This is a genomic window from Cytophagales bacterium (assembly GCA_033344775.1).
In the GTDB taxonomy this organism is placed as follows: domain Bacteria; phylum Bacteroidota; class Bacteroidia; order Cytophagales; family Cyclobacteriaceae; genus JAWPMT01.
The window spans coordinates 115,343-173,013 of sequence record JAWPMT010000005.1; the positions used below are offsets into that span (position 1 = coordinate 115,343).

The following is a 57,671-nucleotide window of genomic DNA, read 5'->3' on the forward strand; positions in this document are numbered from 1 at the left end:
ATAGAGCATCAGAATTGATGGACAACAAAGGATCCTGATCCGTGTAGCGATAAGAAGCTTCCAAAGAAGTAATATGTCGTTCACCCAAAGAATAGTAAGCACGCAGGTCTTGTGAAATCTCCAATGGACTCTGATCCGTTTGGGAATCAATTCGATTGACCGTACCAAACAAATTAGAAAAACGACGGGTATCGGCATCTAGTCTTGATCCCTTAATAAATGATTGTGTACTCATATAAAAAGCTTCGTTGGGCTTGAATACCGACTTAAATCGACCAATTCCAGACAAGTTGGTTAAATCCTCCCTGTTCTCTACAAATTCCTGATTATCCCCTTCTGTATTGATATAGGTACGATCGCTCTCTGTGACAATGCGATTACGATTACGGTTGCCGATCAGAAATCCTGAATACTGCCATTTATCCGAAGGGTGATGATCAAAATTGAAAGCACCAACTGCCGAATTGAGTCGACGCGCATTATTGGCTTGCATACCTAGCGAACCGAATTGATCGCTGGAAACCGTAAACCCACCACCAGAACGATTAGACAAACCGCTGAAGCCACCGTTAAAACGAAACATGTCTCTGGCGGTAAAGGCTTGGCGTCCTATGTTATTGGCATCTCCAATGAAATTGAGAGTGGTTTTTGGATTGAAGTAAAACAGATTCGCATGCCCCAGATATCGGTCCTCAGGTCCTATCCCTGCTTCTGCGTCTCCAAAGAGCAAGTTCTTTTTATCTTCGGACAATTGAATATTTAAAGCCAGACGATCATCATTATTTCCTAACCCCGACATGGGGGCGACTTCATTGAAATTCCGCAGCACCTGCACTTTATCCACTGCATTCGCAGGGATGTTTTGGGTGGCCATTTTGGTATCTCCTTCGAAGAATTCTTTTCCTTCTACAAGAACCTTTTCTACACGTTTGCCCTGGACACGTACCTCTCCGTTTTCATCCACTTCAAAGCCGGGAATGGATTCTAACACATCTTCGAGTTTCTTTTCATCTCCTTTGGTGAAGGCGTCGGCCTTATAAATGATCGTGTCTCCGGAGATAGTAACAGGAAATTCCTCTACGATTTCGATCGCCCCTAATTGCGTTATGGAAGCTTTCAGTAACACAGGAAAGGGATCATCGACATTTTCCAGCGCTTCTATGGTTTGTTCAAAAGGTTCGTAACCAATAAAAGTGATTTTCAACTGGTAGGATTGACCTTTTTCTAATTTGAGCAGGAAACGCCCGAGGTGGTCCGTCACTCCGAAAGAAGCAACATCTCCGGTTTCAACAGTGATTGCGTAAGCATTGGCCAATTCAACAGGAGCATCCAGGCTGTCTTTGACCAGGCCCATGAATCGGACCGTTTCAGATTGGGAAAATGTGGGGAGACTTGCTCCCCAACAAATCAAGAGTATGACCAGGTATTTGATCCTCATGGATAGATAGATTGAGTTTTGACTTAGTTTTTGACCTTTGAGTTCAGCGTACTGATAAGCAAGACTATCCTCCTATTCGAATCATGGTTCGGTTGCCTTCTCCCTGATATTGGTTCATCATTTCTGATAGCTTTTCTTCACGAAGCTCATCGAAATCTGTTCTTGAAATCTTCTTCCCTTTCTTCGGAATTTCTATCTCTCCGATCTCATCGGAATTCATCACCACCTTGGTGCACAGGATAGAAAAGTTTCCATTTTTCACTTCGAGGATCAATCCAGGAAGGCCCCAGTAGGAATCTGGTCCATGGCTCACTGGAATACTGGGGGCAAACCACGCTACCACCTGAATGGTATCGATCTTTTCGACAACTTCATTTCCATTATCAGAATCGACAGTCATTTGTCGCGTAGTGCTTTCGAAAACGGCCTTCTGACACTCGTACTGGCCAATTTGCTTGAAATCGTTCAGGATTTTCCAGTCTCGTGTCTCAGGTTCATCGACAATCAGGAATTCCTTTCCGAATAAGTCTTCGCTCTCTTTATGAACTTTGGTTTTGGTATTGCGGTAAGTGATCCCCTCACCACCTGTCATTCGGATCTGTACCCCACCGCCAGATACAGAGGTATTTTGATCCAGCTCTTCTACCCTTTTGTAAGAGGATTCATGGGTATTGAAAGTCAGGGTATATTCTCGTTGCATTTGCTGGGCGATCTGCTTTCGGATGGCCTCGGCATCTACTCCGGGCATGTCTCCGTCAAAGTCCACATTCATCGACGCAGCAGTTTTATAGGTAGCTTCTCCTTTGAATTGTGCAAAACCAGCACCATAACAAATGATGGCAAAAAGTAGCAGGGTTATTTTTCTCATGTTCATGTCTGTTTCAAATTAAGGTTTGAGTTTTCATATCAAGGTTCATCGCTGAACCACTGATGCAAATGAACGGAGGGGTATTTTCAAGGTAGGTTATCGAGTGTTAACGTGTGTTAACCTGCTCATCCAGTATATGCTACCCCACGTATATTTGAGCATGCAAAAAGCGAGATTCAAATGGATATCCATTATTATAGCGGTCAGTATCGTGATCACGGTGCTTACTCAGGGGTATTGGAATTATCGCAATTTCCAATTGAATGAGCAGCGTTTTCTCAATGACATGCAAGTCGCGCTGGACAATGGCGTCGAAAGCTACTATGCGAACCTGGCCAAGTTCGAGATGGTTGACATGGCACGTTTCAACAGAGATACCCTTCCCGGTGCTTTTTCCTACAATTTTTCATTTGATAATGAGAATGAGGATACCCTCATCCTAGATTACAGTAGCTTTTCAACCATTGATACGATAAAAAAGGGACATATTTTCACCTCTGTTACTGCTTCCTCGAGTGGAACCCAGGAATTTGTGCACCGTGGAAATGGGGCCGTCAATTTCAGAAGGATCATCACAAGAGATTCCATACTTGCTGATACGTTACCTACACATTTTACGGACCTGGCGTCTAAGATCGTGATTGCTTTGACCCGAGATTCGATCGATGAACAATCTTTGTTCCAACATATTTCCGATGAATTAGAGCGAAAATCGCTACCTCAGCAAGTCAAATTACTACACCTGGAGTCTTGTTGTCCTGATCTTAAACGACCTCTAAAAACTGCTAACATACTACTTGCTAATCCGGCATTCTTACCTCCAGGTATCGTTCTTGAAATGGGTTTTGGCAACTATACCTGGAAGATCCTTCAGATGGGACTGGTCAGTATGTTGCTTTCCATTGCGATGGCCGCCATGATCATTTGGGGACTACTCTATCTGTATAATGTGATCAAAAACCAACGACAGTTGGCGGAGCTAAAAAATGACCTGATTAATAACCTGACCCACGAATTTAAAACGCCAATAGCCACCATATCCACTGCCCTTGAAGGTATCGATAAATTCAATGAGACCAATGATCTGGAAAAGACCCGGAAATACATTGGCATTGGACAAGATCAGTTGAAGAAACTGGATCAGATGGTAGAAAAGCTACTCGAAACGGCGACACTGGAAAAGGATGAGATCATCCTGAACAAGGAAAGTGTGGACTTATCTGCATTGCTTCAAAAAATGCTCGATAAATACGAGATGACTGGAGACAAGCACTTTGAGGCGGATATTGCTAAGGAAGTAATCACACGAGTAGACCGAGTTCATATCGACAATGCGATTTCCAATCTGATCGACAATGCCGTGAAATATGGAGGAGACTCCATTCAGGTGAAGCTGAAAGCTAGTCAGCATCTAGAATTAGAGGTTTCTGATAATGGCCCAGGTATCGAAAAGCGTCATCAGGACAAGATCTTTGAGAAGTTCTATCGTATTCCGAAAGGTGATCAACACGATGTGAAAGGCTACGGAATCGGTTTGTACTATACACAAAAGATCATTGAAAAGCACGGGGGTCAGATCTCTTTGAATTCAAAACCGGGAAAGACAACTTTTAAAATCACCTTGCCATGAGTACCAAGATCCTGTTAGCGGAAGACGAAGCGGCACTGGGCATGATTGTGAAAGAAAGCCTGGAGTCCCGCGGGTTCTCTGTACAGTGGTGTGAGGACGGGGAAGCCGCCTGGCAAGCCTATCAGGATCAACCACCGCATGTATTGGTACTGGACGTTATGATGCCGGCCAGAGACGGATTTTCCCTGGCAAGAATGATCCGTAAAAAAGACAAGAAAACACCGATCCTTTTCCTTACCGCCAAGTCCCAGACCCAAGACGTAGTGGAAGGTTTTGATCTGGGTGGAAATGACTACCTAAAGAAGCCCTTCAGCATGGAAGAGCTGATTGTACGGATCAAAGAATTGGCCCAACGCGCAGACAGACGAATGGCTTTCGAAACACAAGAGATCGGTCAGTATACCTTCAATTACCCTAAACAAAGTCTGTCCTTCAACGGCGAAGAACAGCCCCTCACCCACCGTGAAGCTGAAGTACTACAGCGCCTGGCCAGCAAACCCAACGAGCTCTTTGATCGAGCGATCATGCTGGAAGAAGTCTGGGGGACCGAAGACTTTTTCAACGCCCGTAGCATGGACGTCTTCATCACCAAACTCAGAAAGAAGCTTGCGCAAGACCCCAATGTCCAGATCGTGAATGTGCGGGGATATGGGTATAAGTTGATTTGTTGAATTCATCTTAGATCGTCATGCCGGTTTTTATTGACATAAATTCCGTAGCATGTCAATAAAATACCGGTATCTCTTTCGACGATCTTAACACTTTCTATTATTACAAAACACTTCTATTAATTGTCATACTCCGAGAACCTATCTATGACAGATCGAAGATTTTTCAGTGAATTAGGGATAAAGCACGGAAAAGAGATACCGGACATTTTTCGGTTTCCTTCGGATTTTAAACCGAAAAATTCCGGCATGACGTGCATATTTTAGTCCTGTCATTTCTGTTTATATTTTGGGAAACCGAATATTGGCACCACAGACTGACAAATGTCATAAACCGTCCACGTCACAAAACCCCGGATGATGTTTGACGCTACTCCATCCTTCCCTTTCTTTGCAATGATGCCATTTTTTAAGCATTTCGCGATCAGCTTGCTCATCCTTAGCACCATCGGAAGTACACTTACTGTGCCTTTGGTCTATCTCGATTTTGAGATGCGAAGAGATTTCATTGCAGAAGTGCTATGCATCAATCGAGACAAGCCCATTACTACCTGCGGAGGGGTTTGTTATCTGGAACTGAACCTGGAGCGGTCTCAACCGAATTCAGATGCGATTCCCTCATCCTTTACGAGTCTGATGAGTTTTTATTTTCAGGAAATTGAATCCACCAAACTATCCTTACCCGTCTCCTTAATGTGCCAAAACTTATTCCTTCGAACAACAGAAGGAACCCCGAATAAAATTTCGATTGCTGTTTTTCAGCCACCACCTGTTCTGGTCTGATCTCTACCTTGGGTCTTGCACCCTTCTTATTTATTAATCAATAACCAGAACTAAACATGAAACTTATTTTTCGATGCCTGGCGGTGATCGCTGGCGCGCTATTATCAACTATTGTCTATGCTCAAGGCCGACCTGACAGTCATGCTCCTATTGGTGTAATGGGCGATCATACCCACGCCAAAGGAGAATTTATGGTCTCTTATCGCTACATGCGCATGACCATGAAAGACAACCTCACTGATGCGGATGATATTTCTCCTGTCGAGATTGTCACGACTATTCCAAACCGGTTTTTCGGCCTGGATGGTCAACCACCAACATTACGAGTAGTACCGACGGAAATGACAATGGACATGCACATGCTCGGTGTGATGTATGCCTCCTCCGATCGACTGACTTTGATGGGTATGGTTAACATATTATCCTTCGGCATGGATCATACGACCTATCAGGGTGGTATGGGCACCAATGTATTGGGAGGGTTTACTACTGAATCCTCCGGATTAGGTGATATCAGTATTGGAGGCCTATTTAAAATCAATGATTATTTCCAGGCCAATCTTGGCATAAGCATCCCAACCGGATCAATCGAAGAGCAAGATCAGATCCTTACACCTATGAACATGGAACCTACGGTGAGATTGCCATACCCTATGCAACTGGGATCAGGCACCTGGGATCTGTTACCCGGAGTGGTCTACTTCCAGAAGGCTGAAAGTGTAAGTTGGGGTGCTCAGGTCCGTGGTACTGTTCGATTGGGTGAAAATGACAATGAATTCTCGTATGGCAACAAAGTGATGACCACTGCGTGGGGAGCCTATCGCCTTGCTTCCTGGCTAAGTTCTTCCTTACGTTTTGGGTTTAGCGCCATCAATGGCATCGACGGGATAGACCCGGAGATCGTCGCACCCGTTCAAACGGCCAATCCTGATTTTCAAGGAGGTCATATATTGGATGGACATCTTGGGGTCAATTTGATCGGCCAGAGTGGTTTCCTGAAAGGTCAGCGAATATCTGCTGAATTCGGTATTCCCTTTTGGCAGTCATTGCATGGACCTCAATTACAAACCACGAGTGTGTTGACACTGGGTTGGCAGTATGCATTTTAAGAACTTTGAGCATTGACTGAATAGCGGAGTAACTAGCATGTGAAATATCTTATCTAGTGCTCCGCTTCATCCTCGTTTTTAGTCGATCAATGCTCTATATTCCACAAACAAGAAGAGTTCATGTAGATTACGGAATTGTTCAGTCACGCTATGAGAAAATTCCTGCTTTCTTTATTCATCTTCTTCTGTACTTGCCAGGCCTTTGCCCAAAGTTCTCAACCCAACATCCTACTCATCATTGCCGATGACCTGGGTACTGATGTATTGAATGGGTATGACGTGCCTGGAAATAAGCCGGTGACTCCTCATCTGGATTCGTTACGTGAGAGTGGGATCAATTTCACGAACTGCTGGGCTTCACCGCAGTGTACACCCACGCGAGCGGTGATCATAAGTGGGAAATTTGGCATCAAAACAGGTGTCATGGACCCACCCGGACCACTGGACATTGAGCACACCTCGATTTTCAATCGCGTGAAAGCGAATCCAAATATTGACTATAACATGGCCGTCATCGGCAAATGGCATCTCGCTGGGGCCGGTAACAACCTCGACCAACCTGCTGAGCATGGTGTTGATCATTATGAAGGGTTATTCAGTTCCGGTGTAGAAGACTACTATAACTGGGAGAAAGTGACGAATGGAGTAACGGAAACCATCACCGAATACACCACTAGTCATCTCACTGATGCTGCCATGGACTGGATTGGTGGGCAAGAAGCACCTTGGTTCTTATGGTTAGCCCATGCTGCGCCACACAGTCCCCTCCAAACACCCCCGGAAGGTTTATATAGCACTGATCCTCAAAATAACAGAACTACTTACTACGCCATGATTGAAGCCATGGACCATGAAATAGGACGATTGCTTGACAGCATGGAACCTGCTGTTCGTGAAAACACGGTGATCTTCTTCATTGGTGATAATGGGACACCTACCAGCACCAGCCCCTACTTCCCAAGAGGTCATGGAAAAAGCTCCATTTATGAAGGAGGCGTAAGGGTTCCTTTCTTTGCCACTGGGAAAGGCATCTCAAGAATCAATGTGAACGACGAAGTACTCGTACAAGCGACCGATTTGCATTCCACCATACTGAATTTGATGGGAATGGATTTCGAAGATGGCATCAATAACAGCCTGAATTTGACACCCCTTTTTACCGAGGAAAGATCAGTCTCCAGAACGATCAATTACACCGACTATGACAATGATGGGCTGCTGCAGTGGGCCACTCGAACCGATCGATACAAGTTGATAGAAGATGAAAATGGCAATCAGGAGTTTTACGATGTAATTGATGATCTGCTGGAAGAAAATAATCTCATCGACAATTTAACAGCCGATCAGCAAGCCATAAAAGAATTGTTAGCAACAGAAGCACAAATCATCAGAACCGGGTGGTCATGTAATGACGGCATTTTGAATGGGGATGAATCCAGTATTGATGATTGTAGCGAAGAAGTATTATCTGTCCAATCCATGCCTGAGCTTGCTGTTTGGCCTAATCCTTCAAAGGGCACTGTTCAAATATCCTTGCCAACCAATGAAGATGCCATCTTAAGTGTTTACTCCGCCAGTGGAAAAAGACTGTTCAAACATTCTATACGAAAGGACTATCATCTGGAATATTTACCTGCAGGTGTTTTTCTAATTCAGGTGCAATCAAAACATGGAACAACAAGCAGACAAGTGATTGTCAGGTGATTACCTGTAAATCACTTCAAAAGCTTCAAATAAAGTCAGAGATTCCCGGATAACACCAATTAGTTCTTGCGTATCATCAGGAGTTAGACAAAGTCCCAGGCTACTCATGCTATTTCGGATTATGGCCATGGCTTCCCCCATCATGTGATAGTTGTAATCTACCGGACTTAGTGTTTCCAGCATTTTCCTGAATTGATCTAGTTCCGAAGCTGAAAATGAAGCACAACTACTTTTAAAAGCAAGAGAAAAAGACTTGCATTGCTTGCAAAATGTAATTTGAGCGTTCTCGGATTGCGTGAGTACAACAAAATCATCAATGGCACACATGATCGTTGATCTTTAAAGGTTATAAAACTATGAACCCAAGGCAGCCACGTCCCAACGGAAAACGTGGCGCCTGGAGCCAATCAAACTAAATCGTAATTATCTGGAAGCGAGTTCAAGGTCTTCCTTCAAATGAAGCCGCATGACTTCCCGTACCTTGCTTCGAATAAGTGCTTGGTTTATTTCTCCCTTCAAAGTTTTACCCAGTACAAACAATCGCATGAACATCACCTGACCTTCAACTTTCATATTGATGGAGAGTGTGCTTTTCGCGGCAAATACTTCATCCCAAACCGATCGAACCACTGCCCAATAGTTATTATTCTCACCCCACCATGTCACAGCAGGTGCGCATCGATCATCTTCCACCTTTCGATATTCATTCCATCCCTTTTCGCGAGCAATTCGTTGGTCAGCAGTTCCACGAACTACTTTGTCATTGTCTTGTTCGTGTACCCATCCATAATCAGTTAACTCATGGCGATTTCTACGAGTCATGACATTGTAATCGTTCCTTTTAGTTCTTTCCCGACGTGGTAATGGCGCATCTGCCACTGATTCCCAATAATGTCGGCCATCTGCATGGACCCACGTGGCACTCCCTTCATAGCGAGGACTATCATCTACCTGATAGACTTTTTGAGTCCATTGCCCTTTCACTTCACCAGCTGGCAATTGCTTGTACTTCCACGTATTGTCTTGATCGAACACGTACAAATCGCGGTTTTCATACAACCAGTCCTGTCGCCAGTGTTTTACAATAGTAGAATCATTGATGACCAGCAGGTGTTGAATGACAATTCTATCTTTTTCCTGCACCACTGGAAATGCCCATTCCAGTCCTCCTGAAGCATAATTGTCGCGGTATTCATAGTCTTTGCTCTCGCCAAAAGTCTCTGCGAAATTGAATTTGATCTCGTAGCAGCCACACATCCCCAAAATGGCCTCTACGTCTTGTTTTTGCTTTTTCTTCTGCGCAATTCCAACTTGCGTGATCAGGCACAACATGACCATGATCAATCCTTGAATATTGATCTTTTTCATAATTAAAATGTTTTAATTGAGTTTATAATTCGATTTATTGCACCCGTTCAAAAGTGATCTCTGGATAGCCACGCTCTCCAGCTATTGAAGTTAGCCGGGTGAATTTCAACTTGTAGATCTGATCTTGTCCATCCCGAATCACATAAAAACGATCCTCATTCAGGACCAGTGAAAAATCCACCAGGCTTCTCCACGTTGAACCAATCACAGCAATGTTGTCTTCAACAAATGTTAGGTCATTGACATGTGCTGAGTTAAAGTCTTCATAAGTAACTTCTTCTTCATTTACCATCACCGCACTCACACCTTGTCTATTTACAGTGATGAAATCATTAAATCCTACCGCAAGCGTAATCCCAAAATTGGCCCTATTGGCATAGGTGCTGTACATCAGGTCCCACTTGTCAGTCTCTGGTGATACTGTAGTCATTCCATGGTCCAGGTCCAAAAAATTGAATTGGTAGGCTGCATCTTTGGTTACTGTCGTTCGGTTGTGAGTAGTGGCATCGATATCTGCATGTAGAATCGCATAATTGTCTCCATCTCGAAGGATTCTGATTTTCTTCCAATTTCTGCCTTCTCCATCTCTTTTGATGATGAATACGCGATTATCTTCATCGGAGGAACCAATTAGTCCAATAGCTGTCTGGTCCAAATCTCCGCTTTGATGGTCAATCCAATTAGCAGCACCAGGGTCTTCATAATTGGAAATGTACATTGAAGCTGCAAATCCAGCTGTGTCTTGAGCAGTTACGGCATCAATGTCTGTGGATTCCAATGCACGTGCCATGACATAAGCACTGTTGTTGAGGATGACCCGATGTTCCCCCACATTAGATAAGAAACCCAGGTCCCAACTATACTTATCAGCGGTAGTTTGTGTGAGTTTACTTAAATCGATGAACGCCTGATTAGGAAAGGTAGACCCTCCTCCATCGATTTCGAGCGTACCCGATGGGGCAATAAAGTTTTCTGAAAAAGTTACGGTGACACTGGTGTTTTGTCCAACAGAAAACGCATCGTCACTATCAATCAGCTTAAAAGTCAGGGTTTCATCCTGCTGAATGTTGAGGCCGGAACTTGTTGAAATTTCAAAATTGATGGTCTCATCTCCTGGCAAAAAGTCAATCGTAATCTGATCATTTTCCACCGGAGGGTCAGTAACAAAGTCTGCTGTTTCTCCATAAGACAAATTCCCTGTAGCCACCTCTATGGCTAGCGAGCCAGAATTTCCAGCAGCTCTTGAAAAGGTAATTTCAATTTGAGCAGTGGTCGTGATACCTACTGATGTATTCGTAAAGTTCACATCAAAAGGTGGAACTGGGTCATCTTCACTACAAGAGACCAGAGCCAATAGTGCCATTAGCACCACCGAAATTCTCATTATACATGTACCTGTTCTGATATTCATTTGGTTTAGTATTTCAATTCGTATCTGATTTGTAAAAAATAGGATCTTCCATTTAGGACCGGTGTTTGCTCACCTCCTCCATGGGCTCCTCCCGGCAAACTGTTGTTGACGTTAGTCACATCAAGCACATTACGGGAGCCGGCCGAGAGGCTGAGTCCGGAATAAAAAGATTTTGATAGGGTCAGGTCAAACAAATGAAAACTCTCGACCTTCCTAAGTGCTGGTGTCCCTTCGGCATCCAGGAGATAAGACTTATTCGCACCGTTGAATTTGTAAAAAGCAGCTACTTGTAGGTTTTCTAATGCCTTGATCCTATAGGTAGTCTGCGCATTGAATTGAAACTGATATGTAAATTCAGGTATTACCTCTGATTCACTCAGCCGTTGATATTGCCCGATAAATGAAAAACCACCATGAAGGTCAACATCGAAAAACTTTGTTGATCCTGTTAATGACAATCCTTTGGTTTGATACTTGAGCAAGTTCGTATAAGAAGTAGCTTGATTCGAGGTACCTTCTGGAGTGAAGAAAGTGATCAGATTGTCAAAATCATTCAAAAATGCTGAAGCATTTAACGTAAGAGGCAGTTCCTGCCACTCATAAGAGATATCTGTATTCAGGCTGTGTGAGTATTCTGGTTCTAGATTTGGATTACCAAGTATGTTGTGATTTGCATTGATGAATTCATGATGTAATTCACGTAATGAAGGGGCCCGGAAGCCCCTGCCATAGCTACTTCTCCACGTCAAGGAAGGAGTTACATTATAGCTGACATTGACGGAAAAAGTAGGTGAAGTCTGAAAAATGCTATTACGAGTCCATCTTAGCCCAGGGCGCACCTTCAAGGTTTTGCCGAGCAGTACTTCCGATGCCACAAAAAATCCAAGATCCGTTTGTGCCTTATTTCCCTCACTAAGTGTAGTTCCACCAGCAATATCATGCGTCAATTCCGTTCCCAGCTGTACACTTCCCCAGTCCCCTTCCATCAACTGATTGAGTGTTTGTCGAGTGAAAAATGTCTTATAAAATAGGGTTTCCTGCTCAGTGGATAAGGTGGTCGTCTTTTGATTTGTTAGCAGGTTTCTGGAAAATTGGTGGGTTGTTCTTGAATAGTCATTGAAAGAAAAAATAGTATTGAGTGTAGCCCAGGGCACTTCCCATTCACTTTGCAATTGAAGCGACCATCGGTCCGATAGGTACTCCTCATCTATCGCGAATGCATCAATCAATGGATTATTATCATTCTTGACACCTAGATTTTCTAAGGTTTCTTTCAAATAATCGAGACGATAGTAAATGTTGAAGTTCTCTAGTTCAAAGCGAGTAAGCCAGGAACACATTGCTTGTTTTTTGGGATACCAATCATGGGTTCTACCAGTACTATTACCTTTCCATCCACCGGATCTCAGTAGCCTACCATTGACCTGAGAATACCACTTTTCATTGATCTTAACACCAAGTCGAACCGAAGGAGTGTGTAATCCATGATTGAACCAACTGTACTCTTTTCCAATGGTTTCCTCTTGTAATGCAGCACTCAATTCGAACCGCCTTTCAATGTCTTTTTTTGTAATGATGTTGATGACCCCTGCCAAAGCATCTGCTCCATAATTCACGGCCATGGGACCTTCCACCATTTCGATGCGAGCCACCTCCGATACATTGATTTGGCCCAGATCAATGTCATTTCCAACTCCACTTCGACCTGTCATTGGCACACCATCCAGTAGCACCTTGACATATTGGCCTCCAAGTCCTTGCATGCTGATCGATGTACGGCCTGTGGCATTGTCACGACTCAAATTGAGATTGAGTTCACTAGACAGCACATCAAACAAATCTGTCGCTGCTTGTTGATTTAGGCGATCACTTCCGATGGTACGAACGCGATAAACTGAATTTTTAGCCGATTGAGGTTGAAACTGGCCGGTGACCACTACTTGTTCCAGAGATTGTGCTTCTATTTCAAGAGCGATTACATGGCGCTGATTATCAATCTTAACGCGCACATTTCGATAGCCTACATGTCTGATTTCCGCTTCTAAAGGAAATGATAGTCCTGTTTTGAAAAATCCATTTTCATCAGAAATGATCCATTCACTGGCGTTTGAGGATTCACTCCAAATAGCTGCCGTAGCACCAATCAATGGTTGTGTTCCTTCCTTTGAAATGACACGGAAAGTACTTTGCCCAAACAGTGCTGTATGGAAGGTGATTGTCGATATGATCAATAAGATTCTCATTATTTAGAATGATTCTAAACAATGCAAATCTCAGCCTAATACCTGGCCCACACAATCGCTATGATTGGCCAAATTTCAGTCGCTATCGATAGTTAAGAAATGGTCGCCAGAGGTAGTATAAGAAATCCTTAGTTCCAGTGATGGGTATCCCTAAGTATAGTGATCATGGCTTTAAACTCAATGTGTGATTTCAGATACCATATACCTCTTGAAAGCTGTGGTCCGAATCAGTTCATCCCTTATCGGGCGGAGTAGGAATCAAGCTAAATAATCTCTAAAAACCGCCTCCACTGCGTAATGGAAGGGGTTCTGCAATCGTGATTTGCATTTTGGCATGGTGGAGTGTGTTTTGCAATCGTGATTAGCATACTTAGTGTAGTGGAGCGTCTGTTGCAATCGTGATTAGCAAAACCGTGATCGTGGAAGGGATTTTGCAACCTTGGTTTGCAAAATCATCGTCGTGGATCATAAATCATTGCGGTGGAGGATATCTATGATCTGATGAAGACTAATATGGCGTCGTGAAGCCATTTCCAATCACTCGGATGTGTTTTATCTCTTGATTTTCGGCATTTCAGCCATCTTGGAAGCTGCGCAGCTATCACAAGCTTCACCAGAACCATGGTTGTTACCCAACAGTCTTCTCCCAACGTAAACAAGGGCACCTAAAAACAAAAGTCCGACAAGAATGGATTGTATCATGATGCTAAATAATAAGCGATCCAGGCGCCAAAATAAGCCAGCCCGGTCATGTATGCCATTTGTAGCAACGGCCATTTCCAGCTTTTAGTTTCCCGAAGGACGATGGCCAGGGTACTCATGCACTGCATCGCAAAGACATAAAAGATCATGAGCGATAGTCCGGCAGCTAATGTGTAAACCGGCATTCCTGTATCTGAATGGGTTTGGGCCTTCATTCTCTTCAATAACGTATCTCCTTCTTCAAAGTCTTCCCCCACGCTATAGATCGTCGCCATAGAACCTACGAAGACTTCTCTTGCCGCAAAAGAGGTGATTAAGGCAATACCGATCTGCCAGTCATATCCCAAAGGTTTGATTACTGGTTCGATTTGTTTTCCTAGCATGCCGATCCAGGAATTTTCTAATTGCACTGAAGCAACTTCATTCTCATCCAACCCTTGCTCCATTGCAGCCTGAGTCGCCTGATCAATCTTTCCGGGGGGGCCATAAGATGCCATCACCCATAATATGATCGAGATCGCTAGAATTACCTTGCCTGCATCAACTACAAAAATCTTCGTCTTCTCAAATAAGGTCAACCCAATATTTTGCCAACGGGGGCTCTTGTAAGTGGGTAATTCCATGATTAGAAAGCTCGGTCGGTTCGTTTTGATGATCAGCTTCAAGACCGCCGAAACCAACAAGGCTGTTACAGTTCCCAGAAGATACATGCCCATCAGGACCAATCCTTGCAGATCCATGAATCCGAGCACGGTCTCATCGGGGATGACTAGAGCAATGAGCAGAACGTAAACAGGCAAACGGGCCGCACAACTCATCAATGGCACCACCATGATGGTCACCAATCTGTCTTTCCACTGGTCAATTCCACGAGTCGCCATGATCGCGGGAATCGCACAAGCCACGCCTGAGATCAAGGGCACTACACTTTTGCCATGTAATCCCAGTGGTCTCATCAGTCGGTCCATGATGAACACTACCCTGGACATGTAACCCACCTCTTCCAGTAAAGCCAGGAATGCGAACAACAAGACAATCTGAGGAATAAAAATCACAACTCCTCCTACACCAGGAATAATTCCTTGAGCCAACAAATCGGTCAATACACCTGGAGGCAAAATGTCTTGCACCAAGCCACTGGCCTGACCAAAGATTCCATCGATTAGGTCCATGGGGACATTCGCAAACTTGTAGATGACCTGAAAAATCAGAAAGAGAATTCCCAGGAAGATTACGTATCCACCAATGGGATGCGTTACCCAACGATCTATTTTTTGCGTGAGTTGTCTTTGCGATTGGGGCGCTTGCTTTCGTTTCAGACAAAATTGAAGTACCTGCTTGATCTTCTTGTAACGTTCATTCGTATCAGCCACCTGGGCCTCCTGATCCACTTGAACATCACCCTTGAAATTGGAAACAGGCGAATCCGAAACAAAATCTGATGAAATTGCCTTAGTCTCCTGTGAAACCAATGCCTTTAATTGATCGATTCCCGTTCCCTTTCTAGCGTTGATGGATACGCATTCGACCCCTCCCAACATCTCACTCAATTTCTCCTGATTGAGCTCAAAGCCCTCTTTATCGAGTAGGTCTGACATATTTAACGCCAGAATCACTGGTACCTTCAGGTCCACTATTTGAGTGAACAGCAGCAAACTTCTTTCCAGATTACTGGTATCCACGACCACCACCACAACATCGGGATAGTCAGGATGATCTTGCCGACTAAGTACTTCAACGGCCACTTCCTCATCACCGGATTTAGCAAATAAGCTGTAAGTTCCTGGCAGATCAATGACTTCTACCTTTTCATTATCGGGGCCTGTGTAATCCCCGTAGTGTTTATCGACCGTAACACCAGGATAATTTCCAACGTGCTGATTCAGACCAGTCAGCTGATTGAACAAGGAACTCTTCCCGGCATTGGGGTTTCCAACAAGCGCAATTTTCTTTTTAGTCATTGGTGAGATTTGACACCTCCACCAATTGGGCTTCGGCTATACGAAGGGATACGACATAATCTTGAACAGCGATGGCAATAGGATCACCCAGAGGTGCTTTCAATACTACCCTTACTTCCTGTCCGGCAATTAAGCCCATGTCGGTGAGCCTTGACTGTAAATGATGCTCTGTAACCCGAACGATGGACGCCTCTTCTCCTACTGCCAGCTGATTGAGTGTTAACACAAGATTATTGAATGATGTGTCGCAAATGTAGAACCTTATGCCGTTAGAAAATGTGCCTTCACCCTTCTTTTCAAATAAGGACAGTTAGAAGACTTTAAGGTGCGTAAAATGATGCGATGTTTTGCTTCAGGATTTGCCGCAATTTCAGCATCCAATTTGAGTAAGAATTGATCAAAGTCTTGCACAGATTCCATATTGTTTAGCCCATTTGTTTAAGACAAAATTGGATAAGGACAGGAACCGATACAATCGCTAACACTCGTCAAATTTCGATCACTAGGAGTAGTGGGGAGTAGCTAGGAGTAGGGAGTCGTGAGAATAAATAGAGCATCTAAGACAACTTTAACAGGTTAGGCTTCATAACTTTTTCCGACAAAAATCTGAATGGATGTCTAAAAATCGAATCCAATGATATACCTTAAATCCGATGAGCCGAAATTTGATATTTTACATTTTACTAGGAATTTTAGCAGGGTGTCATAAGGTTCCAGATCAACCTAAAAAACCCAATGTGCTTTTCATTTCCATTGATGATCTAAGACCTAGCTTAGGAATTTATGGGGATAAGATTGCCAAAAGCCCTAACATCGACCAATTGGCTGCTGAAGGATTCACGTTGAGAAATGTATTTACACAATCAGCTGTATGCGCCCCTTCAAGAGCGAGTTTAATGACCGGAATACGCCCCGATTCTACTCGAGTATGGCACCTTGGAGATAAATTTCGTGAAATCAATCCGAAAACTGTGACTATGCCACAGTACTTCTCAAGGCATGGATATTATACAGTGAACATTGGTAAAATATTTCACAATTACATGCCAGATTCAATCTCCTGGGATGAACCCGATTTACGCCCCAGCCAATTTGTAAAACCGGAATGGATTGGTAGAGATGGGGAAACATTCTATATCAGCAAGGAAGTGCAAGCGTCCCAGGAAATCAAACGAGATTCATTACTGAAGATACGCCCAATACGGTATGCAGATGGATGGAATACTGGCCCTGCCTGGGAAGCGGCCGATGTGCATGATACGCTGTATTATGACGGGGCTCAAAATGAATTGGCGAAGCGTACTTTAACTCGAATTGCAAAAAAGGACCAGCCTTTTTACATGGGCCTGGGATATTTCCGACCCCATTTGCCCTTCGCAGTACCTAAGAAATACTGGGATCTCTATGACAAAGACCAAATGCCCCTTCCGGATAACCCGGAAATCCCCAAAAACGCTCCGCTACATACGATGAATTCAATGTATGAATTACGACACTATGACGGTTTTAGTCACATTGGGCACCCTACCTCTACTTATCGAATGAGTGAAGATACCATCCGTATTTTAAGGCAAGGATACTACGCGAGTGTAAGCTATGTCGACGCTCTTTTTGGTAACCTCATCGCTCACATGAAGAAAATCGGCATATACGACAACACTATCATTGTAGTTTGGGGAGACCATGGATGGAAACTTGGCGATCATAACAGTTGGGGCAAGATGACCAATTACAATATTGATCTAAGAGTACCGGTAATTGTCCGGCATCCTGATCAAAAACGAAGAGGGCTTCAAACATTTGCACTCACAGAATTAGTAGACTTATTTCCTTCTATCTGCGAGATGGCAGGCATTGAAATCCCAGACTATATGCAAGGAACCAGTTTCGTTCCTCTTATGGATGACCCTGAAAGGTCTTGGAAAACTGCAGCTTTCAGCCAATTCCACCGCCGCCCGAAAGTATCGGCAGATGGTCAACGATACATGGGATATTCAATCAACACAAAGGAATTTCACTACATCGAATGGTATGAATGGGATCATAAAAAAGGCGAACGTGGTGAGTTTAAGTCAGCGGAATTATATGATGTCAAGAATGATCCCAATGAAACAGTGAACATCGTAAATGTACCATTGCAAAAGGAAGTGGTTCCCCAATTATCCAGGCAATTGAAAGCGGGGTGGCATAGCGCCAGGCCAGTCTTGTAATTATAACCAATACAATTTTCATGACCCCCCTCAACGCCCTTACTGACGAAATAGAACGGCTGCAACTCTGGGAACGCACCAAATCCTTAAAAAGAAACGAGTTCTTGAAACATGGTACTGGAATCGATACCAATCTATACTTTGTGGTAAGTGGGACACTGAGGATTTTTGTGATTGATCAGGAAGAGGAATTGACCATTCGGTTTGGATATAAGGGCAACATCATCGCTGCTCTGGATTCTCATATCTCCGGGCAAGCTTCGGACCTCTACATTCAGGCGTTGAAAGAGACGCAGCTAAATGTAATCTCAAAGTCAACCTTCCAGCAATTCGTACAGAGCGATCCCAAATACCAGGCTATTTGGCAGCAGTTGCTTGAGCAATTTGTTTATCAGCAAATGGAACGTGAACGGGACATCCTAATCTCTTCTCCTACTGAACGCTATAAACGGGTATTGAAAAGAAGTCCACAACTCTTTCAGGAAATCCCTCATAAGTACATCGCTTCCTATCTTAGAATGACCCCAGAGACCCTTTCCAGAATTAAAAAGTCTTGATCTCAATCAATGTTTTTGTAATCAAGCATCCAGACATTTGCAGAAAAAAAGATGAGATCGGCTGTATTGATTGAGGAATTGACCCAAATGACCCAGCAGCATTTGGCAGCAATTGAGGAGATTTTGACTAAGGAAGAATCAGATCTGAACTGGAGGGCTGAGGAAGGCAGCTGGAGTGTATTCGAATGTATCGAACACCTGAATCGGTACGGAGATTTCTACTTACCCGAGATCGCCAAAAGGATGGCTAAAGGCAACTCCAGAAATCCTGAAATTTTCAAGACTGGATGGCTCGGCGACTACTTTGCGAAAAGCATGCTTCCCAAGGAAAAGCTCAATAAAATGAAGACCTTCAAAAGCATGAATCCGATTGGGAGTAATCTAAACAAATCGGTCGTTTCAAAATTCAAGTCACAATTGGAGGAAATGCTGCAGTTGCTAGAAACCGCAAAAGGTATTGACTTGACTTTAACTAAAACAGGTATTACCATCAGTAGCTGGATCAAACTGAGACTGGGAGATACCTTCCGCGTGGTGATCTATCATAATGAAAGGCACATGCAGCAGGTGGAGAGGGTGTTTAATCAACATGAAAAGACATTATCAAGAACTTCGGGATAGATCGTCCAAAGAGATACCCTAACCGGGTGTACGGTATTTTTCAAGCCTTAAATGATTGTATACCTTTAAAAAGCCGAGCCTGGCCGGACGGACTAAGATGACATCATCGCTTTCTTCACATAATTCTTACCGGTCATTGCAGAGGCAGTCAGGTAGCCTGCAAATAAGGCCCCTCCTACTCCCGCAGTGACCACATCCTGCCCCGTCAAAAAGAAATTCTTGATGGATGTTCTCGGCTGCAGGAAGCGTTGTTCATATCGGGAGGGATCGTGATCAAGGCCATACAATTCTCCCTTTTCATAGTTCATGAAGTGACGGGTAGTCACTGGGGTAGACAACTCATAATGATCGATTTTTCCCTTCACTTGTGGTTCTCGTTTGTACAGTGCTTCTAATAAGCGTTGAGCCAATGCTTCCTTTTGTGCTTCATATTCCTCACCGCGCTTTTTCCATCGGGTCTCCTCCCATTGTTCGAAAAGCTCATAGGGCATGACCGTGATAATGTCAATCGTACTTTTGCCTGGGTAGCGTTTCAGCCAGGTAGGGTCCTTGGCTGATGGGAAAGAAATGTACACCACAGGAAATGGTGCATTGATGTTCCTGGCATATCGCTCTACCGCCGCATCGTGATCCAGGTCTTCGGGATACAACCAGTAATTGGCTTTCGGTAAGTTCAATTCTTCGGCGGTACCATTCAGCCCTAAATACAAGCAAACATGGGCCGCAGAAGGCTTTACCGTTTTCATCAATCCTGAAAACCCATGCTTCTCAGCGACTGGTTTAGGAATGAGTTTTCCATATGTATTGAAAATTCCGGTACCACTCACAACCTGATCTGCGGTAAAAACAGTTCCATCAGCAAGCTTTACACCTGTGGCCGAGTTATTCTCAATGACCAACTCAGCTACTTCGGCATTGGTCAGCACTTTACCTCCACTTTGAGCGATGACTGGCGCTACATTTTCTACGATTTGCGAAGAACCTCCCACTGGAAATGCTCCACCTTGCAAATAGTGTTTGGCCACCGCGGCATGCATAACAAAACTGCTTTGGCCCGGAGGAAGTCCATAGTCTCCATACTGACCTGTCAGGACTTTGATCAATTCCTCATCCTGAGTCAATTCCTGCAATACAGAAAGCGTGGTTCTTGTTGCAAATTGCAAATAGTTTTTACGGTATCGTTTACCCATTACTTGCTGCATGAGCTTAGGCAATGCTTTTTCCGTATAAAAGTCCCGACTCAACTTGGACATTTGAAACAGCAAGTCCACGTAACGATCAATGGCATCTGCTTCTTTCGGGAAATAGGCCTTCAGTTGATCCTTGAAGTTGTTGACTCCTTTTCGGAAATCGTATATTTTATCACCTACGACAATTCGATCATACACTTCCCCCATGTCCGCCCATTTCAGCTCACCATCGGTGATGTAATCAAATAACTTTCTCAATACGCTGTTCTCCCGGTTCACCTCCCCGATGTAATGGATCCCTACGTCCCATTCATAGCCACGGCGCTTGAAAACATGCGTATAACCTCCGGCGGTGTAATGTCTTTCCAGTACCAAAACCCGTTTTCCTTCCTTGGCCAATACTGCAGCTGCCGCCTGGCAACCCATACCAGAGCCAATAAAAATGACATCAAAATGGCCCTCCGTATCATGTTTCTGCTTGTAGGATTGGATCATATTATTCTGCCAAAATATCTTCGATGATCTTAAAATGATGATCCGTATGGATTTCGATAAAACGTAAGGCCTCATTTCGACCCATTGGTCCAAAGACCGGATGATTCACAAACTGATCAGGATTCAATTGGCTGGCTTCAGATATGCGTGCCTTCGCATCTTCCAATTGGCGTATGATGTCTTCCGTTAAAATAGTTTCAGGCGGTGTGACACTTTCTGGTGCTTGCGCAACTCCTCTTGGAAAATCTCCGAGAAGAAAAACGATCTCTTTCTGAACAGAAAAGTTACTTCCTGGGAAATCTTCAGCTTTAGACACTTCTACTCCACCATACAGCCGATCAATCACTTTCAAAATATGATCTAAATGCCAGGCTACATCTGCCTGTGAGACTTCTGTGTTCCTCATGTCTCTATGCTGGAGGTATTCTTCAATTTTCACAAAGTGCGTTGACATATGGTCCGCTTGGGGATCTCCGATAGGGATCATAAAAATGACAGCAAACACCAGTACAATAAGTACCAATACGATTGCGATTCGCTTAAAAATCTTCATATTAAGTAGGTCAATCTGAGGTTGGACTCCTTCAAATATATCCTAAACTGACTGGAAAGAACCGGGAATAATTTAACTTCCACCTTCAACGCTTAAATTCTTATGATCGCAAGGTTTTCCTCTCTGAAAGCATTTTTTACCTACACTTTCCTGCTACTGTTCCTTGTAAGCTTCGGACAAAAAATCCCTGAAGGCAATTACGTGAAAGTGGTTGAAGGCTTTGATTGGGGGTCTGCAGTCACTAAGGTTATTTTACCTCTGAACGAAGAGCAGCGCACATTCGATCATTCGAACGTGCAAGTGGTTGCCGAACGTCAGTCCGAATGTTTCCCTCAAAACGCTACAGGTCTCAAAGGTGAAAGAAGTATCCTGTTTAGCTTTATTTCTGACAATAAAGGAAACAGGGTAGATAAAGGAAACCATGTAACCCTGGTGATGGCTGTAGGGCCAGACTTATCGATAGGATCTCCTATGCAGTACTTCGTCGGTTGTGGTGGAACAAAATGGGTAAACTATAACCTGATTATTACTGATCAATCTTCAGGTCAGGTGTGGGATCAGGAACATGATTCGATCAGTCCCATCGTGGATCAATTTGACCTGGATGGTACATTCACATACAAGGATCGACAACCGCTCACCTATGCTGCTTATAAACCAACTATCGCTGCATCAGAAAAATCTCCTTTGATCATTTGGCTACACGGTAGTGGCGAAGGCGGAACAGATACGACTGTTCCTCTATTGGCTAATAAAGCGGCTAACTATGCTTCGGAGGAGATCCAATCTATTTTCGGAGGCGCTTTCGTGTTGGTTCCACAATGTCAGGGGGCCTGGATGCACAACGAAAGGGGCATCTCCACCTGGGGAGAGGAAAATGATGTTTACAACGAAAGTCTCTTGGCCCTGATCAAGGATTTCGTCAATAAAAATCCGAAAATTGATGAAAATCGAATCTATGTAGGTGGATGCTCCAACGGTGGATACATGAGCCTAAAACTGATGCTACTCGATCCCGATTATTTTGCGGCTGCTTATGTGAGTGCTTTGGCTTACAAATCGAAATTTTTGACAGATGAAGAGATTGAACGAATTGCCAACAATTCCATTTGGTTCATCCATTCCGCGGATGACCCTGCGACTGTTGCTGACGAAACGGTGATCCCTGTGTATGATCGATTGATCCGTGCAGGGGCCAAAGATGTGCATCTGTCATTATATGAACATGTGGTAGACCTTTACGGTTTCTACGGAGGAAAAGACTATCGCTATAATGGGCACTTGTCGTGGATCTATTCTCACAGTAATCACGCAGCGAAAGTGATCGATGGAAAGTACACCTCCGTAATGGAGTGGATGAGTGGTAGGAGGAAATAGCGCACCTTTTGATATATTAAATAAAATTCTATAACCCGGCCAGGGATCTTCGATGATGAAGGCCCCGGACTAGGCGTCGCCGAATAAATCCGAGGAGAGAACCATTAATGACCAACCCAACATGAAAGAGATCAAAAAAGAAGACATTGACCAGGAGGTATTTGACCTTTATGACGATTATGCACACAACCGACTGGACCGACGGGGATTTGTAGAAAAACTTTCAACCTATGCTGTAGGCGGACTTACGGTGAGCTCGCTCATGAGTTTCATGATGCCTGACTATGTCAATAAAATCCGTGTACCTCAGGATGACCAGGACCTTAATACGGAAACGATCGAATATGATTCACCAAAAGGAGGCGGAACCATCAAAGGTCAGCTTTCCAGACCGGCCAATGCATCCGGTAAAATGCCCGGCATTGTCGTAGTGCACGAAAACCGCGGACTAAACCCTCACATTGCGGATGTTGGGAGACGCGGTGCAAAAGCAGGTTTTATCACCATCTCTCCAGACGCCTTGACGCCATTAGGAGGGTATCCGGGAACGGATGATGAAGGTCGGACCATGCAACGTAAGCGAGATCGAAATGAAATGCTGGAAGATTTCATAGCAGCTTTCAATTACTTAAAAAATCATCCGGAATGTGATGGCAATGTAGGTGTAGTAGGCTTTTGCTTTGGTGGCTGGATCTGCAATATGATGGCAGCAAAATTACCTGACCTGAAAGCCTCAGTCCCTTTTTATGGAGGACCAGCAACTTTGGAAGACGTACCGAATATTCAAGCACCGCTGATGCTCCATTTTGGCGAATTGGATAAACGAGTAAATGAACGATGGCCGGCTTATGAAGAAGCTTTGAAGGCGAACAATAAATCCTATCAGGCTTTTGTCTATCCAAATGCCAATCATGGATTTCATAACGATACTACCCCACGTTATGATGAGGAATCTGCAAAATTGGCCTGGAGTCGAACAGTAGACTTTTTCAAGGAAAATTTAAAATAAGTAGTTCGCAAAAAAACCTCTCTTTTTTTTGAGGCTATAACCGAAACTTATTGACTCATTAGTGACTTTTATCATGATACGTCAGATCGCTGTTGCAAATGGAAATTCTGGATTAGTTTTGCATCGGCAAAAATTGAGATTGGAAAGTGCTAAAAAAGACTACCTCGGACAAAGTTGTCAAATACAAGAGTAATAAAGTAAAAGACGACTTTGCCAAAGAGCTGAGAAAAAGGGTTAATGCGTACTTTAAAGACAACAACCTGTCGCCCTACGCAAATACTGAAGTAAAGGTCAAAGGCATCTTTGCTTTTGTGATGTGGTTCGCGTTTTATGCGCTGATCATGTCAGATATCGCAAGTGGTAATTTCTGGCTGTTGATGTTGGCGTTCCTTGGATTAGGATTTGTCAATATTTTCATTGCCTTTAACATCATGCATGATGCATGTCACAATGCCTATTCGAAAGATAATAAAATCAATCGCCTGTTAGGCTATAGTATGAACTTCATCGGTGGTAATAGCTACCTGTTCACACGAATGCACAACGCGCACCATGCATTTGTAAATATCGCAGGGATCGATGTGACATTGGAGACGCACGGCATGTTCCGTTTCACACCACATGAGCCATGGGAACCCAAGCATAAGTGGCAACACATTTATACGCCCATTCTTTACACCCTGGCCATGATCCATTGGGTGACCATCAAAGATTTCAAATGGATGTTTGGTGAAACCAGCATCGGAAACCAGAAGATGATCAAACACCCAATCAGTGAGTACATCATTTTAATATCTAGCAAGCTGCTTTATTACGGCGTGACTCTCTTTTTACCAATGGCTTTGTTGAGTACACCATGGTGGTGGGTAGCGATTGCCTGGGTAAACCTTCACTTGCTACCAAGCTTGTGCTTTGCGTTATTGTTCCAGGTAACACACGTTTATACGGGAACACACTATCCATTACCAGATGGTGAGGGTAATATTGAGAATAACTACTTCCTACACGTTTTAGAAACGACTGCTGATTTCAGCCGGGAAAATAAATTCATCACCTGGTTGTGTGGTGGAATTAACATCCATGTGGTTCACCATTTGTTCCCTCACATTAACCATGCGCATTATATTCCAATTACAAGGATCATAAAGGATACTGCTGAGGACTTTGGGATGCAATATCAGGAAAATCCTAACTTCTGGGTAGCCTTGAAATTGCACATGAAAATGTTGAAGAACTTGAGCCGTAAAGACGCAGAGGTACCTCAGTACGGTGCCAGTGCTGCTTTGGCTTAACGCTACTATTTGTCGAATTTCGACATGCCTGTTTGTAGACAAAGCAAGATTTCAAACCCTGGCCAAAAGGCTGGGGTTTTCTTTTTTGCATTAACTTTCTTGAAGACTTTTTAAACTTCAATATCTTCAAGCTATGCCTGCCGGATATTCTGGAACTCCTCTTGCTAAAAAATTAGGTATCAAGCCTGGAAATCACATCAAGCTAGTCAATGAACCTGATCATTATAGGGACTTGTTTGAGGATTGGCCAGAGGAAGTGAATGTAGATGCTAATGGAACTGATCTTGATTTTGTTCACTTGTTCATTACACAAGAAAAAGACCTGGAGCCTTTGGTTCGTGATGCAATGACACGGCTAAAAAAGTCGGGTATGGTATGGGTCTCCTGGCCCAAGGGAGCAAGCAAAATTGAAACTGACCTAAACCGGGACATTATCAGAGAAAGTGTACTGGAAATCGGACTGGTGGATGTAAAAGTAGCAGCCGTGGATGAAGACTGGTCCGGATTGAAATTCATGTACCGGAAAAAGGATCGATGATAAATACCCAACAGGGTTATCTGCGCTAATCCAGTCAACCCTGTCAGGGTTTTAACAACTAGTAGCCCTTGTTTGTATCTTCACCATAGCCGTCAACTTTAGAATAGTTAAAGCCATAAATCGCCAAAAAGAAGATGAATTTAAATCGTCATTGCGAACATAGTGAAGCAATCTTACGATTTATTGGTCTAAACTCCCGGTAAAAGATCGCTTCGGTCCCTCGCGAAGACGGGAGATTTTAGCTCCTTTTCCTTAAGTTGACGGCTATTGTGTCTTCACAAACTTTAAGTACACAAGATTTATGATCCTCAAACGATAGCGTTTCTACTAAAATGCTTTCTTCGACAAGCTCAGAATGACATTTACATTCGATTCAATACCCTTTCCAAAATCTCAAACGCTCTTCTCCTCTCCTCTTCATTCAAGGAAGCAAACCCCATTCTAATATGGTTATGATATTGCTTATGCGGGTCATAATTTTCCCAATTAGTAATTTCAAGGCCTTCCTTTTTCAGCTGCTTGCTCAAATCAGCAAGTGGTCGACTTTTGTCGAACCCTACCCAAAAAGCCATCCCACCACTCGGCTTTTGATAATTCAATGATTCAGACAATTGATCCAGATGCTCGGCAAAAGCATCTCTTCTTTCCCGATACACTTTCAAAGCTTTTTTACTGTGACGGGCGAGATCGCCATTCGCCATCAACTGTGCGATGGCACGTTCCATGATGCTGTCCCCTTGCCGATCCATGATCCGACGGTAATAAGCAGCAGATTCAATAAAATCACTCGGGCCAACCAAAAACCCGATTCTCAACGCCGGCGATATGATCTTTGAAAGTCCTCCAATATAGACTACCTGACCACCTTGATCTACGCTAGCCAAAGGCAACAACGGGGATCGCTCGTAGTGAAAGTCATAATCATAATCGTCCTCTATGATCGCAAATCCATACTGTTTGGACAATTGCAGCAAATGCATCCTGCGATCTGCGGAAAGCGTGGCAGTGGTGGGATGATGGTGATGGGGCGTTACATAAACAGCTGTCAGTTGATTTTTCTGACAATAATCCTCCAGCATCTCTGTATTCATACCATGTTCATCCACAGGAATATGCACCAGCTCCGCCCCAAAATGCACTAAGGTGTAATTTGCTGTCTGATAATTCAAATGCCCTACGCCAACTTTAGCTCCCTGATTCAGCATCAAAACCGAGGCCAGGTAGATTGCCATTTGACTACCACGTGTGATCAATACATTTTCTGCATTCACCAACAGCCCGCGTGTATTTCTCAAATATTTGGCATATTCTTCTCGCAACCATTCATCCCCATAAGGAGAACCATACGACCAATGCTTTAATTGATAAGTTCTGGAGAGCATGTTCCGATAAGTCCTTTGGATATCCTCTATTGGTGACAACCGCAAATCAGGCAATCCTTCATCAATCACCAGCCCTGTTTTATGGACCAGATAGGGAAACTTCAAGGATTTATGCTGATGAAAATCAAAACCCGCCTTTGGAGCAGTTTGTTGATGTGAAACTGCGCTCCAGGATTGAGGGTCCAGTTTTGGAATATGGCTGGCCACATAGGTTCCCTTTTGTGGGATACTTTCCAAAAAGCCCTGTTGTAACAATTCATCAAAGGCCATATTGATGGTTTTTCGGTGTAGGTTTAGTTGACTGGCCAAAGACCTGGAACCAGGCAGTTTCTGACCGGGAAGTAATTTCCCGGAGGTGATCAATTGCGTAATGCCATTACTCACCTGAACATAAATAGGTAAATCCGATTGCCTAACAATGTTTAGCTCTGTAATCAATAGGAATTCAACTGGACTACTCATTATATCAATTCTGGACCACCAAAATAGTCCAATTATTCTCTATGTTTGATGTGTACTTTAAAAAGTTCTGCCATGAGCACATACGAGAAAACCCACGTGAATAAAGTAAAAAGAGGTCCAAACAGAGCGATTTATGATCAAGACGAAATCTACAAGATCATTGATAGTCAAATGATCTGTCATGTGGGATATGTTTATGAAGGAACGCCTATCACGATCCCTACAGGTTATGGTAGAATCGAAAACACCTTGTACTTACATGGATCCATGAAAAACAGAATGCTGCTGGGGATTGCAGCACTGGAACAGGCCAGTGTCACCATTACGCACCTGGATGGATTGGTCCTCGCCCGATCAGTATTTCATCACTCGGTCAATTACAGGTCTGCTGTGATTTTTGGAAAACCTCATATAGTCACAGAGCGCAACGAAAAGATGAAGGCGCTCGAGGTGATCACAGAAAACTTTATTACTGGGCGTTGGGAAGAAGCACGACAACCTAACGAAAAAGAATTTGAAGCAACATTGGTCATTGCTGTTCCTATTGAATCTGCATCCGCAAAAGTGCGTTCCGAAGGTGTAAATGACGAAAAATCGGACCTGGAGCTGGACATTTGGGCTGGAGTAGTCCCTCTGGAAATGGTCGCACGAGCGCCTATTACAGAACCTGACTTGAAAGAAGGGATTTCGGTACCTGATTCGGTTCGGAAATTCAAGCTGACATAATAGCATAAGCACAATGCAGATGAAAGTTGTCAACAAGCCGTGTTTTGCTAAAATATTTTAATGACGAAAAAAATCCAGTTCGTCCGCGAAAATTCGCATTCACTTCATGAAGCCACTGTCAAGCAATGACTCCCATTTAAATTGTGGGTAGTTGAGATTAAGTCTCAATTGTCATCGCTTACATGGAAAAGATGGACTTACGGACAGCCGAGGAAACGGATCTGATCCAGAAAATGCTCACTGAAGCCTATGCCAGTCGAATCAATGATTTGACGAAAAGTAAGCGTATGGCTGAAAAAGCGTTGAAGCTCAGCCGTGAAATCGACGACCTGCATTTGATCGGCAAGTGTCTGTCAGATCTCTCCCTCTACTACATGATTCTCGGTGAGTATGAATCCTGCATTCAATTTGGAGAAGAAGCAATCGGTTATTTCTCCCTGACTGGGGATGAAAAAGGTATTGCTGATGCGAAATACAGCCTGGCTGGAGCGCTTTATAAAACCGATGAATTCAACCGGGGACTCAATTACCTCACGGAATGTATTCCCGTATTCAAAAAGTTCGAGGATCATCACAATACTGCCCGAACATTTAAATCCATTGGTACAATCTACGAATATTTTGGTGATGAAAAAGCGGCCATTGAAGCCTATCAATATTCCATAGAGGCCGGTATTTTGGCGAAAGATCTTAACGTTCAATCAAATGCTTACAATCCTCTTTCAGGTATCTATCTGAATAAAGGACGTACCAAAGACGCCATGGAATTGATCCAAAAATCAATTGCCATGAAAAATGAAACCAATGATGTTCGGGGATTGGCTTTTGCCCTTTACGGCCGTGGTAAGGTCTACACCAAACTCGAGCAATATGAATTAGCAGAAATAGATTATTTCGAGGCCATCCGGATCCATGAGGAAATGGGCGAAAAGCTCGGGGCAGCCATGACCTTCCACAAATTGGGGTCACACTACCTGCAAAAAGGAGACCTGGAGCAATCCAATGATTACCTACAAAAAGGCCTCAAGTTTGCAAATGAGAACAGGATCGCACTGATCAAATTCAAGTGCTACTACTTGCTGTACGAAATACACAAAAAACAAGGTAATACGGAAAAAGCGCTGCATTATCTTGAAAATTTCGTTCGTGAAAAAGAGTTGGTCATCAATACAAGATCATTCAAAATCATAGAAGGCTACGATGCCATCGCAAAAATGGAAGTAGCCGAGTCTGAAATCCAGGCCCAAAAAGAAAAGTCGGAGATCATAGAAAAGAAAAACCTGGAATTGGATGCCTTCTTCTATCGGGTTTCGCACGACTTAAAAGGCCCCATCAATTCCCTGCTTGGCCTGGACATGATCGTAAACGAAGAGATCAAGGATGAAACGACGCGAGAATACCTTGGGATGTACCGCGTACAGATCCAACGCATCAATCAGATTTTGGATGGCTTGATCAAAGTGACCCGGATGTCTCATACCTCGGAGAAAGCTGAACCAGTAAAATTTGAACAGCTGATTGAGGAATGCCTCAAATCCTATCAGTTCATGACCAACTTCAGCCGCATCGATTTTGAAGTGGAAATAGCTGATTCTCTCGAATATCGTGCAGAATGGGCGCTGATGAATACCATCATCCAGAACCTACTGGAAAACGCCATTAAATACGCCCGTATTCCAAAAAATGAGCCCAAAATATACATTTCAGCCACAGAACATAAAGGTGCTATAGTTATAAAGGTACAGGACAATGGCGTGGGTATTGATCCAGAACAACAAGAGAAGATTTTTGAGATGTTCTATCAATCCGATCGAAAGCAATCAGGTGTCGGACTCGGGCTTTACATCATTAAAAGAGCCGTCGATCAACTAGAAGGCACCATCAAACTGGAAAGTGAACCAGGAGTAGGTTCTAAGTTCACTGTAAAACTCCCGAAATACCGGAAGTCATTGAAGTAAATTCAATTCTTGATTCTCAGCAATTCTTAGTTTGATCGTTTTACCCATCAAAACCATTCATGGATTATAGATGCAACTTTATTGCATATATAAGTTTAATGTAATAATTTCGCATAAGCAAAGTGACTTTGAGTTACGATCTGAATCAATTCAGGTTCAGAGAAGACTTGATAGACGCTGTATTCCTGAAACCTGATCATGCAATATCTAAGCCGAGTATTGTTCTTATTTTTTGCAATTCATGCTTTTGGTAAGCAACCCTTTGAATTTCAGGGACAGTTGATCCAACCAGGAAGTAAGTCACACTTTACTGTAGAAATCTCGGCCACAAAGCATGAAACATTTATTCCCATCACCATCTTTCACGGAAGTGAAAGCGGGCCCGTCCTGGGAATAACCGCTGGCGTACATGGATATGAGTACTCCCCAATCCTGGCAGGTCAGCAATTAATCCATCTAATTGATGTTTCCACTTTAAAAGGCACCGTCATCCTTGTCCAAGCCGCCAATGTGGAAAGTTTCCTGGGACGTTCACCGTACGTAAACCCAAAAGACGGAATAAATCTAAATCGCGCTTTCCCCGGAAGTCCCGAAGGCACACTGACGGAAAGGATTGCCGATTTTATTTCAACTAAAGTGATCCCACGATGTACGCATTTCATTGATGCGCACAGTGGGGATTCACCAGAAGACCTGATCCCCTACTCAGGCTACTATCATAATGATGGCATGCCCGAAGTTTCTGCCCGGGGCAAAACAATGGCTGAAAACCTCGGTTTTGATTATGTTCTGATTTTTCAAACCACTGGAAAAGATTACATGAAGCCAGGTTCACCCAGCACCTATTGCTCCGCGCAAGCGTTCAAATTGGGCATTCCTGCGGCAGATATTGAATGTGGCCGATTAGGCATGGTGGAACCCAAATACGTTAATAAAATCGTCGATGGGTTGACCAACCTGATGGATGCTCTGGGCATGACTGAAGAAAGCCCTAAGGAGGTTGGGACAACTTTCATCATCGCGGAACGCGCCTCGATGAAAAGTGACCATACGGGATTCTTTTATCCAGAAAAAGCGGCAGGAGATTATGTAACCAAAGGTATGAGACTTGGCCATATCACCGATTTCTTTGGTCGCAAGAAACAAGATGTCTTCTCCTCCACCAACGGAGTAATTTTATACATGCTGGGCACACCTCCTGTCAATGCTGGAGAAACCCTTGCTTCAATAGGAATTACAGAATAAAGACCTATGAATAAGAAATTCGGGATTGATCAATTAGGAATGTGTGCTTCGGCTTTATGTATCATCCATTGCATGGCCTTACCTTTTTTGTTGATTTTAGGCTTGGACACTATTTTTTGGTGGACAGAAAATGAAGCGGTTGAACTCACCCTGATTGGTCTTTCTCTGATTATTGGTCTCATCTCTTTTATTGGTGGATACATCAAACACAAAGAGCATTTCGTCCCGGTTTTATTCCTTGCAGGCATGCTTTTGATCATTAATGGAGAATCTGTTGCAAAAGAATGGCTAGGACTGCTACTTTCGGTCTTTGGTGCGGGCATCATCATGTATGCCCACTTTAATAATCATCAATTGAGACGTTATGTGGCTTAGTATTTTAATGATCATCCTTGCTCCACAGCAGGTTGCAGGATGGGAGCTTTTTGCAACAGTAGATTTTGAAATCCGATACATCGAAGAGCTTGGGTATGATGTGGAATATCCATTATTTGATCAGGAAATCCGAAGAAAAGACGGTAATGAAATTGAAATAAGTGGTCATTATCTCCCGCTGGATTATGGCAAGGATAAAATTATCCTGTCGAAGCTTCCTTTCGCATCATGCTTCTTTTGTGGTGGAGGTGTAGGCCAGGAAACAATCGCAGAAATTCATTTTGCCAGCGAGCCACGTCGGTTTATTCCCGATGAGATCCTTACGATCAAGGGCCGACTGAAGCTCAATGAAAATGACTATGACCACATGGTCTTTATTATTGAAGAAGCCGAATTAATTGAATGAAAAAGTACTGGTTTATCTTATTGCTCGCTTACGCATGTGGTTCTTCAAAAGAAGATCCCAATTTGGCGCAAGCCATGGACATACACAACGAGGCTACGAAAATTGGGCACAGCGCCTCCATGAGCGTTTCACAGCTTAAGAGTTTGGAGGCTAAAATGAAACAACCACAACTGGATTCACTCAATGCCATCACCACTGACTTAAGTGAATGGTATGAGACGTTAGTAGAGGTTCCAGGTAATGAACATGAAGATCATGACGGTCACGACCATGATCATGACCATCAGGAAAATTACCTTGAGGGATTATCCTCTGAAGATATTCTAGCGATTCAAGCGGAATTGAAAAAGCAAATTCAATGGATCGACGCACGGGTGAATAATCTGATGAATGACGTCAGAGCAAATGACAATGAGCAATAATTAAGATGCTTTTCAAAAAGAAGAAAAAACTACCTGTAACTGTACTCAGCGGATTTTTGGGTGCCGGAAAGACGACCTTACTCAACCATGTGCTCAACAATCGCGAAGGCCTAAAAGTAGCGGTCATTGTGAATGACATGAGCGAGGTGAACATTGATGAAAAACTGGTCGCTAACGGAGCACAGTTATCTCGTACGGATGAGAAACTTGTCGAAATGAGCAATGGTTGTATTTGCTGTACGCTACGGGAGGACTTGATGATTGAGGTAGAGAAACTGGCCAAAATGAACAAGTTCGACTATTTACTCATTGAAAGCACAGGCATTTCCGAGCCTATTCCGGTAGCTCAAACATTCTCTTTTGTAACAGGTGAAGATTTGTATGACCTCACTCAAGTCAGTAAGCTGGACACCATGGTGACGGTAGTAGACGCACTCAATTTCTTCAAAGATTTTGGTAGTCCGGAAACGATCGTTGATCGGCAAATGACCGACGATCCTGAAGATGCCCGCTCCATTGTCAACCTCTTGACTGATCAGGTAGAATTCGCTAATGTGATCCTCCTGAATAAAGCTGATCTGGTCACTGAAGATCAAATGGGGTTGCTCGAAAAGACATTGAAAAAGCTAAATCCCGCTGCCAAGCTCATTCGAACAACCAATAGCGAGGTAAATCCTAAAGAAATTCTGAATACAGGCATGTTCGACTATGATGAAGCCGAGCAATCCGCAGGTTGGCAAAAAGAATTGGAGCTGGCACAAAAAGGAATTGCACATAGCCCGGAAACAGAGGAGTATGGCATCAGCTCTTTTGTCTATCAAAATGCAAAGCCTTTTCATCCGGACAGATTCATGGATTATGTATCCATAGACTTCCCCACAACCATCGTAAGGAGTAAGGGTATTTTTTGGATTGCGTCACGAAAAAGTAAAGCCATTCTTTGGAGTCAGGCCGGAGGATCATTGAAAGCAGAGGAATACGGCAGTTGGTGGGCTAGTGTGCCCATGAAAAGACGAGCAATGAGCCCTGATTACCTGGAAAACCAATCATTGATACAGGATAAATGGGACAAGAAATGGGGTGACCGCCTGAACGAACTGGTATTCATTGGACAGGACATGGACAAGGAGAAAATTACAGCAGACCTGGATGCTTGCCTGATCACTGACGAAGAAATTGCCATGATGGATAGCGGTCAAGAGTTTCAGGACGGTTGGCCATTTTGAAATCAAATTTGATAAAGTACGCTCCAGATATTTGATTATCTTTTTCGTCAATGACACCATCATCGATGGGTAAGAGAACCCATTCGAAGAACAACAGTTCACAGGCAAGGTGACACTGTTGATACAGTTTTGATCTTTACAAGTCCATATTGGTCGTAATAGCTTAATTTTCATCAAGAAGAAAGGTCATATGTCGACCTATTGAATTGAAAAGGGTAATGACTGAACAATTGATCAAGTTGCCTACCGAGGATGAGGGCTTTATTGCACTCTGGAAAGTCTCTTCTGAACAAAGTAGCGATGAAAGAAATGTCTTATTGACCCACGGTACCTTTTCAAATAAAAAAGTACTGAATGGCATTTCCCAGTATTTGACAGAATATGGGTTTACTTGCTGGATCCTTGAATGGAGAAATCACGGCCACAGTTCACAAGCTTCGGGATTCGATTTCGAGACCATTGGAAAAGTTGACCTTAAAATCGCTCTTGAATATCTAATCAATCAACAGAAGGTCCATAAAATTGACTGCATCACGCATAGTGGAGGTGGAATATGTTTGACCATCACGTTGATCCATTACCCTGAATTTCAATCCAAAATCGTTAGTATCTGCTTCTTTGCGTGTCAGGCCTTTGGTGCATCAACTTCTCTATTCCGACACTATCAAATACTACTGGGGAAATATGCGAGCAAGCTTGTCGGCTTCTCTCCTGCAAAAATGATCGGGGGTGTCGAAAATGAACCTTACTCACTGATGAAACAATGGTTTGATTGGAATTTGATTCAAAAATTCAAAGGAAACAATGGACACGATTTTTTGAAAGCAATGAAATACATCAAAGTTCCTGCCCTGTCTATCTATGGGGAGGGAGATAAATTCATTGCACCGGCAGAGGGTTGTGAAAGATTTCTTGCAGGGTTTATCAATAGAAAAAATCAGACTTTATCCTGCGGTAAATCCAGTGGCTATGCAGAAAACTATTCGCACAGCCGCATCATCCAATCGCAAAATGCCAAAAAAGAAATCTATCCCAAGGTATTGGATTGGATCAATCAGGAACACCGTATGCTAACCCCTACAATGATCGCTGACTATAAGGAACTTAGGGGGCTAAAACATGCATACCAGGAAGGTGGGGATCTGGAAGACATCCTTAACCGACTGATCAGTATTGCCAAACGATCTTTCACCGACAATTCCGCATACACAGACTCCCTTATGGACCTGAAAGACAAAGTGAACTTACTGGCCAAAACTTATCGTGAAGGAAAGATCGAAACCCAGGCTTATGGGCCAAAATGGGATGAGATTGTCCGAGATACGCTTATGGTCATCGATCAAATGGAAAGGGATTAAATAACATGGCTCCAGAACAAATTGAGAAATTATAGGTTGGCAATCCTCAGGTTTTTTCATCAAAGCAAAAGCACTGGAAAGAGGACCGACGGAAAATGATTACATGATTCCAATTCCTGAAAACGAAATAGAAACGGCTAAGGAATTGATGCAGAAATATGAACAGTAATTAGGCAATTTATAAGTCATAGACCATTCAATTCATGTGAATCCTTACGACTAACTTTATCCCATGTTCAATGGACTTGCTAACACGGATTTCACAGAACCTGCTTACTTCTTACTTCTCACAAGTATCTTCTTTGGGGCGGTATTTTTCCGGTACCTTTTTGTATCAGGTGTATTCCATTACGTGTTTTATGTCTTGCTCAGAAAGCAATACCAACATCGCATCTTAAACGGCGACCCGAAAAACAAAAGTCAAATCAAAAAGGAAATCTATTGGTCTGCGATCACTTCACTGATTTTCGGGGTGTCCGGAACCCTCATGATCATATTATGGCAAAAAGATTATACCGGAATTTACCTGGATCTTGATCGATATTCCTTTTGGTATTTACCCGTAAGCCTGTTCATCGTGTTATTCTTGCATGAGACGTATTATTACTGGTTGCACCGATGGATGCATCTCCCCAAAGTTTATCACCTCATGCACAAAGTCCATCATGATAGCATTCATACCAATTCCCTGACTTCTTTCTCATTTCATCCAATAGAATCAGTTGCACAAGCAATCATCATCCCGCTTATCGTGTTCTTTGTGCCAATCCATATTTATGTATTGCTCGTGGTGCTGGTGATCATGACTTTTAGTGGCACGTTGAATCATGCCGGGGTAGAGCTCTTCCCGGAAGGCTTTCATCAGCATTGGCTGGGCAAATGGCTGATTGGTGCCAGTCATCACGACCAGCATCATAAGAAATTCAGGTTCAATTACGGCCTATATTTCACTTTCTGGGACAAGTGGATGGGTACCGAAGCTGACGATTATGAGGTGAAGTTTGATCGCCCTGTTAGCGACTCAAAGTCCTAACAGGGTTTAATCGCACCTTCTCATGATTGAATCATTAGACTTCCCCCATTAATTCTATTCCTCCAAAATCAAATGATCGATCCTACTAGAGTCCTGTAAGTCAAGATTAAACTTTTCATAACTGTCACGACCGCCAAACCATTCCAGGACTGATTCCCGTTTCAGTTTGTTAGGTCGGTCACTCAAAATACTTATGAAAGATGAATACGGCCATTGCCTAAAATCCTCTATCAATACATGTTGTTGTGGATTTGCATGGATATAAAATATAAGTCTCGAAAAATAACCTTCTTCTAAAACAGAGATACGGCGAAAGGGAAGTTCAAATAGTTTTCCTTTTCGGTTGAATTGTCTATTGAATGCTTGTGTATAGCCACTGAAGAAATGAGAAAACTGAAGACTTATCACCGTCGAGAGACTTTGGTTTGACTTTGTCTTGTGTTATTTCAAGGATAAGCTATTAATAATTTCATCTTCATCCTTGGTTTGAATGAGGAAATGAAAATGATTACATAATAGGCAATAAGCGTAAGTATTGGCTATCGGACTGATATAGTCACTATACTTCTGAAGGAAGTATTGAAAATTACCAACACTTTCAAAAATGCTCATTCCATTAACTCCTCGGTTATAGATATGATAGAAAGTGGATGTAGTTCGTTGTTCTGTGTTTTCCATAAAGATGAAATAACCCCTGTTAGGGTCACGAATGGTGGAATAACCCCTGTTAGGGCCTTAAAGCCTCTAACAGGGTTGTTATTTTTCTTACCTGTCCACCTTATCGACGGTAGTTTCCAGACTAGGTCGGTTCTTTACGTGTTCTTCCAGCCATCGATCCTGCTCCCACAATACATGCATAATGCTCTCCTTGGCACGGTAACCGTGGCTTTCTTTTGGCAACATGACCAGCCGGGCCGGGCCGCCTAAGCCTTTCAATGCGTTGAAATATCGCTCACTTTGCATGGGATAAGTTCCTGAATTATTGTCTGCTTCTCCGTGGATCAGTAACAAAGGTGTCTTCATTTTGTCCGCATGCATGAAAGGTGACATGGTGTAATAAACTTCTGGTGCTTCCCAATAGCTCCTTTCTTCACGCTGGAATCCAAAAGGAGTCAATGTGCGGTTGTAGGCACCACTTCTCGCAATACCGGCCGCAAAAAGGTTGGAGTGACTGAGCAAGTTCGCTACCATGAAGGCACCATAAGAGTGCCCTCCAACGCCTACCCTGTTGCGATCAATGTACCCTAGAGCATCCACGGCATCAATCCCAGCCTTGGCATTAGCCACCAATTGCTTTCTGAACGAGTCATTGGGTTGCTCCTCGCCTTCTCCTATTATTGGGAATGCTGCATCATCCAGGACTACATAACCTCTGGTAACCCAATAGACAGGCGAGCCATAGTAAGGATATACAAACTCGTTGGGATTGGTCGTATTTTGTCCTGCACTGGCTTTGTCCTTGTATTCAACCGGATAAGCCCACATGATCATTGGCATTTTCTCCTTTTTCGTTTTGTCATATCCCAGCGGCAAGTAGAGTGTACCCGTAAGCTCAACACCATCATCTCGTTTATAAGAAATGACTTCCTTTTCTACATCCATCATCGCTTTGAATGGGTTTTCAAATCGCGTGATTGGCTTAAGGTCAGTCTTCTTTTTGATGTTCCGAACATAATAATTAGGATACTCAGTGGGTGATTCCAGCCGCACCAGTATTTCTCCTTTATTCATATCCATGGCATAAACCAGGTCTTCCACTTTATCCGTGTACTCAGACTGATATAACCGAGAGGTTTTACCACTTTCAAGGTTGATTTGATCTACAAATGGGAACTGGCCGTCCGCGGTGAATCCATCTCCCATCAAGTAGGCATTACCTTTATCAACCGCCAAAACCGATTGATTGAATTTATTTCTTTTTGTGACGAAGTTTCCAGGATCACTGTATCGATCCTGATAGTTACGATCAGAAATGATCTTTGGCGCTTCAGAGGCATCAGAAGGATTGAAAACATAGGTCCTCGTATTTCGATTGTCGAACCAATAGTCGTAACCAATCGCAACATTGTCATTACCCCATATGACACCTGAGAACCTGTTCTTCATTTTAATCAACGATCTGGGTTCCCCGGTAAAAGGTGCGGGCAATTCAAATGCCTCATCATGAAATTCTACCTCTGCTGCTGGATCTCCCCCATCTATGGCTTGGGCCCAAATCACGGTTGCGGCTTTATCTCCTCTCCAGCTGAAGCCCCTGGGCTTATCTGTGGTTGACATGAATCCTTTAGGACGTACTTCGTCTACGGGCATATCCAACAACTGCTTGACCTGATTGCCTCCTTTGTCGTAAATGACTGTTTCCGAAGCGAATCTGTAATAAGGCACTAGATAAGAAAAAGGGCGCTTGACTTTCGTCATCAAAACATAATTACCATCAGGCGAATAGCTCATGCCTCGATACATCCCCGTTTCCATCCAACGAGAAGTGGCGCCATCAACCGTCACTTTGAAGATCTCAGAACGTGCTAATTGCTCAAAATTTTGCTCATCTGCAGGGTTTTTCAATAAGTCCTGATAAGTCCTGTTCTGGGCCTTAGCTCCTGAACTCACAGTTACAGTTGGCCCTGAAGGCACAGCTGTGAGCACATTGATTAGTGGTACCCGATCTGTAGGAAGCATTTTGACCAACATACTTTTACTATCTGCGGCCCAAGCCATTGGCCTTCCAAGGTTGGCATTGGCTCCTGCTTCTGTTAGTTTTCTCGCCGTGCCCTTAGCTACCTCCAACATCCAGATCTCCACGCCTGAGCTTGTGGTATGTGTAAAAGCCATGAGGTTTTGATCTGGAGACCAACTGAAATTGGCTAATCGAGGGTTTTCAGGAAGTCCGCTGACTTGATTGGCATTTTCTGCAAATGCCTTTTTCACTTTCAGGTTGTTGAAGAATGTGGTTCTGCTCCCGATATTGGTAACCGGATTGATGCGTAACCCTCCCAAACGAAGTTCTTCTTCTGATAATTCCGCGATGGTCTTGTAGGCGTTGCGATATAATAACACAACATTTTCACCCTTGCTATCAATTCTAACACTGGGTGCCAAGGGCGCATCTACCAGGTCTTTGATCTCTTTGGGCGGTTCCTGATAGTTCAGACCGCCTTGTGCTGCTACTCCAAAAACAATGGAGAGACAAAAAAAGTAGGATAAGATCTTCTTCATGTTCTGATTCTCTTTAGGTTTTCACTACAATAAATTTAAGGTAAAGACCTACTTACAGCATGTACCGCTCATGTAAGTCTGAATATTTCGATGAATGAAATCAATAATGATAAGTATGAGAAGCTGATAAATCGCGAAATTGTCAATCCTGGTTTATTCCTCTACCTATGAAAAAAATATTTGCATTATGTATCAGCATGTTCGCTGCAGCAGTGATTGTCACCGGCCAAAATCCTGATTATCAACAAAATAAGGCAGAGAAAATTGCCGATGGTTCCGTATTTACTAAAATCATCAAAAGAGAGCTTCCTGCAGATATTGTCTATGAAGATGACGAAATCATTGCATTCGTTCCTTTGCGGTTACAAGCGCCCGTCCATTTGTTGATCGTTCCTAAAAAAGAGATATACACCATCAATGATGCATCGGATGAAGATGCATTGATGCTTGGCAGAATGTTTCTGGTTGCCAAGAAGCTGGCAAAAGAAAAAGGTATTGCCGAAACAGGTTACCGGCTTTCTATGAACATCAATGAACATGCCGGCCAATCGGTCTTTCACCTGCACATGCATTTGTTAGGAGGTAAAACTTTAGGTCCAATGGTCACACAGGATTATGTGGCTCCTGATAGGTAAACCTGTGTAGTAATTGAAGGTGATCGCTTAGATTCTAATTATATTTATCTGTATTGATCTACTTAATATTTCAGTAAATATGTCAGAAGCACGTGACGGAAAAGAAATGCTGGACCTACCCGTTATCACCAAGGCGCTATTCACAATCATAGGCATCATCTTAATTGGAATAGGTTTTGTAATCATTGTATTACACCTAAATGAAATGGATAAATATCCTTCTCCAGACGAAATGGAAGTGTCCTTTCTCATAGGGATAGGATTGATCACTCTGTTTGCCGCCTATTTCCCATGGTTAAAATTGAAGATTGGTGATTTCGAGGTTGAAAGAGCCGTTGAGGATCAAGCAAGAGATTATCAAACAGAAATAAAAAGACTTAGGGAATTCATCTTAAAACAGGAAAAGGAAGTCAATGCACAGGAAGCTATATCAGTAGACATTAAGCAATCTTTCGCCAAACAAAAGGAGGAATTTGGTCAAGATGCTAAGGATAAAGAAATCATTTATGAATTACTAAAGAGGTATCCCAACGATGGGTTCAACATTACAAGAATTAAAAATTTCGAAACCGGGTTTAACACACGTCAAGATATCTCTTCTTCAAAGATTCGGGTACTAGCCAATGAACTGGTGGATGTCGGAAAAGCAAGAACTCGAATCAGCAAGACGGGCAATATCTTATATCAAGCCATGAAGTAATTCTACAGTGGGAATGTATATCGATAGTTCTTAATCTTTCCCCAACAACAAAAAATCCTGCGAACCTCGATTACTAAGGAACAGGTCTTTGATGCCGTCTCCGTTGAGGTCAACAAAGTCGATATCGAATCCACGGCCAGTAATGCTTGCAGGTAGCATACTTTCCGTTACTGAAAATTTTCCCTTACCATCATTTAAGTATACGCTGAAAGGTGTCATACCATCGAATCGAGGACCGTTTGTATTTCCGGTCATGATATCGGCATCTCCATCATTGTCAATGTCCAGAAATGCTACACCAAAGCAACGATTCTCATCATTAGGAAGGTGAGTCTCAGTAATATCAGAAAAGACACCTTTCCCATCATTGAGCAGCAACCGGTTCTGCCGGACCGCCCCTTCTACAAAAGCTTGAACGTTCCCATACAGGATATCCAGGTCACCATCACCATCAATGTCCGCGACATCTACTTCTCTGGTTTCTTCCGGTGTGTCACGATAAGGCAATCTTTTTGAAGACTGATCTTCGAAAAAGCCTTTTCCATCATTGATCATCAATCGATTAGCATCTTCATTTCCAATCAAAAGGTCCTGATCTCCATCCTGATCAACATCAGCCAAGGTCAAATCCTGGGTCACATCAATGAACAGCCCCAGCCGTGATTGGGTCTCGTCTTTGAAATTGCCTTTGCCATCATTGATCAGTAGGTTGTTTTGTCCATTGTTCCCGATCAGAATATCCGGAGCACCATCGCCATTGATGTCGAAGACCACTACTGAATTGGAAGTACCAGTCACCGGAATCCGGTCTCCTGCATCGGCAAAGGTCCCATCGCCATTGTTCAAATACAGCTCATTAGTTTGATCGTCTTCACTTACCACCACGATATCAGGGTCACCATCCCCATCAAAATCCGCAATTCCAATGTCTTCACTGTCATGATTGACTTGTGGTATTCGCGTACTCCCGTTGGTAAACTTTCCTGTTCCGTCATTGATGAGCAAGATATTCGGCCGATGTTCATTGGCAATAAGAATGTCCAGGTCACCATCCTGATCCAGGTCTGCAATGCCAGCATCCATTGACAATCGTTGCAGGTCCTGATAAGGCAAATGTGTTTTTGTTACATCTCGATAACTGACATTCTGTGCAAATCCAGTTTGCAGGATCAACATCAGCAGGCACAACAAGGGAAATCTTCTCATTTCTATTAAGGCTCAATTTGTGACGAATCTAAATGATGGCCAACCTTACTCAACAGCGCTATTATGTGTATGGTCGAATCGCTGCATCAATTATGACTGTCAAATGACAAATCCAGGTAAAGTCCATTTAAAATAAGCTACTAACCGGAGAACAATTTTAAAACACGTCATTCTCGAAAAATGGCCTCAAAATTTCTCTAAAAAGGGCATTTTGTCCCGGCCGGGAGCGGCGGGAATCTCATCAGCGCGTTAAAGAGATTCCCCGGACTGGGCGTCTGGCAATTTCTGACCTTCTAGGAATATTTGGCCAGAAAATTCTGGAATGATCGATCCACGCAGGACGGGTCACGCAGACGCGTTGAAAGGCGTGTTTTAATATCGAGTTAAGATTACTACAATAGATCTAATCGCAAGCCACTGGTAATGGAAGCCGCTTTCAACTGCTCGTCTAATCTTCCGATCCGATCCAATAGTGTATTATAAGACCTCCTCCATTCTCCGAATTCCTGTTCTGCAATTTGAAAGCTTTCTCTTTGGGTTCCAGTTGGATCTGAAGTGGAGCTCCACGTTTCCCAACGGATCCTGTTGACCCTGCTATTGATGGAGGGTGGGATCAATTCCATTTTTCGAATGATGAGATTATTCCCTTTCAATTGAATACCCAGATCCAACAGCACCTGACGTATTTGTTCGATTTCATTGATAAGTGTCATAGAAGCATTTCTGTCGATCACTGCTTTTCGGGCATTCTCTAACGCTTTTGTATTTGCCTCTCTCAGCTCATCCGCCTGATCAATGGATCGCACTAGCTGAATTACCGAAAGTAAAAACTCATTTTGGGCAGCAATATCGGTCGCTGGCAAAGTCTTGTTATCGAGTGATTTGACTTCAAACGTGCGCTGCTCTCCAAAATCGGTGTACTTCCCGTTAACTACTTGTCCCATGGCGACTGAATATTTTCCCGGAGGTACTAAAGGTCCGTCCGTACCATTCTTTCCCGCATATCGCAAGTTCCAGGAAGTCCGATTAATCCCTTTTCGTATGTTAGACTGCACACTCGCCACCTGACTGCCATCAGCATCCCTGATCACGAAAACCAACTGAGGTTTTGACTCCCGTTTTTCTTCCGTGAATTCCTTCCAATCCGGATAAGGAACAGGCTTACCATTGTCCACTAATTGCTTTTCTTCTTTTTGCCGCTGCTGCTGCAGGGTCATTGGGGTTGTATTCATATAATGCGTAAACACTGCTCCGAATGCTGGATTTGGAGAACTGAAAAAGGAATTGCCAAGTGCACCTCCATCCGGATTATCCTGAATGTAAGACCAGGCACCGGCTACTTCAAAGAGATGCGCTTCTTTGTCCATGGTAGCTTGTGAAAGCTCTCGCAAAAAGCTGTAATCGTCCAAAATGTAAAAACCTCGACCAAAAGAAGCCGCTACCAGATCATTTTCTCTTTGTTGCAATTCAATGTCCCGGATGGCAATCGTAGGAATCCCTGATTTCCATTTGATCCATTGCTTACCCCCATCAATACTTACATGCAAGCCGTATTCGGTTCCTGCGAATAGCAAGTCAGGTGCCAGATGATCCTGATAGATGGTCCAACCCCATTCGTGAGCAGGCAGATTAGAGGAGATGTTTTTCCAGGTATTTCCTTTGTCATCACTTCTAAAAAAATAGGGTTTGTAATCACCGTATTTGTGGTAGTTAAATACTGCAAATACCGTGTTTTCATTGTGAGGAGAGGCAAACAAATCCGACAAGTAGGCCAATTTAGGCACGCCGGGAATCCCTTCTATTTTTCTCCAGGTTTGTCCATCATTCTCGGTGACCTGGATCAATCCATCATCTGTTCCCGCATATAACAGTCCCTGCTTCACCGGAGATTCTGTTAATGCCACAATAGTCCCATAAGGAGAAGTCCAAACGTTTTTAAAAATCGCATCGATCCCCCAGACGCGACCCATGACCTCCATCTGATTCCGATCTTTTTGCCGGCTGAGGTCGCCGCTGATCTCACGCCACAAACTACCTCGATCGGTGCTCTTAATCAGCTTATTCGCAGCAAAGTACAAGGTCTTGTGATCGTGCGCACTGATCAGCAATGGTGAGTCCCAATTCCACTGGTAAGGTGGCTCACCACCTTTGGGTTGCGGCTGAATGTCCATACGCTCCCCACTTTTACGGTCATACCTGACGATACCTGCATACTGATATTGTGAATACACGATATTGGGATCGGTTGGATCTACTCTAGTCTGAAATCCGTCTCCACCTAAAGTGCGGTACCAATCGCTGTTTCGAATACCTACACGATTGATGGTCTGACTTGGGCCGCCCAGTGTGTTGTTGTCTTGCGTTCCTCCGTATACGTTATAAAACGGTGCTTCAGTATCAATTCCCACACGATAAAACTGAGTGATAGGCAAATTGTCCGTAAATCGCCAGTTCTGGCCCTGATCCCAGGTTTCGTAGATGCCTCCATCTCCGGCCATCAGGATGTAATTTGGATTGTTCGGATCAAACTCTATTTCGTGATTGTCCACATGGATTCCCCTGTGATTAAGTCGTTCTAAAGTCTTACCCCCATCGACAGATACTTTGGTGAACGTATCGACAATATAGATCTTATCAAATTGTGCCGGATCAGGGAATATTTCCATGTAATACTGCGCATCGATGACCATATAGTCACTCATCCTGGACCAGTTTTCCCCATTATTTTCAGATCGGTAAATGCCTTTGGTAGATTCGGTTCCTGCCACAATCGCATAAAGCACATCTGGTTGCTGAGGGGACCTGGCAATCCCAATTCGACCTAATTCACCCTGTGGAAATCCACCCTTGACCTTGTTCCATGTTTTTCCGCCATCTGTTGATTTGAATGCACCTCCTTCCGGTCCACCCGCAACCAGTATTCCAAAATGTCTTCTGCGTTGATAAGCCGTAGCGATCAGGACATCAGGATTCCTGGGATCCAGACTAACATCTGAAATTCCCGTCGTTTCACTGATAGTAAGTACCCTTTCCCAGGACTTACCCCCATCCATGGTTTTGTACAATCCGCGATCGCCACCATCTTTCCAAACACTCCCTTGCGCGGCTACATATACAATATCTGAATTTGTGGGATGGATAGCAATCTTGCCAATGTGTTCGGAGGTTTTCAACCCGACATTGGTCCAGCTTTCGCCACCATCCGTGCTTTTGTAGACCCCATCTCCCATACTCACTGAGCGCTGTGCATTGTTTTCACCGGTTCCAACCCAGGCAATGTTTGGGTTGTTGCGATCAAATTCCACTGTACCAATGGAAAAGGAACCTTCTCCATCAAAGACGGGCTTCCATGTCGTTCCCGCATTGACTGTTTTCCAAACACCTCCGGATGCGACGGCTACTAATCGAATGCTTTGGTTATGAGGATGGACCGCAACATCTACAATCCGGCCACTCGTCTTTGCAGGCGACAGGTTTCGCAGGGAAACACCAGAAAAGACTGCTGGATCAATCTTAGGTGAAGTGGGTGTGGTATTTCGCTTTCGTTGCGCATCAAGCTGAATCGTCAGCAACAGGATAAGGGCAAGTACAATGGTCCGTTTCATGGGTAATTGATGTTGGGTAGCTAAACTTAGGAAGATTTTGGGAATAGTGCAGAAGCAAATCCGAGGGGAATCCGACATGAATTCCCTTCACATAACTCCACTTTCATTTCACCCCACAATTCCATATTTTACGTTACCTATTTCCAACCTAAACCCATCATCAAATGCGCGTACATTTCTCACGCTTATCTTCATTGATCTTGTTGCTATTTGCTTATGCAGGTTTCGCACAAACGCTCAGTCCTGAGCAGCTTGCACAACTTGAATTCCGTCACATTGGTCCTGTGGGCAACCGGATCATTTCCGTGACAGGAGTTGCCGAAGATCCCATGACCTACTATGTAGGAGCAGCTTCCGGTGGCATCTGGAAAACGGCTGATGGTGGATTGAACTGGCAACCTGTATTTGATCAAGAGCGCGTACATTCTATTGGTGCTTTAGCCGCTGCTCCCAGCGAACCTGAGATCGTCTATGCTGGCACGGGGGAATCATTCATTCGCTCCAATGTATCCATAGGCAATGGTGTCTGGCGAACCACGGACGGAGGTGCGAATTGGACGCATTTAGGCCTTGAAAATACCGGAAGGATCAGTCGCATTGTGGTCCATCCTAATAACCCTGAAGTTGCGTATGTAGCAGCTCTGGGACATGGTTACACCCCTCAAAAAGAACGTGGCATTTACAAGACGACCGATGGAGGAAAGACCTGGAAGCAGGTACTGCATGTAGATGCGAAAACAGGTGCATCAGATCTGGTCATGGACCCTTTCAACCCGCGTATCATGTTTGCAGGTATGTGGTCTTTGGAAATTCGACCCTGGACACGTAAAAGTGGCGGCCCCGGAGGTGGCATCTACCGTTCCTTAGATGGTGGTGAGACCTGGAACAAACTAGAAGGTAATGGCCTTCCTACAGGAGAAGTTGGAAAAATCGCGTTGGCCATGACGGCTGCGCAACAAGGACGCCTTTATGCATTGATTGAAACTGGAGACGGTATTCCTCTGGATGGCAAACCAACTAATACGGGTGAACTTTGGAGGTCTGAGAATCGCGGAAACACTTTTGCATTAATCAATTCAGACCGTGACCTAAGTGGGCGTGGCGCTTACTATACAAGGTGTAAGGCTTCCCCAGACAATCCTAATGAAATCTATTTCTTTTCAGCTGCCTATGCGACCAGTATCGACGGTGGAAAGACGGCTACCCTCGCAGCACCTGGTACCGCACCCAACTGGGATCATCATGAAATGTGGGTAGATCCCACCAATGGCAACCGGCAGATCGTCGTTGGTGATGGTGGGCTCTCCATCAGCCAAAATCGCGGCAAATCTTGGCATCGGGTTCAACTGCCAGTAGCTCAGCTCTATCACGTCACCACTGACACAGAAATCCCTTACAATGTGCTGACCAATCGCCAGGATGGCCCGTCTATGAAAGGACCGAGCAGAAGTCGCATGCAGAGCTTCTTTGGTGGTTTTATCCCTACGGGCATGTGGCATGATGTCGGTGGTGGTGAAAGTGGTTTTGCGACAGCAGATCCTACCGACCCGAACATTGTGTGGTCCAGCGCCTCGGGGTTTGGTGCACTCGGTGGTGTGGTTGTACGATACAATGAAAAAACCAAGCAATTCCGACAAGTAGAAGTTTGGCCGGAATTAACGGCAGGTACCGCCGCTGCAGATGTCAAATATCGTTTCCAATGGACGTTCCCGCTCCTCATCTCTCCTCACGATAACAATACCGTTTATGTCGCGAGTCAGTTTGTGCATCGAACCACCAATGGTGGCCAGACCTGGGAAGTAGTCAGTCCTGATCTGAGTTTGAATGATGCGAGTAAACAACAATTCTCAGGCGGATTGACCGGAGATAATATTGGCGTAGAATATGCTAATGTCGTTTACGCACTAGAAGAATCTGGCCTTAAGCAAGGCTTGTTGTGGGCAGGCACGAATGACGGACTCGTACATATCAGTCGTGACAATGGCGCCAATTGGACCAATGTCACTTCCAAGATCCCGGAAATGCCTACTTATGGCGCTGTAAGAAATATTGAAGCCTCCAAATTCGATGAAGGCACGGCGTATCTCACTGTGGACGCACATGAAATGGGTGATTTCAAACCTTATGTATACATGACCACCAACTATGGCAAGTCATGGAAAAAAATCACAACAGGAATCGAAAGTAGTACTTTGAGCTACTGCCGAATGATCAAAGAAGATCCTGTCAATTCGAATCTACTTTACCTGGGGACAGAGAATGCACTTTACTTTTCGTTGGATAAAGGAACAACCTGGCAATCCCTGATGACCAACCTCCCCTCCAGTCCTATGTATTGGATGGACATTCCTGAGCACTTCAACGATCTCGTGGTGGGTACATATGGTCGAGGTATCTGGATCCTGGATGACCTTACTCCGCTTCAGCAATTGACCAACGAAGTAGCCAGTGCTTCTGTTCATTTATTTGATCCTAAAGATGCCTATCGCTTCCATCCCGTATCGATGGTCATGCAGTTTTTCAAAGAGGCTTCCTTTGGAGATGATCCTCCAGTCGGAACTTCTTTGCATTTCTGGCAATCTGAAGACATGCCAGACAGTGTTTCATTGAACATTAGTAATGCTTCAGGAGATGTCGTCAGAACCATCAAACAAAAGGGCAAACCCGGTATCAATCGCGTCTGGTGGGATTTCAAAGAGGACGCTACCACGAAAATGGTCATGCGAACTAAACCCATCTATGCTCCCTGGTACAAACTAGATGATCAACGAACGCGTCCATCAACGGTCATGCCCATGTCTTTAACTGCCGAACCAGGTACTTATACCGTGACGCTGGAAGCTGGCGATTTCAAACAGAGTCAGACGTTCGAATTGATCAAGGATCCAAATTCCGAAGGGAGCGTTGATGATATTCGTGAACAAAAAGTATTGTTGGACAAGATCAAAGCAGATTTCGAAGAGATTTCGATAACGGTCAATGAAGCTGAAAAACTTCGCCGACAATTGCGTGACATGGTCCCAATGGTGTCCAAAGATATGGGCGAGAAAATCCTTACGTTGGATAGTATGGTAACAGATGTTGAGAACAAGATGATCCAGTTGAAACATACTGGAAAAGGCCAGGACGTCATCCGACTCCCAGGCATGTTATTAGAAAAATTGAGCTACCTGGCTTCAACCGTAGCAATTGCAGATTTCAAACCAGCAGATCAATATGTGGAAGTCTATGAAAAACTGCATATCGAATGGGTAGAGGTCAAAAAAGCCTGGGAAAAACTGAAAAGTGGAGAGGTGTCGACACTTCAGCAAGAACAAAATGTTCCATTGATTTTGGGGTCTGATTACTAACCCTGCTTTGTCAAGTTATAAAATCATAACATTTACCACCACCCTAAAGGGGAGCCAAGTTGATTTTGGTCCTTTTCCCCCGGCCGGATAAGGCTTTAGGGAATTAAAGGGTAAAAAAGGAAAGTTGACAAAGTAGGGCTAAATAAGACTCAATATCCCTGCTGTGATCTGAAATTACAGCAGGGAATCTCCCACGATACCGTATCTAAATACAAGCTTGACATGATTCGATCAAAAGATTGAATATTTGCTCATGGAATTTCAACCACTCCTGGAACACATTAATCAACGGGTAAAACTTACTTCAGAAGAGGAATCAATCATCACTTCCAGACTAAAGCTCCGCACCTTTCTGAAAGGCCAGTTTGTACAACAAGCTGGTGATGTGAGTCGACATCAATACTTCATTACCTCAGGAAGCACCAAAACGTTTTATACCGATACTGATGGTAATATGCATGTGGTAGCCATGGGCATTGAGGATTGGTGGATCGGAGATATTTGTAGCTTCAGCAATCAATTACCTGCAGACTTCCATATCCAATGTCTCGACCAAACCACGGTCATTCAGATTGCTTATTCCGATCAGGAAGCCCTCTTTGACGAAGTTCCCAAGCTAGAACGGTACTTCAGACTGGTGGTTCAAAAAGCTTATGGTAACATGTCCCTGAGGATTGTCCGAAATCACTCCATGTCCGCAAAAGAGCGGTATGTACTCTTCTTAAAATCCTACCCGGAAATTGTACAACGCGTTCCACAGTACGTCATTGCTTCGTATCTCGGTATCACCAAAGAATTTTTGAGCAGTATTAGGAAACAACTGTCAACTGAAGCTTAAACTAAGTCGGGTTCAGACCAGAGTTGCGAAACGATCTGAGTTTGGTATGAAAATCCAAAAACTGCTTGATCCACTATGTTCAGGTATTTGAAGTTTGAGATTGACTGACCGTCAATACAATAGAAGCCATCCCGACAGAGATGGCTTCCACACTAACCTAGTATTTGAATACTTTAAAATAAAATCAACCTTTAAAGTATGCTTTACTGAACACTAAGCTATACATGCAATTGTATTGCATTTACAGTTGCAAAGCAACTATATGACGTTAATTAACAATAATATTACGTAAATGGTGTACTCAGCGAAAGCTGGCATAGGCAATTGCTAAAAGTGTCTATAAACAAAAAGGGCCATCGAAAGATGGCCCTTTAAGCAATTAACCTAGTTTATTGTATTGAAATATTAAATTCAATATCAATATCCGTCCCTCCATCCTCTACGGTGGAAGTAGCCGTTTTTAAATCAGGCTGATGTTTTAGTACCACTCTGAACTTGCCTGCCTCTGAAGTAGCAGAACCTGCAGTCCAGTTGGTGGACAAGCCTATTGGCAATCCGTTAGTGTCTTCATCATTGTAATTGAGAGCATCGTCTCTGTTGTCTATATTACCATCTCCTGTCGGATCTGAGAAAATGTCCGCAGTGAACTCAAAGAAGAACATGTGCTCATCAGCTTCTTCTTCAATTTCTTCTGTTATATTCTCGATCTCCGTTCCTAATGTATTGGCCAAAGTGATCGACATTTCATAGGTTGTTCCTGCAGTTAAGTTGATATCATCAATGGTAGGGTTTCCTACTCCCTCACCATCTTCATCAAACCATTTTACCTCGATAGCATCGCCACCACCTGCTGGAGTGAAAGTCAACACTACCTCATTAATTACTTCCTCTTCATCATTGTGACCGTGTCCTTCTTCTTCGATGTGCAAAGGGAACGTGATGTCAATGTCCGTTCCACCTATAGTTGCATCAGAAGTGGCCGTTTTCTCATCAGGCTGGTGTTTCAAGACAATTCGGAACTCTCCTTCCATTTCTGAATGATCTCCAGCAGTCCATGAGGTGGACAATCCTACTGGCAAGCCATTTTCATCCTCATCTCCGTAGTTCAATGGATCAGCGCTATTATCGATGTTTCCATCGCCTTCAGGATCTGAGAAGTATCCTTCGGTGAATGCGTAGAAGAATTGATGCTCTGCCCCTTCAGTTTCAATTTCAGCGGTAATGTCCTCCGGCTCCATGCCCAAAGTATTGGTCAGCGTAAGGGTCATTTCATATGTCACACCTTCTTCAAGCTCAATCTCATCAATCGTTGGTGTTCCTACACCTGCACCGTCTTCATCAAACCAGGTAGCAGTGATCGCATCTTCTCCATTATCAGGAGTGAAAGTCAAAACCACTTCATTGATTTCTTCTTCGTCATCATTGTGACCATGTCCTTCCTCTTCAATGTGCAATGGGAAAGTAATGTCTACATCCGTTCCACCTACTGAGATATCAGAGGCTTCAGTTTTCAATTCAGGTTGGTGCTTCAAAATGATTCTGAATTCGCCTTCTGTCTCTGAGTGATCTCCGGCAGTCCAGGTGGTAGAAAGCCCTACAGGCAATCCATTTGCATCCGTATCGTTGTAATTAATGGCATCTGCGCGATTATCAATGTTTCCATCTCCTTCGGGAGAAGAGAAAAAGCCATCGGTAAAGGCAAAAAAGAACATATGGTCCGCGTCTTCCGCCTGGATTTCTGCGGTGATATCTTCATCCTCCGTTCCCAAAGTATTGGTGAGGGTCATGGTCATGGTATAAGTCACACCTTCTTCCAATTCAATTTCATCAATCACTGGAGACCCGGAACCTTCACCATCTTCATCAAACCACGTGGCAGTAATGGCATCCTCCCCATTATCAGGAGTGAACGTTAATGCCACCCTGGTGATTTCTTCCTCTTCTTCCTCGCCCCCGCCCATTGGCGCAGGATCATCTTCTGTACAGCTTACTACAAAAGCCAGCCCCAGTACTATGAATAAATAAAATAATGATTTAATGTTTTTCATGTTCTTGTTAGCGTATCATGATTTTCCAATTGCAATACTATTGCATTTATTTAATCTTCGCAATAAACCTACATCTGATTTTATTTCGCAACAAAGGTGCAATTAAAATTTATAGCCGATAGAGATTGTAATGTTCCTGCCGGGAGATTCGGAAAAATAGCGTAAACGGTCAGTATAGACACGATAAGCTGTGTTCAGCACATTATTGGCCTTTATTTCCACTGTAAAATCACCTGGCTGATAACTCATTTTAGCACCTAAAAGCAGAAAATCATCCGGTGCCGCCATAAAATCAAAGATCTGATTCGGATCGACAAATACGTCATTTTGTTGGAAATCTGTTGGTTGGATTACGGGAGGTGCATTCCACTGCCGAGCGGAATAATTGAAGCTGAGTCCCGCACCCCACCTACCCCTTAGGTAGTCAATCGAGTAGTTTGCATTGAAAGGGGGGATTTCTATGAACGGTTGATTATTCTCTAATTCAGTAGCCCGGACGTAGGAAAGCTTTAGTTCAGACGTCCAGTATGGAGTGTGCTTGTAGCGAATGTCCCAATCACTCCCGATGAACCGTGCATTGGTCTGATCGTACAAAAAATATGGAAAAGTACCTGCGACATTGGTCGTCACGCCAAATGGCCTTAAGAAGATGTAATCATTGATCAAATTGACATAAAAGACAAATTCCGCATTGATCTTTTCACTTTTCCATTCCAGACCAGACACCCATTTGTAGCTTTTCTCGGAGGGCACTTCTCGATCTGTTTCATCAAAAACTCCATTCAAAGGAGTTGCAATACTAAAAGGTGGGTCTCTATCCGGTCTCGGGGTAATTTGATATCGCCAAAGGCCGAACTGAATCCTCGAAAAATGATAACCGAAGGAATACAATTCAGACACATTTGGCGGACGCCAGGCAGAGCCGATGTTAGAAAATAAGGACCAATTCCGATTAAGTTCATGTCGAAACCCAAGGGTAAAGGTGGCATTCGAGAAATCGACTTCATTCGCATAAACGGCTACATCCCGGATAGTATCCGCAACACTGAGGGTTTGATAATCAAATCGAACGCCTAATTCTACGACAGACTTATCGAAATTCAGGGACTGGACCGTAAATGCTCCTACGTTGAAGACATCATAGTCCGGAACAAAATTGATTGGATTTGACCCTGGCTCATTCACGCTGTTTTGAGTGAATAGCTGAATTCCTGAGCTACCGTTCCAACGTCCTTGTTCCGGTTGAATCCATTCAATCTCAGCCGTCTGAGACTTCAATTCCAAATCAATTACCGGACGATCATTGAGTTCTCCACGACGCACATCAAACTCTCTTCTTATATTTTGCTGAAATGCATACTGTAGGTTGATGACATGTTCCCCCAGAAAAAAAGACAGGTTGGTATTGATCAAACCGTGTTCTGTATCTTGTTTGGGATTCTGGATATCATACGATGGGTCCAGTGTTGGACTTGGTTCTCCCCGATCGATGGCGCGTTGTAGGTCATCCAGGTTACCTACAATAGAACCTCTCAATATGCCTAGTTCCTGATTGAAATAACTACCTGATACCTGCAGATCGAAGAATTTTTGATGCAAAAGCGTATTGAAGCTAGCACCATATTCTCTTCTTCCTGTATTGGTGAGGTCGTAATTTGGCGTTTTCAAATCCCCCTGATAGATGCCAAACCCTCCAACATTCCACGCAAATCGATGGGCTCCATGTCCTACATTGAAATTGCCCGTTCCTGCGCGTCCATTCGTATGATAGGCATAACCAAATGAACCATTGAGGTCCTTATCAAAAGCTGGTCTTTTTGAATTGTATAGGATTACTCCGCCTAATGCTTCCGGGCCATATTTCACGGTGCCTGCGCCCTTTACTATTTCGATCCGGTCGACATGGGAAGGATCGATTTCCGGGGCGTGCTCAAGCCCCCAAACCTGAAAAGCATGTCTCACACCATCATTGATGACCAATACGCGATTAGAATGCAAGCCGTGAATGATGGGTTTCGAAATGTTAGCGCCGGTTTTCAGCACAGAAACGCCACTCATTTCCTCTGTCAGTTCTCCAATTGAGGAATTTACTACAGCCAACTGACTCAATTCTTTCTTCTGGATAGCGACAGATTTCAGTTCTTCCTGATAAGCGTCTTCCACAACTACACTTTCGAGTAATTGGTCATCTACTGCGAGAAAGATTTTCGGACTCGCATGGTAAGTATCATGGTGATGCACGACTTGCTTGTACCCTACATGCGAGACAATCAGATCCATTTCCTCATCGCACAACCCTTTCAAGGTGAAACGACCGTCAATATCCGTAGTAGTCCCCCGCACATTGCTCTCCTTGCCTTTATGAGACTCACTGGTCAGTTGGATCGTCGCAAATGGAATGGGCTCTTTGGATTCCATGTCCATGACAACACCCGTCACTACAAAATCACAATTCAACTGGGAAAAAGCACTATTGCTGATCAGCAACAATAGCACCCATACGAAAAGGGTTTTAGGCACAGGATTTACAAATTCCGTTCAGGATGAGATTGGCTTCTTTTATTTGGTATCCGGGAACGACGATAGTCGGAACGTGTTGCTCAAGGCATTCCGTAGTGCCACACTCTTCACATTTGAAATGAATATGATCATGATGATGTTCACCGGAATCACAGGTATCATGGCACAAGCCGTAGGTAGCAAACCCACTATCACTGGGAATTTTGTGAAGGACCCCTTGTTCGGTAAAGGAATTGAGTGTCCGGTAAAGCGTTACCCGATCATACCCATTGAACTCTTCTTCCAGGTCTTTAAAAGACAGAGCCTTTTCCTGACGCAAAAAGAATTCCAGAACGTCTATTCGACCATCGGTGATTCTTAACTTATGATTTTTAAGAATTTTTTTAACCTCGCTGAAGCGTGCCATGATGCAATAACCTATATTCTTGCAAATTAGTTGCAAAAGAGTAATTTTCTCAATTATCTCCGAGGAAAATTTCTTACATCCACTGATCAAGGGTGTTTAACATAAGCTTAGAAAGGTCGGCTACAGTTCAGCGTTAAATCCGAATAGCTCATATCTTGCAACCTATGAAAGCCATCAGCTACGAATCATTCGGAGGAGCACTGTCCTATGGAAATCTACCAGATCCAGAAGCCAAAGCGGCATCAGTGGTCATAAACGTAAAAGCAACCGGGCTCTGTCGCAGTGACTGGCACGGATGGATGGGCCATGATGCCGACATTGTCTTACCTCATGTACCTGGTCATGAATTTGCCGGGGAGGTTGTAGAAGTGGGTGCTGACATCAAAAAATGGGCTCCGGGAGATCGGGTCACCGTTCCTTTTGTAAGTGGATGTGGCCATTGCGAACCTTGCGTGAGTGGCAACCAACAAGTATGTCATCAGCAGTTCCAACCTGGATTCACAGCCTGGGGCTCTTTTGCTCAATACGTTGCCATAGATTATGCGGACCATAACCTGGTACGCCTTCCTGAAGAAATGACGTATGAAACAGCGGCCAGTCTGGGTTGTCGATTCATCACTGCTTTTCGTGCGATCGTGGATATTGGGAATGTGAAAGGCGGTGAATGGGTTACCGTTTTCGGATGTGGAGGTGTCGGACTTTCGGCCATCATGATCGCAGCAACGATGGGTGCGCAAGTCATCGCCATTGACATTGACGACCAAAAATTAACTGAGGCGGAGAAAGTAGGTGCCTGTGCAACACTCAATGACAAAAATACCGCCGACCTGATTGATGCCATCAAGTCCCTGACCAATGGCGGTGCGCATTTATCGGTTGATGCGTTAGGTAGTCAGGAAACCTGTTATAATTCAATCGCCAATCTGCGAACCCAGGGCCGACAAGTGCAGGTCGGACTCATGGCTGGCAATGATCTGAATCCTTCAATACCGATGCATCTGGTAATCGCTAAAGAGTTGAGTATCCACGGCAGTCATGGCATGCAATCCTATCGCTACCCCGCGGTATTTGACATGATCAAAACAGGCAAATTGAAACCTGAGATACTGATCGGCGATACAATTTCATTAATGGAAGTGGTGGAGAGACTCCCAAATATGAATTCCTTTCCTGGTACAGGAGTCACTGTTATTTCAGTGTAAAACAATCACTTATCATGTTGGACTCACGCATTAACTGCTGCCTCCTTCCTGTAATCGGTGAATAGAAATACCAGAAAGAGAGCAATGAATGTTAGCGCTACAGCCATATTCATTTTGCTACCCAACAAGTAAGCCCGAGGTTTGAACTCCAACACAATCTCATGCTCCCCTGCCGGAACCTGTAATGCTCGCAATACATAGTTGCTTCTAAGAATTTCTACTTTTTCACCATCGATGGTGGCCTCCCATCCTTTAGGGTAATAGATCTCTGAAAAGACCGCTAAAGCATCACCAGTAGTGGAAGTTTGATAGGTGATCTTCTTTGGTGTATGTTCCTGTACTCGAATTTGGCCATTGCTAAATTGAGTACTCATCAGCGGAAAATCTGTTGTATTTACCACGGCTGTGGTTTTGGTATTGATCTCCCCTAACTGGTCCATTTCTTCATTGGCCGTAGTTGCTGATACAACATCGGTGACAAACCATGCAGGGCCATTCGCCACATTATTGGGTAGCACACCATTGGCCTCATCACTGTACTTGAAATATTTAGTATTGAGCATATTGAGCACACCCAGATCACTGAAGTCGCGACTACCACTCTGCAATCCCTGGATCAACTCATTCATTTCGGATGCAATCTGGTGCTCAATCAATTCCTGATAGCGCCCCATTTTCGCTCCGTGATAGCCACCTATCGAGCTGTGGAATTGAGAAGTATGTCCTTCATTAAAAGGATTCAGAAGATTCAATACGCGATAGCCTTCGCTTTTATCATTCAATATGAAATTGTCCGCTGCGGAAGCACTTCTCAATCCATCATTTCTAACACGCTCAAAGTTATCTTCATTCAAGTAGCGTTTATCGACCATGAGGCAATCCAAGGTCGCCAGACCAATGATTGCTATCAGGCCAATGTTCATACTTATTTTCTCTTTGGTGATGGCCCAGAGGACCCCAAAAGCAGCCAGGACAAAAAAGGCAGACCTTAGGGCATCCATGCGAAGTAGACTGGCCCGGTCTTCCCTCAGAGCGTCAATGTACCAGTCAGGCACTTGTTGGGCCAGCTGCTCATCAACGGCTCCTCGATAACTACCGATACCTGCCAAAATCGCGGCAAGAATGGCAAAACCGGCAGTACCGGCTGCTGCGTACAACAGTTTCTTTTTGTTTTCAGGAGTTGTATTGGTCAATACTTCATTCAATCCTTGCGCCCCTAGAAGGACCAATCCGAACATACTGATGATGATCGCAAAAGTGGGTGCCCGGAATTTATTATAACCTGGAAAGTAATCGAACATGAAATAATTGAAGCCTTGTAGTGTATCTCCCCAACTTAACATGATCCCGAAAGCAATAATGATCACCAACCAAAGTTTCTCTCTTAGCTTCAAGGTAAGTAAGCCTAACACCACCATGAATATGGCAATGGAGCCCAGATAATAAGGTGCCGAAAGACGTTGTGGACCCCAATAAGTGGTCACAGATTGTAAGGAGCTATTGATTTGTTGCCGTGGAACACCATTCTTCCTTAATGCAGTGCCCAATGCCGAATCTTCGTCCAACTCCTGAAAAGAAGATCCGCCATACCAATTGGGAATGAACATCACCATAGGTTCCAAAAG

At 43.7% G+C, this 57,671-nt stretch carries 44 protein-coding genes (2 of these 44 running past the window's edge); 26 read left to right on the forward strand and 18 right to left on the reverse strand.

The features are described 5' to 3' along the window. Window positions 1–1,438: the 5' portion of a TonB-dependent receptor gene (locus R8G66_18435; protein MDW3194360.1), read on the reverse strand. 1,250 nt of this gene lie to the left of the window's left edge; the window shows 1,438 of its 2,688 coding nt (coding positions 1–1,438); it begins with the start codon at window positions 1,436–1,438; the stop codon falls past the left edge of the window. Window positions 1,439–1,502: 64 nt separating this feature from the next. Beyond that, complete coding sequence (locus R8G66_18440) at window positions 1,503–2,306, reverse strand: GLPGLI family protein (protein ID MDW3194361.1); 804 nt, start codon at window positions 2,304–2,306, stop codon at window positions 1,503–1,505. 136 nt (window positions 2,307–2,442) lie between these two features. On the opposite strand from R8G66_18440, the gene R8G66_18445 reads away from it, so the two are divergent. The 5 genes from R8G66_18445 (at window position 2,443) to R8G66_18465 (ending at window position 8,200) form a co-directional block, all read left to right on the forward strand. Then, window positions 2,443–3,936: a HAMP domain-containing sensor histidine kinase gene (locus tag R8G66_18445; protein MDW3194362.1), complete on the forward strand. Its 1,494-nt coding sequence runs from the start codon at window positions 2,443–2,445 to the stop codon at window positions 3,934–3,936. Next, a complete protein-coding gene (locus R8G66_18450; GenBank protein ID MDW3194363.1) occupies window positions 3,933–4,607 on the forward strand; it encodes a response regulator transcription factor in 675 nt (224 codons plus the stop codon). Before R8G66_18445 ends, R8G66_18450 begins: the two co-directional genes overlap by 4 nt. A 393-nt stretch (window positions 4,608–5,000) precedes the next feature. Next, window positions 5,001–5,387 (forward strand): hypothetical protein, encoded by a 387-nt coding sequence (locus tag R8G66_18455; protein MDW3194364.1) that lies wholly within the window; start codon window positions 5,001–5,003, stop codon window positions 5,385–5,387. A 56-nt stretch (window positions 5,388–5,443) separates the two neighbouring features. Beyond that, on the forward strand, window positions 5,444–6,496 hold the full coding sequence (locus R8G66_18460; protein MDW3194365.1) for a hypothetical protein: 1,053 nt from the start codon (window positions 5,444–5,446) through the stop codon (window positions 6,494–6,496). 150 nt (window positions 6,497–6,646) lie between these two features. Continuing rightward, window positions 6,647–8,200 carry a sulfatase-like hydrolase/transferase gene (locus R8G66_18465; protein MDW3194366.1) on the forward strand — a complete coding sequence of 518 codons (1,554 nt, stop codon included), beginning with the start codon at window positions 6,647–6,649 and terminating at the stop codon, window positions 8,198–8,200. Here R8G66_18465 and R8G66_18470 read toward each other — a convergent pair whose 3' ends face one another. The 6 genes from R8G66_18470 to R8G66_18495 all read right to left on the reverse strand — a co-directional run bounded on the left by R8G66_18470 (window position 8,201) and on the right by R8G66_18495 (window position 16,111). Then, complete coding sequence (locus tag R8G66_18470) at window positions 8,201–8,527, reverse strand: DUF6686 family protein (GenBank protein MDW3194367.1); 327 nt, start codon at window positions 8,525–8,527, stop codon at window positions 8,201–8,203. 96 nt (window positions 8,528–8,623) lie between these two features. Beyond that, complete coding sequence (locus R8G66_18475) at window positions 8,624–9,568, reverse strand: DUF6607 family protein (GenBank protein ID MDW3194368.1); 945 nt, start codon at window positions 9,566–9,568, stop codon at window positions 8,624–8,626. A 34-nt stretch (window positions 9,569–9,602) separates the two neighbouring features. Next, window positions 9,603–10,979, reverse strand: a complete 1,377-nt coding sequence (locus tag R8G66_18480; GenBank protein MDW3194369.1) for an HmuY family protein — start codon at window positions 10,977–10,979, stop codon at window positions 9,603–9,605. 5 nt (window positions 10,980–10,984) lie between these two features. Next, complete coding sequence (locus tag R8G66_18485) at window positions 10,985–13,222, reverse strand: TonB-dependent receptor (GenBank protein ID MDW3194370.1); 2,238 nt, start codon at window positions 13,220–13,222, stop codon at window positions 10,985–10,987. A 698-nt stretch (window positions 13,223–13,920) separates the two neighbouring features. Then, on the reverse strand, window positions 13,921–15,885 hold the full coding sequence (feoB, locus tag R8G66_18490) for a ferrous iron transport protein B (protein ID MDW3194371.1): 1,965 nt from the start codon (window positions 15,883–15,885) through the stop codon (window positions 13,921–13,923). Next, entirely contained in the window at window positions 15,878–16,111 is a 234-nt protein-coding gene (locus R8G66_18495; GenBank protein ID MDW3194372.1) for a FeoA family protein, read from the reverse strand. The genes feoB and R8G66_18495 overlap by 8 nt, the downstream gene beginning before the upstream one ends. A gap of 511 nt (window positions 16,112–16,622) precedes the next feature. On the opposite strand from R8G66_18495, the gene R8G66_18500 reads away from it, so the two are divergent. From R8G66_18500 to R8G66_18510, 3 genes are read left to right on the forward strand one after another with little or no spacing between them, the layout of a single operon-like run. Continuing rightward, entirely contained in the window at window positions 16,623–18,095 is a 1,473-nt protein-coding gene (locus R8G66_18500; protein ID MDW3194373.1) for a sulfatase, read from the forward strand. Window positions 18,096–18,115: 20 nt separating this feature from the next. Further along, on the forward strand, window positions 18,116–18,652 hold the full coding sequence (locus R8G66_18505) for a Crp/Fnr family transcriptional regulator (protein MDW3194374.1): 537 nt from the start codon (window positions 18,116–18,118) through the stop codon (window positions 18,650–18,652). Between the two features lie 51 nt (window positions 18,653–18,703). After that, window positions 18,704–19,273 (forward strand): DinB family protein, encoded by a 570-nt coding sequence (locus R8G66_18510; GenBank protein MDW3194375.1) that lies wholly within the window; start codon window positions 18,704–18,706, stop codon window positions 19,271–19,273. Window positions 19,274–19,365: 92 nt separating this feature from the next. On the opposite strand, the gene R8G66_18515 is transcribed toward R8G66_18510, so the two are convergent. Both R8G66_18515 and R8G66_18520 read right to left on the reverse strand, forming a co-directional pair. Further along, the gene (locus R8G66_18515; GenBank protein ID MDW3194376.1) at window positions 19,366–20,958 is read right to left on the reverse strand and encodes an NAD(P)/FAD-dependent oxidoreductase; all 1,593 of its coding nucleotides are present in this window, start codon (window positions 20,956–20,958) and stop codon (window positions 19,366–19,368) included. A gap of 1 nt (window position 20,959) precedes the next feature. Then, on the reverse strand, window positions 20,960–21,511 hold the full coding sequence (locus R8G66_18520; GenBank protein ID MDW3194377.1) for a hypothetical protein: 552 nt from the start codon (window positions 21,509–21,511) through the stop codon (window positions 20,960–20,962). A 102-nt stretch (window positions 21,512–21,613) separates the two neighbouring features. Between R8G66_18520 and R8G66_18525 the strand changes: the two genes are divergently transcribed. The 4 genes from R8G66_18525 (at window position 21,614) to R8G66_18540 (ending at window position 25,727) form a co-directional block, all read left to right on the forward strand. Further along, complete coding sequence (locus tag R8G66_18525; GenBank protein MDW3194378.1) at window positions 21,614–22,888, forward strand: prolyl oligopeptidase family serine peptidase; 1,275 nt, start codon at window positions 21,614–21,616, stop codon at window positions 22,886–22,888. 121 nt (window positions 22,889–23,009) lie between these two features. Beyond that, window positions 23,010–23,897, forward strand: a complete 888-nt coding sequence (locus tag R8G66_18530; protein MDW3194379.1) for a dienelactone hydrolase family protein — start codon at window positions 23,010–23,012, stop codon at window positions 23,895–23,897. 146 nt (window positions 23,898–24,043) lie between these two features. Beyond that, complete coding sequence (locus R8G66_18535; protein MDW3194380.1) at window positions 24,044–25,189, forward strand: acyl-CoA desaturase; 1,146 nt, start codon at window positions 24,044–24,046, stop codon at window positions 25,187–25,189. A gap of 133 nt (window positions 25,190–25,322) precedes the next feature. Further along, on the forward strand, window positions 25,323–25,727 hold the full coding sequence (locus R8G66_18540) for a DUF3052 family protein (GenBank protein ID MDW3194381.1): 405 nt from the start codon (window positions 25,323–25,325) through the stop codon (window positions 25,725–25,727). 362 nt (window positions 25,728–26,089) lie between these two features. Here R8G66_18540 and R8G66_18545 read toward each other — a convergent pair whose 3' ends face one another. Continuing rightward, a complete protein-coding gene (locus R8G66_18545) occupies window positions 26,090–27,571 on the reverse strand; it encodes a PLP-dependent aminotransferase family protein (protein ID MDW3194382.1) in 1,482 nt (493 codons plus the stop codon). A 72-nt stretch (window positions 27,572–27,643) separates the two neighbouring features. On the opposite strand from R8G66_18545, the gene R8G66_18550 reads away from it, so the two are divergent. The 9 genes from R8G66_18550 (at window position 27,644) to R8G66_18590 (ending at window position 36,320) form a co-directional block, all read left to right on the forward strand. Continuing rightward, window positions 27,644–28,297 (forward strand): pyridoxamine 5'-phosphate oxidase family protein, encoded by a 654-nt coding sequence (locus tag R8G66_18550; protein ID MDW3194383.1) that lies wholly within the window; start codon window positions 27,644–27,646, stop codon window positions 28,295–28,297. A gap of 182 nt (window positions 28,298–28,479) precedes the next feature. Beyond that, entirely contained in the window at window positions 28,480–30,255 is a 1,776-nt protein-coding gene (locus tag R8G66_18555; GenBank protein MDW3194384.1) for a tetratricopeptide repeat-containing sensor histidine kinase, read from the forward strand. A 198-nt stretch (window positions 30,256–30,453) separates the two neighbouring features. Continuing rightward, window positions 30,454–31,500 carry a M14 family metallopeptidase gene (locus R8G66_18560; protein ID MDW3194385.1) on the forward strand — a complete coding sequence of 349 codons (1,047 nt, stop codon included), beginning with the start codon at window positions 30,454–30,456 and terminating at the stop codon, window positions 31,498–31,500. A gap of 6 nt (window positions 31,501–31,506) precedes the next feature. Next, a complete protein-coding gene (locus R8G66_18565) occupies window positions 31,507–31,875 on the forward strand; it encodes a MerC domain-containing protein (protein ID MDW3194386.1) in 369 nt (122 codons plus the stop codon). Next, on the forward strand, window positions 31,865–32,281 hold the full coding sequence (locus R8G66_18570; GenBank protein ID MDW3194387.1) for a hypothetical protein: 417 nt from the start codon (window positions 31,865–31,867) through the stop codon (window positions 32,279–32,281). Before R8G66_18565 ends, R8G66_18570 begins: the two co-directional genes overlap by 11 nt. Further along, on the forward strand, window positions 32,278–32,703 hold the full coding sequence (locus tag R8G66_18575; protein MDW3194388.1) for a hypothetical protein: 426 nt from the start codon (window positions 32,278–32,280) through the stop codon (window positions 32,701–32,703). Before R8G66_18570 ends, R8G66_18575 begins: the two co-directional genes overlap by 4 nt. Window positions 32,704–32,708: 5 nt before the next feature. After that, complete coding sequence (locus R8G66_18580) at window positions 32,709–33,929, forward strand: GTP-binding protein (GenBank protein ID MDW3194389.1); 1,221 nt, start codon at window positions 32,709–32,711, stop codon at window positions 33,927–33,929. Window positions 33,930–34,147: 218 nt separating this feature from the next. Beyond that, on the forward strand, window positions 34,148–35,287 hold the full coding sequence (locus R8G66_18585; protein MDW3194390.1) for an alpha/beta fold hydrolase: 1,140 nt from the start codon (window positions 34,148–34,150) through the stop codon (window positions 35,285–35,287). A gap of 232 nt (window positions 35,288–35,519) precedes the next feature. Beyond that, a complete protein-coding gene (locus R8G66_18590; GenBank protein ID MDW3194391.1) occupies window positions 35,520–36,320 on the forward strand; it encodes a sterol desaturase family protein in 801 nt (266 codons plus the stop codon). A 765-nt stretch (window positions 36,321–37,085) separates the two neighbouring features. On the opposite strand, the gene R8G66_18595 is transcribed toward R8G66_18590, so the two are convergent. Continuing rightward, the gene (locus R8G66_18595; protein MDW3194392.1) at window positions 37,086–39,536 is read right to left on the reverse strand and encodes a prolyl oligopeptidase family serine peptidase; all 2,451 of its coding nucleotides are present in this window, start codon (window positions 39,534–39,536) and stop codon (window positions 37,086–37,088) included. Window positions 39,537–39,703: 167 nt separating this feature from the next. Here R8G66_18595 and R8G66_18600 point away from each other — a divergent pair, with 167 nt between their 5' ends. Both R8G66_18600 and R8G66_18605 read left to right on the forward strand, forming a co-directional pair. Then, window positions 39,704–40,171: a histidine triad nucleotide-binding protein gene (locus R8G66_18600; protein MDW3194393.1), complete on the forward strand. Its 468-nt coding sequence runs from the start codon at window positions 39,704–39,706 to the stop codon at window positions 40,169–40,171. A 79-nt stretch (window positions 40,172–40,250) separates the two neighbouring features. Beyond that, the gene (locus R8G66_18605) at window positions 40,251–40,871 is read left to right on the forward strand and encodes a hypothetical protein (protein MDW3194394.1); all 621 of its coding nucleotides are present in this window, start codon (window positions 40,251–40,253) and stop codon (window positions 40,869–40,871) included. 30 nt (window positions 40,872–40,901) lie between these two features. Here R8G66_18605 and R8G66_18610 read toward each other — a convergent pair whose 3' ends face one another. Together R8G66_18610 and R8G66_18615 are read right to left on the reverse strand one after the other, a co-directional pair. Further along, on the reverse strand, window positions 40,902–42,077 hold the full coding sequence (locus R8G66_18610; GenBank protein MDW3194395.1) for a VCBS repeat-containing protein: 1,176 nt from the start codon (window positions 42,075–42,077) through the stop codon (window positions 40,902–40,904). A 392-nt stretch (window positions 42,078–42,469) separates the two neighbouring features. After that, window positions 42,470–45,682 carry a glycosyl hydrolase gene (locus R8G66_18615; protein MDW3194396.1) on the reverse strand — a complete coding sequence of 1,071 codons (3,213 nt, stop codon included), beginning with the start codon at window positions 45,680–45,682 and terminating at the stop codon, window positions 42,470–42,472. Window positions 45,683–45,846: 164 nt separating this feature from the next. On the opposite strand from R8G66_18615, the gene R8G66_18620 reads away from it, so the two are divergent. Beyond that, on the forward strand, window positions 45,847–49,032 hold the full coding sequence (locus tag R8G66_18620; GenBank protein MDW3194397.1) for a glycosyl hydrolase: 3,186 nt from the start codon (window positions 45,847–45,849) through the stop codon (window positions 49,030–49,032). 253 nt (window positions 49,033–49,285) lie between these two features. Continuing rightward, window positions 49,286–49,870, forward strand: a complete 585-nt coding sequence (locus R8G66_18625) for a Crp/Fnr family transcriptional regulator (protein MDW3194398.1) — start codon at window positions 49,286–49,288, stop codon at window positions 49,868–49,870. Window positions 49,871–50,259: 389 nt separating this feature from the next. On the opposite strand, the gene R8G66_18630 is transcribed toward R8G66_18625, so the two are convergent. From R8G66_18630 to R8G66_18640, 3 genes are all read right to left on the reverse strand, one after another. Continuing rightward, window positions 50,260–51,918 (reverse strand): hypothetical protein, encoded by a 1,659-nt coding sequence (locus tag R8G66_18630; GenBank protein MDW3194399.1) that lies wholly within the window; start codon window positions 51,916–51,918, stop codon window positions 50,260–50,262. Window positions 51,919–52,020: 102 nt separating this feature from the next. After that, window positions 52,021–54,357: a TonB-dependent receptor gene (locus R8G66_18635; GenBank protein MDW3194400.1), complete on the reverse strand. Its 2,337-nt coding sequence runs from the start codon at window positions 54,355–54,357 to the stop codon at window positions 52,021–52,023. 73 nt (window positions 54,358–54,430) lie between these two features. After that, a complete protein-coding gene (locus R8G66_18640; GenBank protein MDW3194401.1) occupies window positions 54,431–54,844 on the reverse strand; it encodes a Fur family transcriptional regulator in 414 nt (137 codons plus the stop codon). Window positions 54,845–55,008: 164 nt separating this feature from the next. Between R8G66_18640 and R8G66_18645 the strand changes: the two genes are divergently transcribed. After that, a complete protein-coding gene (locus R8G66_18645) occupies window positions 55,009–56,046 on the forward strand; it encodes a zinc-dependent alcohol dehydrogenase family protein (protein ID MDW3194402.1) in 1,038 nt (345 codons plus the stop codon). Between the two features lie 23 nt (window positions 56,047–56,069). On the opposite strand, the gene R8G66_18650 is transcribed toward R8G66_18645, so the two are convergent. Further along, window positions 56,070–57,671, reverse strand: the 3' portion of a protein-coding gene (locus tag R8G66_18650; GenBank protein ID MDW3194403.1) for a YfhO family protein. Its footprint extends 858 nt past the window's final position; 1,602 of the gene's 2,460 nt are visible here — the last part of the coding sequence; the start codon falls outside the window, past its right edge — the gene reads right to left on this strand; the stop codon is at window positions 56,070–56,072.

Coding starts and splice junctions, on each gene's coding strand:
- R8G66_18470 (MDW3194367.1), bottom strand. CDS start 8,527: ATGTGTGCCATTGATGATTTTGTTGTACTCACGCAATCCGAGAACGCT.
- R8G66_18580 (MDW3194389.1), top strand. CDS start 32,709: ATGCTTTTCAAAAAGAAGAAAAAACTACCTGTAACTGTACTCAGCGGA.
- R8G66_18640 (MDW3194401.1), bottom strand. CDS start 54,844: ATGGCACGCTTCAGCGAGGTTAAAAAAATTCTTAAAAATCATAAGTTA.
- R8G66_18530 (MDW3194379.1), top strand. CDS start 23,010: ATGAAAGAGATCAAAAAAGAAGACATTGACCAGGAGGTATTTGACCTT.
- R8G66_18595 (MDW3194392.1), bottom strand. CDS start 39,536: ATGAAGAAGATCTTATCCTACTTTTTTTGTCTCTCCATTGTTTTTGGA.
- R8G66_18620 (MDW3194397.1), top strand. CDS start 45,847: ATGCGCGTACATTTCTCACGCTTATCTTCATTGATCTTGTTGCTATTT.
- R8G66_18450 (MDW3194363.1), top strand. CDS start 3,933: ATGAGTACCAAGATCCTGTTAGCGGAAGACGAAGCGGCACTGGGCATG.
- R8G66_18455 (MDW3194364.1), top strand. CDS start 5,001: ATGATGCCATTTTTTAAGCATTTCGCGATCAGCTTGCTCATCCTTAGC.
- R8G66_18525 (MDW3194378.1), top strand. CDS start 21,614: ATGATCGCAAGGTTTTCCTCTCTGAAAGCATTTTTTACCTACACTTTC.
- R8G66_18555 (MDW3194384.1), top strand. CDS start 28,480: ATGGAAAAGATGGACTTACGGACAGCCGAGGAAACGGATCTGATCCAG.
- R8G66_18565 (MDW3194386.1), top strand. CDS start 31,507: ATGAATAAGAAATTCGGGATTGATCAATTAGGAATGTGTGCTTCGGCT.
- R8G66_18445 (MDW3194362.1), top strand. CDS start 2,443: ATGCTACCCCACGTATATTTGAGCATGCAAAAAGCGAGATTCAAATGG.
- R8G66_18460 (MDW3194365.1), top strand. CDS start 5,444: ATGAAACTTATTTTTCGATGCCTGGCGGTGATCGCTGGCGCGCTATTA.
- R8G66_18625 (MDW3194398.1), top strand. CDS start 49,286: ATGGAATTTCAACCACTCCTGGAACACATTAATCAACGGGTAAAACTT.
- R8G66_18545 (MDW3194382.1), bottom strand. CDS start 27,571: ATGAGTAGTCCAGTTGAATTCCTATTGATTACAGAGCTAAACATTGTT.
- R8G66_18485 (MDW3194370.1), bottom strand. CDS start 13,222: ATGAGAATCTTATTGATCATATCGACAATCACCTTCCATACAGCACTG.
- R8G66_18575 (MDW3194388.1), top strand. CDS start 32,278: ATGAAAAAGTACTGGTTTATCTTATTGCTCGCTTACGCATGTGGTTCT.
- R8G66_18465 (MDW3194366.1), top strand. CDS start 6,647: ATGAGAAAATTCCTGCTTTCTTTATTCATCTTCTTCTGTACTTGCCAG.
- R8G66_18610 (MDW3194395.1), bottom strand. CDS start 42,077: ATGAGAAGATTTCCCTTGTTGTGCCTGCTGATGTTGATCCTGCAAACT.
- R8G66_18600 (MDW3194393.1), top strand. CDS start 39,704: ATGAAAAAAATATTTGCATTATGTATCAGCATGTTCGCTGCAGCAGTG.
- R8G66_18570 (MDW3194387.1), top strand. CDS start 31,865: ATGTGGCTTAGTATTTTAATGATCATCCTTGCTCCACAGCAGGTTGCA.
- R8G66_18540 (MDW3194381.1), top strand. CDS start 25,323: ATGCCTGCCGGATATTCTGGAACTCCTCTTGCTAAAAAATTAGGTATC.
- R8G66_18505 (MDW3194374.1), top strand. CDS start 18,116: ATGACCCCCCTCAACGCCCTTACTGACGAAATAGAACGGCTGCAACTC.
- R8G66_18590 (MDW3194391.1), top strand. CDS start 35,520: ATGTTCAATGGACTTGCTAACACGGATTTCACAGAACCTGCTTACTTC.
- R8G66_18510 (MDW3194375.1), top strand. CDS start 18,704: ATGAGATCGGCTGTATTGATTGAGGAATTGACCCAAATGACCCAGCAG.
- R8G66_18480 (MDW3194369.1), bottom strand. CDS start 10,979: ATGAATATCAGAACAGGTACATGTATAATGAGAATTTCGGTGGTGCTA.
- R8G66_18630 (MDW3194399.1), bottom strand. CDS start 51,918: ATGAAAAACATTAAATCATTATTTTATTTATTCATAGTACTGGGGCTG.
- R8G66_18550 (MDW3194383.1), top strand. CDS start 27,644: ATGAGCACATACGAGAAAACCCACGTGAATAAAGTAAAAAGAGGTCCA.
- R8G66_18560 (MDW3194385.1), top strand. CDS start 30,454: ATGCAATATCTAAGCCGAGTATTGTTCTTATTTTTTGCAATTCATGCT.
- R8G66_18440 (MDW3194361.1), bottom strand. CDS start 2,306: ATGAGAAAAATAACCCTGCTACTTTTTGCCATCATTTGTTATGGTGCT.
- R8G66_18475 (MDW3194368.1), bottom strand. CDS start 9,568: ATGAAAAAGATCAATATTCAAGGATTGATCATGGTCATGTTGTGCCTG.
- R8G66_18645 (MDW3194402.1), top strand. CDS start 55,009: ATGAAAGCCATCAGCTACGAATCATTCGGAGGAGCACTGTCCTATGGA.
- R8G66_18605 (MDW3194394.1), top strand. CDS start 40,251: ATGTCAGAAGCACGTGACGGAAAAGAAATGCTGGACCTACCCGTTATC.
- feoB (MDW3194371.1), bottom strand. CDS start 15,885: ATGACTAAAAAGAAAATTGCGCTTGTTGGAAACCCCAATGCCGGGAAG.
- R8G66_18515 (MDW3194376.1), bottom strand. CDS start 20,958: ATGATCCAATCCTACAAGCAGAAACATGATACGGAGGGCCATTTTGAT.
- R8G66_18615 (MDW3194396.1), bottom strand. CDS start 45,682: ATGAAACGGACCATTGTACTTGCCCTTATCCTGTTGCTGACGATTCAG.
- R8G66_18585 (MDW3194390.1), top strand. CDS start 34,148: ATGACTGAACAATTGATCAAGTTGCCTACCGAGGATGAGGGCTTTATT.
- R8G66_18520 (MDW3194377.1), bottom strand. CDS start 21,511: ATGAAGATTTTTAAGCGAATCGCAATCGTATTGGTACTTATTGTACTG.